59 protein-coding genes and 1 tRNA gene (1 of these 60 running past the window's edge) are annotated in these 57671 nt (G+C 37.1%); 49 read left to right on the top strand and 11 right to left on the bottom strand.

The genetic code is table 11. The features are described 5' to 3' along the window. The 9 genes in view from NZ900_07870 to NZ900_07830 are tightly spaced (at most 23 nt apart) and all read left to right on the top strand, a layout consistent with a single transcriptional unit that may run on beyond the window. Window positions 1–642: the final stretch of a hypothetical protein gene (locus tag NZ900_07870; GenBank protein MCS7234001.1), read on the top strand. Its footprint begins 1050 nt before the window's first position; the window shows 642 of its 1692 coding nt (coding positions 1051–1692); its start codon lies off the left edge, out of view; it ends in the stop codon at window positions 640–642. A 17-nt stretch (window positions 643–659) separates the two neighbouring features. Further along, window positions 660–1688: a hypothetical protein gene (locus NZ900_07865; protein MCS7234000.1), complete on the top strand. Its 1029-nt coding sequence runs from the start codon at window positions 660–662 to the stop codon at window positions 1686–1688. Window positions 1689–1707: 19 nt separating this feature from the next. Beyond that, window positions 1708–1917, top strand: a complete 210-nt coding sequence (gene rpmE / locus NZ900_07860) for a 50S ribosomal protein L31 (protein ID MCS7233999.1) — start codon at window positions 1708–1710, stop codon at window positions 1915–1917. Further along, window positions 1907–2572, top strand: a complete 666-nt coding sequence (gene thyX, locus NZ900_07855) for an FAD-dependent thymidylate synthase (protein ID MCS7233998.1) — start codon at window positions 1907–1909, stop codon at window positions 2570–2572. The genes rpmE and thyX overlap by 11 nt, the downstream gene beginning before the upstream one ends. Continuing rightward, window positions 2535–3443, top strand: a complete 909-nt coding sequence (locus NZ900_07850) for a DUF1385 domain-containing protein (GenBank protein MCS7233997.1) — start codon at window positions 2535–2537, stop codon at window positions 3441–3443. Before thyX ends, NZ900_07850 begins: the two co-directional genes overlap by 38 nt. Continuing rightward, complete coding sequence (gene prfA, locus NZ900_07845; protein ID MCS7233996.1) at window positions 3418–4485, top strand: peptide chain release factor 1; 1068 nt, start codon at window positions 3418–3420, stop codon at window positions 4483–4485. Before NZ900_07850 ends, prfA begins: the two co-directional genes overlap by 26 nt. Next, a complete protein-coding gene (prmC, locus tag NZ900_07840) occupies window positions 4482–5306 on the top strand; it encodes a peptide chain release factor N(5)-glutamine methyltransferase (protein ID MCS7233995.1) in 825 nt (274 codons plus the stop codon). Before prfA ends, prmC begins: the two co-directional genes overlap by 4 nt. Window positions 5307–5329: 23 nt before the next feature. Next, the gene (locus tag NZ900_07835; GenBank protein ID MCS7233994.1) at window positions 5330–6766 is read left to right on the top strand and encodes a phosphoglucomutase/phosphomannomutase family protein; all 1437 of its coding nucleotides are present in this window, start codon (window positions 5330–5332) and stop codon (window positions 6764–6766) included. After that, window positions 6759–8153 (top strand): hypothetical protein, encoded by a 1395-nt coding sequence (locus NZ900_07830; protein MCS7233993.1) that lies wholly within the window; start codon window positions 6759–6761, stop codon window positions 8151–8153. Before NZ900_07835 ends, NZ900_07830 begins: the two co-directional genes overlap by 8 nt. Here the strand turns inward: NZ900_07830 and NZ900_07825 are convergent. Then, window positions 8067–8855 (bottom strand): hypothetical protein, encoded by a 789-nt coding sequence (locus NZ900_07825; protein ID MCS7233992.1) that lies wholly within the window; start codon window positions 8853–8855, stop codon window positions 8067–8069. The two genes, NZ900_07830 and NZ900_07825, sit on opposite strands and share 87 nt — an antisense overlap. Before the next feature lie 369 nt (window positions 8856–9224). Between NZ900_07825 and NZ900_07820 the strand changes: the two genes are divergently transcribed. From NZ900_07820 to NZ900_07720, 21 genes are all read left to right on the top strand, one after another. Beyond that, entirely contained in the window at window positions 9225–10343 is a 1119-nt protein-coding gene (locus NZ900_07820) for an ABC transporter substrate-binding protein (GenBank protein MCS7233991.1), read from the top strand. A 108-nt stretch (window positions 10344–10451) separates the two neighbouring features. Then, the gene (locus tag NZ900_07815; GenBank protein ID MCS7233990.1) at window positions 10452–11345 is read left to right on the top strand and encodes a branched-chain amino acid ABC transporter permease; all 894 of its coding nucleotides are present in this window, start codon (window positions 10452–10454) and stop codon (window positions 11343–11345) included. Window positions 11346–11352: 7 nt separating this feature from the next. Next, window positions 11353–12447, top strand: a complete 1095-nt coding sequence (locus NZ900_07810) for a branched-chain amino acid ABC transporter permease (protein MCS7233989.1) — start codon at window positions 11353–11355, stop codon at window positions 12445–12447. Between the two features lie 16 nt (window positions 12448–12463). Continuing rightward, a complete protein-coding gene (locus NZ900_07805; protein ID MCS7233988.1) occupies window positions 12464–13201 on the top strand; it encodes an ABC transporter ATP-binding protein in 738 nt (245 codons plus the stop codon). Beyond that, window positions 13202–13906 carry an ABC transporter ATP-binding protein gene (locus NZ900_07800; protein ID MCS7233987.1) on the top strand — a complete coding sequence of 235 codons (705 nt, stop codon included), beginning with the start codon at window positions 13202–13204 and terminating at the stop codon, window positions 13904–13906. Beyond that, window positions 13896–14807, top strand: a complete 912-nt coding sequence (locus tag NZ900_07795) for a hypothetical protein (GenBank protein MCS7233986.1) — start codon at window positions 13896–13898, stop codon at window positions 14805–14807. The genes NZ900_07800 and NZ900_07795 overlap by 11 nt, the downstream gene beginning before the upstream one ends. A 2-nt stretch (window positions 14808–14809) precedes the next feature. Then, entirely contained in the window at window positions 14810–15196 is a 387-nt protein-coding gene (locus tag NZ900_07790) for a response regulator (GenBank protein MCS7233985.1), read from the top strand. A 92-nt stretch (window positions 15197–15288) separates the two neighbouring features. Continuing rightward, on the top strand, window positions 15289–17046 hold the full coding sequence (locus NZ900_07785) for a carbon starvation protein A (protein MCS7233984.1): 1758 nt from the start codon (window positions 15289–15291) through the stop codon (window positions 17044–17046). 2 nt (window positions 17047–17048) lie between these two features. Further along, window positions 17049–17318, top strand: a complete 270-nt coding sequence (locus tag NZ900_07780; GenBank protein MCS7233983.1) for a hypothetical protein — start codon at window positions 17049–17051, stop codon at window positions 17316–17318. Beyond that, entirely contained in the window at window positions 17315–18220 is a 906-nt protein-coding gene (locus tag NZ900_07775) for an ArsA family ATPase (protein ID MCS7233982.1), read from the top strand. Before NZ900_07780 ends, NZ900_07775 begins: the two co-directional genes overlap by 4 nt. Further along, window positions 18208–18834, top strand: a complete 627-nt coding sequence (locus tag NZ900_07770) for a hypothetical protein (protein ID MCS7233981.1) — start codon at window positions 18208–18210, stop codon at window positions 18832–18834. Before NZ900_07775 ends, NZ900_07770 begins: the two co-directional genes overlap by 13 nt. A 79-nt stretch (window positions 18835–18913) precedes the next feature. Beyond that, on the top strand, window positions 18914–19237 hold the full coding sequence (locus NZ900_07765) for a hypothetical protein (protein ID MCS7233980.1): 324 nt from the start codon (window positions 18914–18916) through the stop codon (window positions 19235–19237). Then, complete coding sequence (locus tag NZ900_07760) at window positions 19227–21236, top strand: V-type ATP synthase subunit I (GenBank protein ID MCS7233979.1); 2010 nt, start codon at window positions 19227–19229, stop codon at window positions 21234–21236. Before NZ900_07765 ends, NZ900_07760 begins: the two co-directional genes overlap by 11 nt. A gap of 21 nt (window positions 21237–21257) precedes the next feature. Further along, a complete protein-coding gene (locus NZ900_07755; protein MCS7233978.1) occupies window positions 21258–21731 on the top strand; it encodes a V-type ATP synthase subunit K in 474 nt (157 codons plus the stop codon). Between the two features lie 13 nt (window positions 21732–21744). Next, a complete protein-coding gene (locus NZ900_07750) occupies window positions 21745–22335 on the top strand; it encodes a V-type ATP synthase subunit E family protein (protein ID MCS7233977.1) in 591 nt (196 codons plus the stop codon). Window position 22336: 1 nt separating this feature from the next. Further along, window positions 22337–23350, top strand: coding sequence for a V-type ATPase subunit (locus NZ900_07745; protein MCS7233976.1), 1014 nt, complete (start codon window positions 22337–22339; stop codon window positions 23348–23350). Next, a complete protein-coding gene (locus NZ900_07740; protein ID MCS7233975.1) occupies window positions 23337–23660 on the top strand; it encodes a V-type ATP synthase subunit F in 324 nt (107 codons plus the stop codon). The genes NZ900_07745 and NZ900_07740 overlap by 14 nt, the downstream gene beginning before the upstream one ends. A 25-nt stretch (window positions 23661–23685) precedes the next feature. Further along, window positions 23686–25455, top strand: a complete 1770-nt coding sequence (locus NZ900_07735; GenBank protein ID MCS7233974.1) for an ATP synthase subunit A — start codon at window positions 23686–23688, stop codon at window positions 25453–25455. Continuing rightward, a complete protein-coding gene (locus NZ900_07730) occupies window positions 25455–26867 on the top strand; it encodes a V-type ATP synthase subunit B (GenBank protein ID MCS7233973.1) in 1413 nt (470 codons plus the stop codon). Before NZ900_07735 ends, NZ900_07730 begins: the two co-directional genes overlap by 1 nt. Further along, window positions 26851–27471: a V-type ATP synthase subunit D gene (locus tag NZ900_07725; protein MCS7233972.1), complete on the top strand. Its 621-nt coding sequence runs from the start codon at window positions 26851–26853 to the stop codon at window positions 27469–27471. Before NZ900_07730 ends, NZ900_07725 begins: the two co-directional genes overlap by 17 nt. Before the next feature lie 13 nt (window positions 27472–27484). Continuing rightward, window positions 27485–27961 (top strand): gamma carbonic anhydrase family protein, encoded by a 477-nt coding sequence (locus NZ900_07720; protein MCS7233971.1) that lies wholly within the window; start codon window positions 27485–27487, stop codon window positions 27959–27961. On the opposite strand, the gene NZ900_07715 is transcribed toward NZ900_07720, so the two are convergent. The 8 genes from NZ900_07715 to NZ900_07680 all read right to left on the bottom strand — a co-directional run bounded on the left by NZ900_07715 (window position 27946) and on the right by NZ900_07680 (window position 35341). Then, a complete protein-coding gene (locus tag NZ900_07715; protein ID MCS7233970.1) occupies window positions 27946–28746 on the bottom strand; it encodes a protein-glutamate O-methyltransferase CheR in 801 nt (266 codons plus the stop codon). The genes NZ900_07720 and NZ900_07715 overlap by 16 nt on opposite strands. Window positions 28747–28853: 107 nt before the next feature. Beyond that, window positions 28854–29660, bottom strand: coding sequence for a tryptophan synthase subunit alpha (gene trpA / locus NZ900_07710; GenBank protein MCS7233969.1), 807 nt, complete (start codon window positions 29658–29660; stop codon window positions 28854–28856). After that, window positions 29657–30859, bottom strand: coding sequence for a tryptophan synthase subunit beta (gene trpB / locus NZ900_07705; protein MCS7233968.1), 1203 nt, complete (start codon window positions 30857–30859; stop codon window positions 29657–29659). The genes trpA and trpB overlap by 4 nt, the downstream gene beginning before the upstream one ends. A gap of 3 nt (window positions 30860–30862) precedes the next feature. After that, on the bottom strand, window positions 30863–31486 hold the full coding sequence (locus tag NZ900_07700; protein MCS7233967.1) for a phosphoribosylanthranilate isomerase: 624 nt from the start codon (window positions 31484–31486) through the stop codon (window positions 30863–30865). 7 nt (window positions 31487–31493) lie between these two features. Further along, window positions 31494–32237, bottom strand: coding sequence for an indole-3-glycerol phosphate synthase TrpC (trpC, locus tag NZ900_07695; GenBank protein MCS7233966.1), 744 nt, complete (start codon window positions 32235–32237; stop codon window positions 31494–31496). A 2-nt stretch (window positions 32238–32239) separates the two neighbouring features. Beyond that, window positions 32240–33268, bottom strand: a complete 1029-nt coding sequence (gene trpD, locus NZ900_07690) for an anthranilate phosphoribosyltransferase (GenBank protein MCS7233965.1) — start codon at window positions 33266–33268, stop codon at window positions 32240–32242. Next, window positions 33258–33854, bottom strand: a complete 597-nt coding sequence (locus tag NZ900_07685; protein ID MCS7233964.1) for an aminodeoxychorismate/anthranilate synthase component II — start codon at window positions 33852–33854, stop codon at window positions 33258–33260. Before NZ900_07685 ends, trpD begins: the two co-directional genes overlap by 11 nt. Before the next feature lie 14 nt (window positions 33855–33868). Further along, on the bottom strand, window positions 33869–35341 hold the full coding sequence (locus tag NZ900_07680; GenBank protein MCS7233963.1) for an anthranilate synthase component I family protein: 1473 nt from the start codon (window positions 35339–35341) through the stop codon (window positions 33869–33871). A gap of 769 nt (window positions 35342–36110) precedes the next feature. Between NZ900_07680 and NZ900_07675 the strand changes: the two genes are divergently transcribed. The 10 genes from NZ900_07675 (at window position 36111) to glnA (ending at window position 46893) form a co-directional block, all read left to right on the top strand. Next, a complete protein-coding gene (locus NZ900_07675; protein ID MCS7233962.1) occupies window positions 36111–37178 on the top strand; it encodes a glutamine amidotransferase family protein in 1068 nt (355 codons plus the stop codon). Window positions 37179–37181: 3 nt separating this feature from the next. Continuing rightward, window positions 37182–38669: a glutamate synthase-related protein gene (locus NZ900_07670; protein MCS7233961.1), complete on the top strand. Its 1488-nt coding sequence runs from the start codon at window positions 37182–37184 to the stop codon at window positions 38667–38669. Next, window positions 38648–39157, top strand: a complete 510-nt coding sequence (locus tag NZ900_07665) for a 4Fe-4S dicluster domain-containing protein (protein ID MCS7233960.1) — start codon at window positions 38648–38650, stop codon at window positions 39155–39157. The genes NZ900_07670 and NZ900_07665 overlap by 22 nt, the downstream gene beginning before the upstream one ends. Further along, window positions 39147–40439, top strand: coding sequence for an FAD-dependent oxidoreductase (locus tag NZ900_07660; GenBank protein ID MCS7233959.1), 1293 nt, complete (start codon window positions 39147–39149; stop codon window positions 40437–40439). The genes NZ900_07665 and NZ900_07660 overlap by 11 nt, the downstream gene beginning before the upstream one ends. Before the next feature lie 14 nt (window positions 40440–40453). Then, the gene (locus NZ900_07655; GenBank protein ID MCS7233958.1) at window positions 40454–41203 is read left to right on the top strand and encodes a hypothetical protein; all 750 of its coding nucleotides are present in this window, start codon (window positions 40454–40456) and stop codon (window positions 41201–41203) included. 131 nt (window positions 41204–41334) lie between these two features. Continuing rightward, complete coding sequence (locus NZ900_07650; GenBank protein ID MCS7233957.1) at window positions 41335–42657, top strand: ammonium transporter; 1323 nt, start codon at window positions 41335–41337, stop codon at window positions 42655–42657. 18 nt (window positions 42658–42675) lie between these two features. Next, the gene (locus tag NZ900_07645) at window positions 42676–43017 is read left to right on the top strand and encodes a P-II family nitrogen regulator (GenBank protein MCS7233956.1); all 342 of its coding nucleotides are present in this window, start codon (window positions 42676–42678) and stop codon (window positions 43015–43017) included. Window positions 43018–43042: 25 nt separating this feature from the next. Then, the gene (locus NZ900_07640; GenBank protein ID MCS7233955.1) at window positions 43043–43738 is read left to right on the top strand and encodes a response regulator transcription factor; all 696 of its coding nucleotides are present in this window, start codon (window positions 43043–43045) and stop codon (window positions 43736–43738) included. Next, window positions 43725–45473, top strand: a complete 1749-nt coding sequence (locus NZ900_07635) for an NAD+ synthase (protein ID MCS7233954.1) — start codon at window positions 43725–43727, stop codon at window positions 45471–45473. The genes NZ900_07640 and NZ900_07635 overlap by 14 nt, the downstream gene beginning before the upstream one ends. 85 nt (window positions 45474–45558) lie before the next feature. After that, complete coding sequence (gene glnA, locus NZ900_07630) at window positions 45559–46893, top strand: type I glutamate--ammonia ligase (GenBank protein ID MCS7233953.1); 1335 nt, start codon at window positions 45559–45561, stop codon at window positions 46891–46893. A 68-nt stretch (window positions 46894–46961) separates the two neighbouring features. On the opposite strand, the gene NZ900_07625 is transcribed toward glnA, so the two are convergent. Next, complete coding sequence (locus NZ900_07625) at window positions 46962–48821, bottom strand: TRAP transporter fused permease subunit (protein MCS7233952.1); 1860 nt, start codon at window positions 48819–48821, stop codon at window positions 46962–46964. Between the two features lie 96 nt (window positions 48822–48917). After that, complete coding sequence (locus NZ900_07620; protein ID MCS7233951.1) at window positions 48918–49919, bottom strand: TAXI family TRAP transporter solute-binding subunit; 1002 nt, start codon at window positions 49917–49919, stop codon at window positions 48918–48920. A 179-nt stretch (window positions 49920–50098) separates the two neighbouring features. On the opposite strand from NZ900_07620, the gene NZ900_07615 reads away from it, so the two are divergent. From NZ900_07615 to NZ900_07575, 9 genes are all read left to right on the top strand, one after another. Beyond that, the gene (locus NZ900_07615) at window positions 50099–50779 is read left to right on the top strand and encodes a GntR family transcriptional regulator (GenBank protein ID MCS7233950.1); all 681 of its coding nucleotides are present in this window, start codon (window positions 50099–50101) and stop codon (window positions 50777–50779) included. 12 nt (window positions 50780–50791) lie between these two features. Then, entirely contained in the window at window positions 50792–51793 is a 1002-nt protein-coding gene (locus NZ900_07610; protein ID MCS7233949.1) for a C4-dicarboxylate TRAP transporter substrate-binding protein, read from the top strand. Between the two features lie 75 nt (window positions 51794–51868). After that, window positions 51869–52333 (top strand): TRAP transporter small permease, encoded by a 465-nt coding sequence (locus NZ900_07605; GenBank protein ID MCS7233948.1) that lies wholly within the window; start codon window positions 51869–51871, stop codon window positions 52331–52333. A gap of 17 nt (window positions 52334–52350) precedes the next feature. Continuing rightward, on the top strand, window positions 52351–53637 hold the full coding sequence (locus NZ900_07600) for a TRAP transporter large permease (protein ID MCS7233947.1): 1287 nt from the start codon (window positions 52351–52353) through the stop codon (window positions 53635–53637). 163 nt (window positions 53638–53800) lie between these two features. Further along, window positions 53801–54811 (top strand): type I glyceraldehyde-3-phosphate dehydrogenase, encoded by a 1011-nt coding sequence (gap, locus tag NZ900_07595; protein ID MCS7233946.1) that lies wholly within the window; start codon window positions 53801–53803, stop codon window positions 54809–54811. 16 nt (window positions 54812–54827) lie between these two features. Then, a complete protein-coding gene (locus NZ900_07590) occupies window positions 54828–56009 on the top strand; it encodes a phosphoglycerate kinase (GenBank protein ID MCS7233945.1) in 1182 nt (393 codons plus the stop codon). Between the two features lie 14 nt (window positions 56010–56023). Continuing rightward, complete coding sequence (tpiA, locus tag NZ900_07585; protein MCS7233944.1) at window positions 56024–56803, top strand: triose-phosphate isomerase; 780 nt, start codon at window positions 56024–56026, stop codon at window positions 56801–56803. Between the two features lie 35 nt (window positions 56804–56838). Further along, a tRNA-Leu gene (locus tag NZ900_07580) sits at window positions 56839–56928 on the top strand. Window positions 56929–57126: 198 nt separating this feature from the next. Then, window positions 57127–57671 (top strand): TolC family protein (locus NZ900_07575; GenBank protein ID MCS7233943.1); only part of this gene is annotated, 545 nt, incomplete at its 3' end.

The following is a 57671-nucleotide window of genomic DNA, read 5'->3' as shown; positions in this document are numbered from 1 at the left end:
GCTAGATGGGGGGATTATGAAGAAAAAGGTATTAGTCAGAATAAGCTTACCTTGGGTAGCTCTTTAAACTTGGAAAAAGAGATAAGGGAAAACCTTTTATTTGATTTTGAAATTGTTTATCTTAAAGATTATTATCAAAACAAACTTGAGAGAGAAATTTCTTACTATCAATGGGTTTTAAAATGGAGGTTGAAAGAACTTTCTGTGTTAACGGGATATATGGAGAGAAAGGTTTTTGGAAAAACACCCTTTTATTTTGATAGCTATGATCCAATGAGAAAATATTTTGTAGGAGTAAAGTACTTTTCAGAAAACCTATCTCTAACGAGTTATTTTTATTATGATGATCTTAAAGACAACTTAAGAGATTTGATAGTAGAGATATCTAAAAGCATAGGAAGTAGAATGTTCTTTTCCGTTAAACCATGGTATTATCTTGATGATGGTAAATGGCGAGAAATTGATTACAGAGTGGTTTATTATCTTTGTCCCTGTGGATGCACAAGTATGGAACTTGGATTTCACGATGATCTTAGAAAAGAAAATGATGATGTTCTCTGGGTTAGGTTTTATGTCTTTCCTACTTCTTTCTCCTTTGTTTCTGGAACTTTGCCTGAGAGGGATAGCTTGATTCCTCGTTGAAAGGAGTATATAATAAATTGAAGTTTTTGGCTTTAGACTCTGGTAGTAGGAAATGGGGTTATGCGCTTTTTGAAGGGAAGAAGGTTATAAAAAAGGGGATTATTGATATAGATGATTTAGAGAGAGTTTTGCTTGAGATTAAACTTGCTGAGAATCCTGCTTTTATTGTTGTTGGTAGAAGAAGGGGTGCAATAGATAAGCTTCGCTTTTTAAAGGATGTTGAAATAATAACAGTGAGCGAGACAGATACCACAATGGAGGCACGAAATCTTTATTTTTCTGAGTTTCCTCCCAAAGGTTTGATTAAACTTCTTCCTAAGGGATTGAGGGTGCCAGATAGAGCGGTTGATGACTTTGCAGCTATAGTTATTGGAAGGAGGTTTTTAAATAGCCCTGATGGAATCTATAGAATATTAAGGGAATCTTTTTTAAAAGCTATTAAGGATTATGAAGAGCTTGAAAAAGAACCTGTTTTTATTAACAGTTTTCCTTTAGAATGTTGTGAAGGTTCTTTAAATGAAGGTTATGTTGTGGAAGCTAGCTTTAAAGGATATAAAGGACGGGCCTTTAGTTCTATTAGAGTTAGAAGTTTTAATGTCAGGTTAAAAGATGTTGTTTGGAAGGAATCGACTTCTTTAAAAGATAAAGTTATATTTATGGCTGCCCTAAATGCTCTTTATAGATACCAAGGAAAAGTTGATGTGACAATTCACTGTGAATACGAAGATCAAATAGTATGTGCAGAAAGGCTTATTTCGATGATAAAAAGTACGTGGGGTAAAGGAAAGATCTATACAGGGAGAATTAATAGCAAATTTTTAACTTCTTTAAGCAAGGGTTTTGATGTAAAGTTTTTAGACTCTCTTGAAGAAAATGGTGTATTAGAAGATGTGAGTGTTTTTGTTCTTTCAGGGAAAAATCTATTTGATAGAAGCCTATCTAGGATTCTAAATCTTGGTAAACCTGTAATATGTTATGGTCCAACGGTGGTGGCTTTATCTGCTATCTTGGAGGATCTTCAGGTATATTGCCCATTGGGTAAATAATATTAGGAGGTGTTGTTTTATGAAAAAGGGAATTCATCCTTCATATGGAGAGTGCACAGTAGTTTGCGCGTGTGGTAATACTTGGAAAACTCATTCTACTAAAAAATTTATAAAGGTTGAAGTGTGTTCAAATTGTCATCCCTTTTATACCGGTAAACAAAAGGTAGTGGCGGCTACTGGTAAAGTAGAGCAGTTCCTTAAGAAGTATGAATCTAGGAATGAGGGTTAAGCTTCTTAATTTTACGCCCAATCCTGATTTTACTGTTTATCTTGCGGCAAGAGTTTGTTATTCTAAAGTTAGCATAGAAGAGCTTGAAAAGGAAGCAAAGGAAGAGAAGGTAAAAGCTTTAATAAAGAAAGTTATAAAATCTGGGCATCATTCCGTTTTAGAGCATGCTTCTTTCACTTTTGGTGTTGAGGGAGTTTCTCGTGTAACTACACATCAACTTGTAAGGCATAGAATAGCGAGTTATTCTCAACAAAGTTTAAGATGGGTAAATGCAGGTGATATGGAGATAATAATTCCACCATCAGTAAGCGCTAATGAGGAAGCTTTAAAGTTATTTGAAGAAGTTATCAGGTTTGCTAAAGTTGTTTATGCTAAGCTTGTGGAACTTGGTATTCCTAAAGAAGATGCTAGGTTTCTCATACCTCAAGGGGTTTCTAGTGAAATTATTTTTACTATGAATGCAAGAGAGCTTCATCACTTTTTCAGGCTAAGATTGTGTTCTAAGTCTCAGTGGGAAATAAGAAAACTTGCTTATCTTGCTTTTCTTGAGGTTAGAAAGGTGGCCCCCATCATATTTGAGAAAGCGGGGCCACCTTGTATCACGGAGGGAAGGTGTCTTGAGGAAAAACCTTGTGGTAATCCTCCAAGCATTTAAGGATTTCTTTCTTGGAGGGCAAGCTGTTATAGAAGGAGTAGTAATAAGAAGCAAAGATAAGGTTGCTATTGCTGTTAGAAAGCGGGATGGTTTGATTAAGGTTAAGAGCTGGCAGGTGAAACCTTATAGTGAGGTAAGTTCTATATTTGGATTTCCTATAGTGCGTGGAGTAGTTTCTTTGTATGATGCTTTAGTTTGGGGGATAAAAACTCTTTGTTATTCTGCAGATGAGGTTTTAGATAATGACGAGAAGGTATCTTCATGGGAAATGGCTGGTAGCATAATTTTAGCTTTAGGTTTAGCTATAGGACTTTTTATAGTTTTACCAACCTTTTTATCTCGTATAGTTGAGTTGAGAATGGGCCTGGACAGGCTTTCCCTTAATTTACTTGAGGGCATCCTAAGAGTTATCATTTTTGTGGGGTATCTTATAGTTATAAGTTTCTCTAAGGAAATAAGAAGTGTTTTTTCTTATCATGGGGCTGAGCATAAAACTATAAATGCTTATGAAACTTTGCGGTCTGATCTTACCCCTGATGTAGTTCAAAGATTCAGTCGTTTTCATTATAGATGTGGGACTTCTTTTATACTTCTTGTTTTAGTTATAAGCATTTTTTCCTTTGCTCTTTTTGAGCAGGAAGGAATAGTAAGGAGACTTATCGTAAGATTGTCTCTTATACCCTTGGTTGCAGGAGTCTCTTATGAAGTTCTTAAATTGAGCTTCTCATCAAGAATTGTAAGATTTTTAGCTGGGCCTGGATTATGGCTTCAATATTTGACTACACGTGAGCCATCAAGAGAGCAAGTGGAGGTTGGTATAGCGGCTTTAAAGGAGGCATTGGGCAATGTGGGAGAAATTAAAGAAGCTTGAGGAGGAATATGAAAATTTATCTAAGAGGTTGGCGGATCCCCAAATAGTTCATGATCCTAAGGAGTTTCAGAGGGTAGCTAAGGCTCACGCGGAGCTTGAGGGTATTGTTGCTAGGTTTAGGGAGTATAAGAAATTAAGCAAGGAGTTGGAGGAAACTAAGCTTTTGGCAGAGGAGGATGAAGAGTTAAGGGAAGTTGCCAGAGAGGAAATAAAATTGATAGAAGAAGAGCTTGTAAAGTTAGAGGAAGAGTTAAAATCGGCCTTGCTTCCAAAGGATCCCATGGATGATAGGAATATAATAATGGAGATAAGAGCAGGAGCTGGAGGAGAAGAGGCAGCTTTATTTGCTGCTGATCTTTTTAGGATGTATGCTCGTTATGCTGAGAGAAAGGGATGGGAGGTTGAAGTTCTGGATAGGAATGAAACAGGTATAGGTGGATATAAGGAAATAGTTTTTAGAATAGTTGGAAAAGGAGCCTATAGCAGGTTGAAGTTTGAGAGCGGTGTTCATAGGGTTCAAAGAGTTCCTGTCACGGAATCAAGCGGAAGGATTCATACTTCGACATCTACTGTGGCTGTACTTCCAGAGGTGGAAGATGTAGAAGTGGAGATAAAAGAAGAAGATATCAAAATAGAGACTTTTAGAGCAAGTGGTAGGGGTGGGCAGTATGTTAATAAAACTGATACAGCAGTTAGAATAACACACATTCCAACTGGAATTGTGGTATCCTGTCAGGATGAAAGATCCCAGTATAAAAACAAACAAAGAGCGTTAAGTATTCTAAGGGCAAAACTTTATGAGATGGAAAGAGAGAAAAAGGAAACGGAAATAGCGTTTTTGAGGAAAAGTCAAGTTGGTAGTGGTGAAAGAAGTGAAAAGATAAGGACTTATAATTTTCCGCAAAATAGGGTAACAGATCACAGGATAGGTTTAACAGTTTATAATTTGGAAGAGGTTCTTGACGGAGATCTTGATGAAATAATAGATGCTCTTATAGTAGCGGATAGAACGGAAAAACTGTCAAAGCTGGTAGTAGCATGAAGATAAGAGAAGCTTTGAACTGGACTGAAGATGCTTTAAGAAGAGCAGGAATAAACTCTCCAAGAAAGGAAAGCGAATGTTTACTTACTCTCTTTTTAAGAAAAAACTTAGCTGATATAATATTACATCTCGATGAAGATCTTCCTAACGAAAAGGACTATAGTATATGGGTTGCTCGCCGTTGTTGTAGAGAACCAATACAGTATATACTTGGGGAAGTTGTTTTTCTAGATTTTAGATTTAAAATAAGAAAGGGCGTTTTTATACCCCGACCTGAAACAGAAATACTGGTGGAAGAAGTTTTAAGGTGGGTAGATGAGGGGTTAATATTGGATCTTGGAATAGGATGCGGAAATATTTTGCTGTCAATGCTTGCTATTAATAAAAGGCTTAAAGGTGTTGGAGTTGATATATCAGATATAGCTATTAATCTGGCAAAGGAAAATGCTAAATCTTTAGGTGTAGAGGATAGAGTTTTATTTTTAAACAGTGATTGGGGAGAATCTCTTAGAGGTTGGTTTAAATTCGACGCTATAGTTTCTAACCCACCGTACATACCGTATTCAGAAATATGGAACCTTGAACCAGAGGTCTTACTTTATGAACCTATAGAAGCTTTAAATGGTGGAGAAGATGGAACGCTTTTTTATAGGAGGATGTTTGAGCTTGCTAAGGATCTGTTAAAAAGAGATGGCATATTGGCTTTTGAGTTAGGTAAGGAAGAATATCTTGATATATTATTATTTAATGGGTTTTCCTATTTATCTATTAGGAATGATTACAATGGAAAGAAAAGAGTTGTTATATTGAAGAAAGATTGATTCTAAAAGGGGTGGCCTTATAGATGAGTACAGAGATAAAGTTCGGGACTGATGGATGGAGGGGTATAATAGCTTTAGACTTTACTTTTGAGAATGTCAAAAGGGTTGCTCGAGGAATAGTTGCTTATCTTCTATCTGAAGAAAGACCGAAACTTAAAATGTATTCATGGGGAGTTCCTTTAAGAGGAGCTGATAAGGGTATTGTAGTGGGATACGATAGGAGATTTTTGTCAGATGAATTTGCTATGGCTTTTTCCGAGGAAGTTGCTAAGTATGGTATTCCAGTTTTTTTGTCAAAGGAACCTGTTCCAACTCCTGCCGTATCTTATGGAGTTTTGTTAAAGAATGCCTCATTAGGAGTGATGATTACAGCAAGTCATAATCCTCCTAAGTATAATGGCATAAAACTGAAGCCAGAGTATGGTGGTCCAGCATTACCGGAAGTAACTTCTCTTATTGAGAAAATGCTTGACGCAAGGTTGACACAAGTGTCTAAACCTGCTCCTGTGTTTTTAGTTGACCTTAAGAACGAGTATATAGAGGGGTTAAAAAGAGGAGTCTCTCTTTTTAGCTTAAGTGGGCTTCCTTTTAAGGTAGTGGTAGATGTCATGTATGGTTCTGGTGAGGGGGTTCTATCGCGAGTGTTAGATTCTATAAACATTGAGGTGGAGGAAATCCATGCTGAGACAAACCCTTATTTTGGAGGATTGCATCCCGAACCTATACCTCCCAATACTGATGGTCTTTCTAGGGCTATTCTTCAGTTGAGAGGTGATGTTGGTATAGTTCTGGATGGAGATGCAGATAGGATAGGGTTGGTAGATGAGGAAGGGAATTTTGTTAACCCTCATCAGGTTTTTGCACTCCTCATGAAGCACCTTATAGAAAATAGAGGTAAGAGAGGGAAAGTAGTATGGACTTGTTCTTTAGGAAGAGAACCGGAGAAGTTGGCTGAAAAATATGGTATAGAATATAGTATAACACCAGTAGGATTTAAACATATATGTGAGCATATTCTTCAAGGCGGTGTGCTTTTAGGTGGGGAGGAAAGTGGTGGATTTGGTTTTGTAGAGCATCTTCCGGAAAGAGATGGATCTATGTCTGCATTGTTAATTTTAGAAATGATGTCTAAAAAGAAAAAGGCTATAAAAGAGCTTATTAAGGAACTTTATATTGATTTTGGACCTTACTATTATAAAAGGTTAGATCTTAAGCTTGATAAGAAGGTGTCTTTTGGGCAGTTAAAAGAATTGGGTGCTATTTTATATAGTTTGGTTAACGAATATCCTGTGAGAGTTGAAGATATAGACGGGTTAAAGTTACACTTTTCTGATGAAAGTTGGCTGTTAATAAGGCCATCAGGTACTGAGCCGCTTTTAAGGCTTTACTGTCAAGCTCCATCTTTAGAAAGGCTGGATTTTCTTCTTGAGAAGGCTAAAGAAGCTACTTTAAATGTATAGTTTTCTTTTAGGCTTTATAGGTGGTATCTTCACTATATTATCTTTTCCTCCGCTTGAATTTCATTATCTTATTTGGTTTTTCCCTGTTTTTATATACCATGTCTACTTTAAAAAGGGATCCCTACTATCTGCCCTTTTAGGATGGGGTTTAATTTTTTTTACCTTTGGTTTTTTAAATCTACCCTTTGATACGTTTATTGTTTTCTTAATAGCTTCTATTTCTCAGATCGCTATTTTTGCTTTGATTCTTGATAGAATTTTAAGAAGTAAATGTTCCCCTTCTTTTTATGTTTTTCTCCCATGTGCGTGGGTTTTTTTTGAGTTTTTACAGGATAGGGGCTTTTTAGGAATACCTTTTCACTTTTTAAAGCATCTTTCTACTCCATGGCTTTCCTTGGGTATCGTTTTATATTCTCATCCTTTGTCTTTTATTGCTTCCATTTTAGGAGTTTGGGGGCTCTCTTTTATTATATTGGTGGTTGGTGGGATATTACATCGTTTAATAGTTTTAAAAAGGATTGTTTCTTTAAGTTTCGTGTTTTCTGTTCTTATTTCTCTTAGTTTTCTCCCTCAACCAGAATATGAAAGCGGTATGAATATAAAGGTTGGTCTTGTTCAGCCTTATATTGGTAGGGAGCAGGCTTATTCTTTTACAGCTGCTTTATCTAGGAGCTTTAGGCTTTCAGGGCTTCTTTTTCATCAGAGAAGTCTAGATATAATAGTTTGGCCTCTTTCTTACATTAATCCTAGGTCATCTGGTGTTTCTCTTAATGATTATATTTCTAACTTTGCTGAAGAATACCGTTGCTACGTTATTGTTGGTTTTGGTGATGATAATATATCGGTTTTTTCCTCAGATGGAGAAGAAAAAAGATCATTAAAGGCTCTCTTTATATTGCCTAGAAAAGAAAATCTTTTAAGCTCTTATACGGCACAGAGTTTGGAAAGTAATTTAATTGAAACGGAAAACTTTAGCTTTGCTGTTGTTAGAGGCCTAGATGTGGGGCATTCTTTTCTTTTGCGAAAGCTGGCTAATAAAGGGGCTAACTTTTTTGTTAGCATAGTTGATGATCCTTTAGCTAATATTCTTAAAGCTAATGCTATTATAAGGGCTTTAGAAACAGGACTATACCTTGTATTTTCGAGTAACTCGGGACCATCTTTCCTAGCATCTCAAAAAGGAAGGGTTAAAGAAACCCTTCCCTTTACTCAATCAACTCTTTTTGGAGAAATGTCTAAAGGTTCTTCTAAAACCTTATTTGTCAAGGTAGGTTACTACTGGGTATTTCTTTTGGTGATCCTACTTTTTATAGATTATCTTCTCAAGCTCCGCTATTCTCGCTTTTATACTCTCTACTTCTTTTTCTATCTCTTGTATTTGTTTTAAGAGATCCTTCTTCTTTTCTTCGAGTAATTCTACTCTTCTATAGAGCCTTTCAAGCTCGATTTTAGCTTCTCCAACAGTGTATTCTCCTATAGGTATTTTCTCGTAAGGATTTTCCCACCTGAAAATGAAGTCAAATCCTTTTTCATCTGTCAATGGGCTTATTTCCTTTGAGATTACCAATGTTAACATCTTCGTGTTAGGAGTTATTATTTCTTTTCCTGTTTTTTCGTCTCTCCTGGGAAAGAAGACCATACCATCTCTTGAGCCGATGAGTTTAAAGTTAAACACCTTGTCATAATCTATGGGTGAATAAGTCTTGTTATCTATAACTAGTTTTATTTTTTTATCAAATGGTCCCATATGCATGGCTGGACCATTGTTTGTTATTTCTATTTTGAATGGTAAGCAATCGGCAAACTTAAGGTTTTCAAGCAGTCTGTATTTGAAATTTTCTTCTTCATCCTTAGTCCACAAGTTTTTTTCTGCCTCATAAGCAACTATTGCTCTTATAAGCTCCATAGAGTAATAAGTTACTTTTACTATAACTCTTGAGGAAGGATCCATAATAGTTTTTTCCCAACGGGAGAGTGCTTTCTCATGTTCTGAAACTGCAGGGCTCTTTTCTTTAGCCATAGAAAATGGTGTTAACATTATTACGATAACTGCTACAAGTATTGTGGCATACATTGATATCCTTCTCATTTAAATCCCTCCCTTTTAGGGTTTCGAAGACCTCAATTGCAATTATACCATGAAAATTTAAACTCATGGGTCTCTTGAAGGTGGGCTCTAAGATATCTTTTAGGAACTTCTAGTTCATCGAAGAATAAGGGCTAGATGTTTACAAATGGGGTAATGCAATGTGTTTTTAAAGTTATGTGTCACAAACCGATACTTGTGACTGTAACGAGTATTTTTATGTTTTAATAATAAATGTTTTTTTGTGTTCTTAATTAAAAAGCTTGCTATTCTAAAATAGGATTTTTTTCGAAAGAGCTTTTAGAACCCTTGACTTTGAAAAGTCAACTAGGTAGAATTTTTTAAAACACTTAACGAAGGGAGGGATTTTTTTTGAAGCGACTGTGGTTATTAGTTATTGTGGGCGTGATTTTTTCTTCTTTCTCTGTAGCTTGGGCTACCGATAAGATTCGTATCGGTGTAGTTCTACCTATGACTGGTCCTGTAGCAGCTTATGGGCAGATGGAGTGGGCTGGTATACAGGTGGCTAAGGAGCTGGTTCCTACAATATTGGGTAAGGAAGTTGAACTTGTCTTGGTAGATAGTAAAGGAGATAAGGTTGAGGGAGCTAATGCGGTTGAGAGGCTTATAAAGCTTGAAAAGGTTTGTGCCATCATTGGTGAAGCTATTAGTTCTGTTACAATGTCTGGAGGGGCTGTGGCTGAGCAATATGGTGTTCCTATGATTTCTCCAACTGCTACTAATCCTTTAGTTACGCAGGGTAAAAAGTATATTTTCCGAGTATGTTTTATAGATCCTTTCCAGGGGCAAATTGCTGCAAAGTATGCATATGAGACTTTGAAGGTTCGCAAAGTTGCTTTAGTTATCGATGTTCAGCAGGATTACTGTGTCGGTTTAGCTAACTTCTTCGAGGAGAATTTTAAAAAACTTGGTGGAGAGATAGTTGCAAAAGCTCAGTATAGAACGGGAGATCAAGATTTTACAGCTCAGGTTACAGCTGTTAAGGCCAAGGAGCCGGACATGATATATATCCCTGGGTATTATTCTGAGATAGCTCTCTTTACTAAACAGGCTCGTGAGTTAGGAGTTAAGTCTATTGTCTTCTCTGCTGATGGTTCTTATGCTCCGGAATTGATACAGATAGGGGGTAAAGCTGTTGAAGGAATATACTTTACTAACTTTTACGATCAAAGTGCTGTAGCAACTGATATAGGTAAAAAGTTTGTAGAGAGTTATCGTAAAAGGTTTGGCAGAGATACGGACTCTTTTGCAGCTTTAGCTGCTGAGGCCTATTTTGTATTAGCTCATGCCATTAATAAAGCTGGGGAAGCCGATCCCAAGAAGATAAGAGACGCCTTAGAGGGCATTAAAAACTTTACTGGCCTTATGGGAGAGTTTGGTTTTGATGAGAATCATAACGCTATAAGACCTGTTGTAATTCAAACAGTTAAGGATGGCAAATTTGCCTATGTTGGCATAGTTAAACCTTAGGTTAATTAGAAAGAGCTATTAAAACTTGTTTTTGAACCGGTGGTCTCTCTAAAAGAGAGCCACCGGTCCTCTTTTATTTCTTTAGGTGAAAGGGGGTTGGTTTAAAGGTTGGGGATTATCGATTTATTTCAACAACTAGCTAATGGTTTATCCTTAGGAAGTTTGTATGCTCTTGTAGCAATAGGTTATACTATGGTTTATGGGATAATAAGACTTATAAACTTTGCGCATGGGGATATTATGATGATAGGCTGCTACTTAGCCTATTTTGGTGTACTTATGTTTCACTTACCATGGCAGATATCTTGGATCTTAGCTGTATCTTTAACGAGTCTTTTAGGAGTATCCATATACCTTGGGGCTTATAAGCCTTTAAGGAGAGCTCCAAGAATTTCCGCTTTGATAACAGCTATAGGGGTTTCTTTTCTATTAGAAAGTCTTGGACTTGTTATATTTGGTGGTCGGCCCAGGGCTTTTCCTAGACCGGCGATTCTTGATATAGGGATAAATGTTGGTGGAGTGTATATGATATCTTTTACGCTTTTAATTCCGCTCATGACTGGGTTGCTCCTCTTGGGGTTAATATACTTAGTCTATAGGACTAAGATAGGTATGGCGATGAGAGCGGTAGCAACTGACATAGAAACCACGAGCCTCATGGGCGTGGATGTGGATAAAGTTATATCTTTCACTTTTGCTGTAGGATCTGCCCTTGCTGCTGCAGGAGGTATAATGTGGGCTATAAAATTTCCTCAAATTAATCCATACATGGGTATAATGCCAGGCTTGAAGGCTTTTATAGCAGCAGTTTTTGGTGGTATAGGAAATATCTTTGGAGCCATGTTGGGGGGTTTCCTTCTTGGGATGATCGAGATTTTGATAGTTGCTTTTATGCCAAGTATTGCAGGTTATAGAGATGCAATTGCCTTTAGCATATTAGTAGCGGTACTTCTTTTTAAACCGACAGGACTTTTAGGAGAAACGCTGAGAGAAAAGGTGTGATGTTGAAATGATAGCAATTGACAGGGAAGCTCTTATTAGAAAGAGGGAAAAAATTCGTTTGTTTTTAAACGTTATACTGATCGGGATTTTTTTGGTTTTTCTTTCTTTTGCTGAAGACGTTCTTGACCCATATACTGTGAGAATCTTAAACGTTTCGGCTGTTTATATGGTCTTAGCTATGGCTTATAATCTTGTAAATGGAATATTGGGACAATTTATGCTTGGTCCAAATGCCTTTATAGCCTTAGGTGCTTATACAGTTGCTCTTCTTACAATGCCTATAGATAAAAAGGCGATCTCCTATATAATAGAACCCTTAATATGGCCTCTTAATTCGATTTGTTGGCCTCTTTTTCCATCCCTTATTGCTGCGGGAATTCTTAGCGCTGCAGCTGCTTATTTACTTGGTATCCCATCTTTCAAGTTAAAGGGAGATTATCTTGCTATAGTTACTTTAGGTTTTGGAGAAATGGTGGTAGTTTTAGCCAATAACTTGGTTCCTATAACTAATGGAGCTTTAGGATTAAAGGATATTCCAAGGTATGTCAATCTTTATTGGACATGGGGATGTGCTCTATTAACGTATTTCTTTATGAGGCTTTTAAGAAGCTCAACTTATGGAAGGGCTTTTGAATCTATAAGGGAAGATGAGATAGCTGCCGAAGGAGTAGGTATAGATGTTAAAAGACATAAGCTTCTTGCTTTAACAATTTCAGGATTCTTTTTAGGTGTTGGTGGTGGGCTTTTAGCATCTCTTCTAGGAACTATAGATCCAAAGCTTTTTTCTTTCTTTTTTACCTTTAATCTTCTTATAATTGTGGTACTTGGAGGATTAGGAAGCTTTACAGGGGCTGCTATAGCCTCAATTATATTTGTGGTTTTGTCAGAGCTATTAAGAGCTGTAGAGAGCCCTATAAATATAGGTCCTATACATATTCCTGGTATACCTGGCATGAGAATGGTAGTGTTTTCGGTTTTGCTGATAATAGTCATGCTTTATTGGCAGAGGGGATTGTTGGGGAGAAAGGAGATTTCGTGGGACTTTATACTTAACCGCTTATATCCTCTTAAGGAGGTGGAAGAAGTTGAAGGTTCTTCTTAAGCTTGATGGAGTAACGATGGATTTTGGTGGGTTGAGAGCTGTAAATGATTTTAGCATAGAGATTATGGAGGGAGAACTTGTGGGGCTCATAGGACCTAATGGGGCTGGTAAGACTACCGTTTTTAACTTAATTACAGGCATTTATACTCCTGTAGTCGGTAAAATATATTTTGATGGTGAAGATATAACAGGAAAACCTACTAATCTCATAGTATCAAAGGGTGTGGCTAGGACTTTTCAAAACATAAGGCTATTCAAGGAGCTAACTGTTCTTGATAATGTTATGGTTTCTTATCACTGTCAGATGAGGTCAAGCCTATTTGAATCAGTTTTTAGACTGCCTCGTCATGTCAAAGAGGAAGAAAGATTGAGGAGAGAAGCTCGAGAGCTTTTATCTAAACTTGGACTTATAAAATATGAGGATTTCATTGCAGGAGGATTACCTTATGGTCAGCAAAGAAGGCTTGAAATAGCTAGAGCTCTTGCTACTCATCCTAAACTTCTTCTTCTTGATGAACCTGCGGCTGGTATGAATCCTAGCGAAACTCAAGATCTAATGGATTTTATTAAAATGGTTCGTGACGAATTTGGTGTTACCATATTTCTTATAGAACATGATATGAAGGTTGTCATGGGAATATGTGAAAGAATAAGAGTTATGGACCACGGTATTAGCATAGCTGAAGGGCCCCCAGAGGTTATTCAGAAAGATCCTAAGGTTATAGAAGCTTATCTTGGGGAGGATGAAAAATAGATGCTTAAGATTGAGAATCTTCATGTTTATTATGGTGGTATCCATGCTCTTAAGGGTATAAGTTTAGAAGTTCCTCAAGGGAAAATTGTTACCCTTATAGGTGCTAATGGGGCTGGGAAAACTACAACCTTAAGAGCGATATGTGGTCTTGTGGATGCTAAGGGTTCCATTAGCCTAAATGGAGAGGCAATTCTTGGAAAACCTACTCATGAAATAATTCAAAAGGGGGTTGCTATGGTTCCTGAGGGGAGGAGGATATTTCCTAACCTTACAGTTCTAGAAAACCTTCTTATGGGGGCTTATTATAGGACCGACGAGGATGGTATTAGGGAAGACTTGAGTTGGGTTTTCAGTCTGTTTCCTCGTCTTGAGGAAAGAAAGAACCAGAAGGCAGGGACGCTTTCAGGCGGCGAGCAACAAATGTTAGCCTTGGGAAGAGCTTTAATGAGTAAACCCCAGCTTCTTATGATGGATGAACCTTCTTTAGGGTTAGCTCCTCTTCTTGTTAGGGAAGTTTTTAGAGTGATAAGGAGAATAAATGAGGAAGGGAAAACAATACTCCTGATAGAACAGAACGCTAGGGCTGCATTGAAAATAGCTCATTATGGGTATGTCTTAGAAACGGGTAGGATAGTTATAGAGGGGCGTGGAGAAGAGCTCATTAACGATGACAGAGTGAGGAGAGCATACCTTGGTGAAATATGAGAAATTGAGGGATTTTTGGAATAATTTGGAAGTAAGAGAGCCGATGTTTTTAAGAAATGTGGTTATCTATCCCCTTCAAGCTCCAGAAGAGGGATTTTCAAGAGAGTTTCTCACGTTAGAAGATGGTGGTTTTTCTATATCTGAGCTTGATGCTCCTAACATAGATAGTGTTATGTTTAGAAGCTTATCTAACACTCCCTTTTTCATTCTTGATGGAGAAGAGTTATTAGGAGCTCAGCAAGATAGGGTAGTTAATACATCATTGTGGCTTGAGGGAGCGGAGGCTTTCGAAATACCTGTTTCTTGTATAGAGCAAAGGAGATGGGGTGGAGGAAAAGTTTTTAGTCCTGGAACAACATTACTTACTCCTTCTTTAAGAAAGGTTTTATGTGAAGGGGTGACTAGATCGTTGTCTGAAGGTAAAGGTTATAAGTCTGATCAGCGCTCTCTCTGGAATTCAATAAATAAAACGTTAACGACTTTAAAGGTTTCCTCTAAAACTTTCTCCTTTCATGATGCTTATAATAATTTGAAAAATGAAATAGAAAGTTATATAGAAGAAATGAAAGATCTTGGAGAGGAAATCTCCGGATTTGTTATTGAAACACCAGCACTTATAGCTGTGGATCTTTTTGGTAGTAGGCGAATCTTATCTAGATTTTTGAAAAAGCTTTTAAGAAGTTATTTAATAGAAGGTTTTGTAGGTAAAGGTCGTGTTAACCTTTCGGTTAAGAGGATTAAAAGCTTTATCAAGTCTACCCTAATATCAGGGTTCAAAGATTATTTTACACCGAGTAGTGTTAGTAAGGAAATAAGATTTGGAGAAAGTAGCGAACTTTTAGGAAAGGTTTTGATTGTAGAGGAGAGTATCCTTCATCTTTCTCTTTTTAAGGAGAAGTAGGTATGGCTGGGAGAAGTATCCTTATAATTGATGACTCACCTTTAGTTAGGGATTTAGTAAAACAGTCATTAGCTGGAAGAAATTTGGATATTCTTGAAGCTTCGAATGGAGAAGAGGCATTTGCTCTATTAAAAAAATATAAGCCAGACATCATTCTTTTGGATGTTATGATGCCTGATATGGATGGTATATCTTTTATGAAAAAGTTTAATGAACTTGGCGTTTACAGAAATGTTTTAGTGATAGGATTAACTGCTCTTAGCGAGAAAACTATAGTCGGTGAATTGAAAGCTTTAGGGGTTAAAGACATTCTTTTTAAGCCCTTTAGTCCTGCAAAGCTTAGAGTAGTTATTGAAAATTACTTAAAAAGTAAAGAGACTTTGCTATGAGGTTATTAAGCAAGCATGTGCGAAACTTAATAGGTTTGTGATATAATATGTAACCGGGATTGTTTCTAACACTTTAAAAGGAGGTGGTTTTTGTGTCGAGTTTAATAGTATTAATAGCAGCGGCAATTTATCTTGTAGCTTACTTTACTTATGGTAAAAGGCTTGAGAAAAATGTAGTTAAAGCTGATCCCAACAGGCCAACTCCAGCAGTAGCTTTGAAGGATGGTGTGGATTATTATCCTGCTCATCCCTTTGTTCTTTATGGACATCATTTTGCCTCTATAGCTGGTGCTGGGCCTATATTAGGTCCTGCTATGGCGATGGCATGGGGTTGGCTTCCATCTTTAATGTGGGTTTGGCTTGGTAATATCTTTATCGGGAGCATTCATGATTATCTGTCTTTGATGGCTTCTGTAAGGTATGAAGGAAAATCTATTCAGTATGTCGCAGGTAAGATTATGAGTAAGAGAACATCTTACATCTTTGAGTTGTTTGTTTATTTTGCACTTATTCTTGTGGTAGCTGCTTTTACTGTCACTTTGGCTCAAACCTTTGTAGCTGATCCATCTGTTCCAACCGCTTCAATAGGGTTCATAATAGCGGCTGTGATTTCTGGGTACATAATGTATAGAACAAGTTGGGGAATGAAAGGTGGAACTGTAATAGGTCTTATTTTAGTTGCTTTATCTATATGGTTAGGTTATGTTTTTCCTATAAAGCTTTCGACTCAAACGTGGTATGTTCTTACTTTTATTTACATCGTTTTTGCTGCAGCCTTGCCAGTATGGATATTGCTCCAACCGCGTGATTATCTTAATGCTTATATACTCTGGGTTGGTTTGATATTAGGTGGCATATCTTTTCTCTTTCTTGCGAAAGGATTTAACTTCCCTGCTTATACTACCTTCAGTCCTAATATTGTTGGTGGAAAGCCATCCCCCTTCTGGCCCACGGTTCCATTAGTCATTGCATGTGGAGCTTTGTCAGGTTTTCATTCTCTTGTTGCTTCAGGAACTTCTTCTAAGCAGCTCGATAGTGAACTTAGTGGGCTTTTGGTTGGTTATGGTTCTATGTTTACAGAGGGCTTCCTTTCAACAATAGTTATTATTTCCGTTGCTGTTTTTGGTTTATCTGCTTTGGAGGGAGCTGCTGATAAGTTAACCCAGATGAACATTAATTTAAATATGTTAAAAGCCGGTGGAACTTATCTTGGGCAAAATTATCTAAAATCTGCTGGTGCTGTGGGTGGGCCATTGGGTCCATTCTACTTTGGTTATGCTAAGGGACTTGAAAGCATCTTGGGTATCCCATTTAAAATAGGAAGAACTTTTGCTGGTCTTTGGGTTTCCTGTTTTGTACTAACGACCCTTGATACCACTAACAGATTGGCACGTTTTGCTTGGGCTGAAATATTCGAACCTCTCCGTGAATCTTCACCTGGTTTATATGCTTTCATAGCTAATAGATGGGTTGGCTCTCTTATAGCAGCTATATTTGGAGTTGGTCTTGCATGGGGAGGAGCTTTAAGCTTGCTTTGGCCTGCTTTTGCAGGTGCTAATCAGCTTCTTGCTTCTATAGCTTTATTAACGGTTGCTGTTTGGGTAACAAATGTTCAGAAAGCTTCAGCAGGTTATAAATGGGCTGCAATAATTCCTGCAATGTTCTTATGGCTTACTGTTACAGTAGCATTATTCTGGTATTTAGTGGCTGTTGTTCCTGCACAGGCTGGGATTGCTAAGTATACTATCGGTGGAATGATAGTAGTAATGCTTATACTTAACTTCTGGTTGCTTTATGACTTTTCCAAGGCTTTGAAAAGAGGGTCGCAACTCTTTGAGCCAACTACTTAATAATGGTTATTAAGCATATAATAGATTTTTTAAAAGGATTTTCGCAGGGGCTTAAGGAAAATGCGATTAGCTTGATAGAGCTTGAGTGCGCAGAGTATGAGAATCTCTTTGCTCTTTTGGTGGTTGGGGGACTTGTGGGTATGCCTAGTCCCCCAACCACTTTATCTTTAAGGCTTCTTCCTTTTTTAGAGCATGAGTTAAGAATAATGACGTCGATGACTCTTAATCTTGATGATGCTTTTGGAAGAATAGCGGGGTATTTTGAAGCATGAGGGTAAAATTTTTCGTAGGTAAAGGCGGGGTTGGTAAGACAAGTGTTGCTGCGTCATATGCCGTTTATCTTTCTACGCAAGGATATAAAACTCTTATAGTATCTCTTGATCCTGCACATAACCTGGGGGATATATTGGGAATTAAACTATCAGACAAGGTCTCTCAAGTAGGTGAAAACCTTTTTGCAAGAGAGGTAGATATAGATAGAGAAATTTCCTCCTATTTAAATAAGATAGCTTCTAGCTTGAAGATGACTTATAGATATTTATCTGTTCTCAATATGGATAGTTATTTTAATGTTCTTAGGTTTTCTCCGGGTATGGAGGAACAAGCTACTCTTGAATCAATCAAAAAGTATGTTTTTTCTAATGAGTTTGACTTTGTACTGTTTGACACGGCTCCTACGGGACACACCTTAAGAGTTTTAAGCTTGCCTTCTGTGTCATCTATATGGGTAGATGAGTTAATAAAAATAAGGAGGCTTATACTAGATAGGCGGGGAATTATAGAGCGAGTTAAAGGTAAGAGTCCACAATCGCTTCCCTCTAGAGAGGAAGACGATGATGTGATGAGGGAGTTAATAAAGATAAAAGAAGAATGTCTTGTTTTGGAGAAGAAACTCAGAAGTGAAGAGGTTACGTACATACCTATTTTGAATGCTGAGGAAGTTCCACTGATTGAAACGGAGAGGATAGTTCACTTTCTGGAAAGATTTGGTATGCATATAGAAAAAATAGTAGTGAACAAATACATGCCTGATAAAATTTTAAAGCAGAAAGAGGTTATGGATAAAATTATCACAAGTTTTGCAAAATACGAGATTAAAGTTATACCTTATACTGATGAAAGTCCGAGAGGATTGGAAAAACTTAAGGAGGTTTGCCTTGCTTGTCTGATTTAATTTTGATCTTAATCATTTTTTCTGCTGTTCTTACTTTGCAGTTTTTTAAGGGTAGAAAGTTAAATCTTATATTGATGAAAAGCTATTTGGAAGAAATAGAGTCTGTTTTGAGGATAAAAGATAAGGATTATACATGGATAGGTGGTTATGTTGGTTTTAAAGCTGGGTATAAGATTGAGAATAAACTTTTTTCTGTTTTAGAGGTTTCTCTCATTCTGTCTCCAAGGCATAGTCTTCTTTATTTGCCGATATCATTGCTTTTATTTAGAGGGGATAGGGTTTTCTTTTTACTAACACCTCGTGGGAAGAAAGTAGAAAGTGAGGTGCACGTTATAAGAGAAGGAGCCTTTTGGTTTAGACCGAAAATTAGAAGAGCGAGAGAGCTTCGGGAGAAACGGATTTCTTTGTCTGGGGTTAACTTTAGTACTTTTTGTGAAAATGAGATGGTTTTGGATAAGGTTTTAAGGTTGATCAGAAAATATAGGGGTGATTTAAAAATTATAAAACATTTGGCTTTGGTTCCATCTACGAATAGATTATATCTGCATCTTAGACCGAAAACGGGAGAGCTGAAAGAGTTTTTGAGATTAGTGGTAGAGGCTATGGAAATATAGTTTGTTATCTTTTGTATGACTTGACACAGTGTGGCTTGGCAATTAGAATATCAAAGTAAAAGCTTTGGAGGTGATATAAGTGGAAGAAAACATTATAGAAGAAATAAAAAGGATAGAGATGGAAGCAGATGAAATAGTTAAGGAAGCGAAAAGGAAGGCGAGAGAGCTTATGGAGGAAGCGAGCATGAAAGTTTCTGAAATGCTTGCGGAAGGGAGGAGAGAAGCTGTAAGGATAAGGAGAAAGGCTGTTGAAGAAGGGAAAGAAGAAGGAGAAAGACTTCTTATGGAAATTATTCAAAAGGGTGAGAAAGAGGCAGAGAAATTCAAGAATAATTATAGGGATAAAGTTGAAAAGGTGGCGGAGTTTTTATTAAAAGAGGTGTTGATTAAGTATGGCGGTTAATGAAATGTTGAAACTCAAAGTCATATCGCATAAATCTATTAGAGACAAAATAGTAGATGCTCTTATGAGATTAGGAGTTATCGAGTTTGTGGATCTTCCAGCTGTGTTAGGAGATAAGATTCAAAGTTTTGGCGTAAGTAGAGATAGTGATGGTAAAACTTTATCTGAAATGGAGAGTTTTTTGAACGACCTTAGGTTAGCTATAGAGTTTCTTGGGAATGTTAATGAGAATCGAAAGGGTTTAGTAGATTCAATACTTGTGGAAAAGATTTCTCTTTCAGTCGACGAGTTTGAAGAAAGGGTTAAAAAGGTTAACTATAAAGAGATTGTTGAGGAGATAAGGAATCTCGAAAGAAAACTTGTTGAGTTGAAGAACAAACAAACACAACTCATTTCTGATAGAAAGCTTTTAGAGCAGTGGAAAGAGTTGGAGATCCCTTTGGAGTTTTTTGACGAAGGAACGTTAAAAACGGCAGGAGTTATTGGTTCCTTAAAATTAGAAGAGTTTGATAAGTTTATTGAAAGTTTGAAGAATAATCTCTCTTTATGGAATATTTTTTATCTTCCTTCTTCTCCTCAGGAGAAATCTTTTGCTCTGGTTTATCTAAAAGAAGAAAATGAGAAGCTTCAATTGATACTTAGAAATTATACATTTAGTGCAATTACTTTGCCTAAAAGAAAGGGATTGCCGAAGGATGTTGTTAAGGGAATAGATAGGGAACTCATAGAGTTAGATAAAGAGAAAGAATCTATAATTAATAGGCTTAAGAGTTATTCTGCCTTTATTAATGATCTTAAGGTCATATATGATTACCTTTCTATAGCTTTTCTTAAGCATAAGGTAAATGCAAGTTTTTTAACTACTTCTAAGGTTTTTATGTTTGAAGGATGGATAAGGAAAAAGGACAAGGAAAAAGTGGAAAAGCTTTTTAAGGAATACCAGGGAGTCGTAGCTTACGCTCTTGAAGAGCCTTCTCCGGAGGAAGAGGTTCCTGTAGTGATAGAAAATTGCTCAGTAGTTAAGCCTTTTGAGGTATTAACTACCCTTTATGGGCTTCCCCAATACGGTAGAGATATAGATCCGACTCCGTATGTTGCACCTTTTTTCTTTGTTTTCTTTGGCCTCTGTCTTTCTGATGCTGGATATGGGCTCATAATGGCCTTGTTAATAGGTTGGTTTTTGTTAAAGTACGGTGAAAGGATTCCTTTAAATGCGAAAAAATTTGGAAACCTTCTATTTTTAGGAAGTATTTCAACCATTATATTTGGTGCCCTTCAAGGAGCATGGTTTAATGGTCTTTTTAATCAACTATTGTGGCTGAAGGGATTGGGATCTGTTTTGGATAGGTTTAAAGTTATAGATCCTCTTGAAGATCCTATGAAGTTTCTGGGAATGTCTTTAGCTCTGGGTGTAATACATATTTTCTTAGGGTTAATACTCAAGGCATATATAAATATAAAGCAAGGCAAGATAAAAGATGCGTTATTTGATCAAATAGGATGGCTTTGGTTTCTGTCTTCGCTTCTTTTCTTTGGTGGGGTTAAGGTGGGGTGGTTTTCTAGTTCTTTATTAAAAATATCTCAAGTTTTGGTTATTTTAGGAGCCGTCTTCTTGGTTATAACTCAAGGAAGAGAGGAGAAAAGAGTAGTTAAAAGAGGTATAAAGGGTATTTTAAGTCTCTATGGAGTTATGAGTTATTTAAGTGATGTTCTTTCTTATAGTAGGATTCTTGCTTTAAGTTTAGGCAGTGCAGTTATAGCTATGATAGTTAATATGCTTGCTAATATGGTATCTAAAGTTCCCATAATAGGGATTATAGTTGCTTTACTTATCTTGATTATTGGGCATACGTTGAGTCTTTTAGTGAATGCTTTAGGAGCTTTTGTTCACTCAACACGTTTGCAATATGTAGAGTTTTTTAGTAAGTTTTACTCTGGTGGTGGTAAGGCTTTCGAGCCGTTTGCTATTAGAACTAAGTTTACTAATATAGCAGAATGAGAAAAAGGGGGTATGCGAGACATGGAATTAAGTACTGCTATAGCTATATGTGGAGCTGCTCTTGCTGCTGGTTTGGCAGGATGTGGATCTGCTGTGGGGGTGGGTATTGCTGGAGAGGCTGGTGCAGGGGTTTTAACTGAAGATCCCAAGAAGTTTGGGTTAGTTCTTTTGCTTCAAGCGCTTCCTGGAACGCAGGGAATATATGGTCTTCTTGCAGGGTTCCTCATCATGAATAAGATAGGATTACTAGGCGGGCAAGTTGTAAGTTTGACATTGGGACAAGGTTTAGCGATAGCTTTTGCGGCATTACCTGTAGGTATTGTTGGTTGGGTTTCAGGTATAGCGCAAGGTAAAACTTCCGCAGCTTCTATTCAGCTTATCGCTAAAAGACCAGAGGAGGCCGGTAAAGCTGTAATTCTACCAGCGATGGTGGAAACCTATGCGGTTTTAGGGCTTCTCATGACGGTGCTTCTTTTAAACGGTATAAGGATTTAAGGAGGCAGTGGATATGTCTTTAGAGGATATAAAGTTAAAAATTATAGAAGATGCTAAAAAAGAAGCAGAAAAGATTCTTAAAGAAGCAGAGGCAAGGAGAAATCATATATTGAAAGAGGCTGAGGTAAAAGTTAACGAGCTAATAAATAAGGCCAAGCTTGAGTTTGAGGAAATAAAAAAGCGAGAAATAGAAAATAAACGTATTGTAGCTGAGTTGGAAATGGGGAAAAAACTTCTTGCAGCTAAAAGAAATTTACTCGATGAAGTTTTTAATAAATTGCGTTTAAAGTTAGAAAGCCTTTCTAAAGGAGATTATATTTCTTTTTTTGGAAGATTACTTGAGCGTGCTGTTGAAACGAAAGACGAGGAGGTTATATTAGGAAGGGATGAAAATTTACTTAACGGGAATTTTATACAGGACATTAATAGGAAAAAAGCCTGGAATTTAAAACTTTCTAGTCATCGTGGTAATTTTGGGAAAGGGTTAATTCTTAGTCGAGGAGACGTGGAGGTTAACTTATCAATAGATACCATAGTTAAGGATGTAAAAGAAAAATGGGAAGCTGAGGTTGTTAAAATGCTTTTTGAGGAGGGTAACCCTTAAAGTGGAAAGAAATTTTAAATATACTTATGCAGTTTCCCGTATTAGGTATTTAGAGAATGAGCTTTTGCCGTTAGCTTTCTTTCATAGATTGATTGGAGCAAATTCTATTGCTGATATCAAGAAGATTTTAGGAGAAACTGTATATGGTTTAAAAGAAATAGAAAGTTTTGATGTTCTTTGGGAGGATGAGATTAGAAGAACTTCAAATATAGTCAGAGAAATATTGCCAGATAAAAGGTTGAAGGACTTTTTTGCTTACTCTTATGATATTTTTAACATTAAAATTTTATTTAAGAATAAGATCTTATCTAAGCGTGGGATGAAGAAAAAGTGGGATATTCTTATAGACATGGGGACCGTACCGATAGACAAGATGATTTCTTTTATTGAGAACGAACAATATGTTTATCTTCCCTTTTATCGCAAGGATAGTGTTTACATACTGATGGATCTTCTGGATAAAATGGACAAAGCAGAGTTAGACACCAGATTCATAGATCTTTATCTTGATAAGCTTTATTTTCACTTTATGCTTGACAATGCTAGATCTCTGAATGAGCCATTTTTGGTAGAGTATGTTAGAGTACTTATAGACCTCACTAATATCACAACATTCTTTAGGTCAAGGCTTGCTGGAAGATCTAAGAGTTTTTTGGGAGATGTGCTGATTTCTGGTGGTTTTGTGGATAAAGATAGATTGGTTGAAGTCTATCAAGATAGTTTAGATTCTTTAACTAAAGCGCTCTATTATTCCTCCTATGGTGAAGTGATAGAGAAAATGGTTAGTGTCTTTGAGCATCAGAAGGATATTTCTTCTATAGAAAAACTTAGGGATGATTATTTGATGGAGGCAATGAGGCGAGCCAAGTATGTTATGTTTGGGATTCAACCTATAGTTGCTTTTATGGTAGCAAAGGATACAGAGATAAAGAATCTGAGGATTGTAATAACAGGAAAGCAGGCTGGTATCCCTGAAAATGTATTAAAGGAGAGATTGAGAAATGTCTATGCTTAAAATTGGAATGATAGGAGATTATGAGTCTTCTATAGGTTTTAAAGCGGTTGGAGTGGATACTTATGTTGTTAGAGATTTTAAAGAAGCTAAAGATATACTTCTATCTTTAGTTAAAAGTGGTTATGGTATTGTTTTTATAACAGAGGATATTGCTTCGTCTATGGAAGAGCTAATTAATCAAGCTAATAGAGAGGCGGAATGTGCAGTCCTTGTGATTCCAAGCGTTAAGGGCTCAACTGGTTTTAGTAGAGAAAGGATAAGGAAGAGCGTGGAAAGAGCAGTTGGTATAGATATATTCAAAACTTCATGATACTGATTAAAAGGAGAGGTTGGATATGAAAGAGGGGAAGATTGTAAGAGTTTGTGGTCCTCTTGTGGTTGCCAACAACATGTTAGGTTCCAAAATGTATGATGTCGTTTATGTTGGAAAGCAAGGGCTTGTAGGGGAGATAATAGAGCTTAAAGGAGATCAGGCCTTCATTCAAGTTTATGAGGAAACTTCTGGTGTAGGACCTGGCGAGCCTGTAATTTCTACAGGTATGCCTCTAAGTGTTGAACTTGGACCTGGTCTTATAGAATCTATATTTGATGGTATCCAGAGGCCTCTCAGTTTGATAGAAGAAATAACCAAAGGTAGTTTTATAACCCGTGGTTTGAAAGTTAACGCTCTTGATAGAAATAAAAAGTGGCATTTTGTTCCTAAAGTAAGGGAAGGGGAAGAAGTCGAAGCGGGAGATATACTTGGAGTTGTCCAAGAAACTATCCTGGTGGAGCATAAAATTATGGTTCCGCCTGGGAAGAATGGCAAGGTTAAAAAAGTAGTGAAAGAGGGAGATTATAGGGTTGAAGATGTAGTAGTTGTTCTTGAAGTTAATGGTGAAGAGATAGAATTGACAATGATGCAAAAGTGGCCTGTTAGACAAAGGAGACCTTATAAGAGGCAACTTCCTCCTGATGAACCTCTTACTACTGGGCAAAGAGTAATTGATACTTTCTTTACGTTAGCTAAAGGGGGAACAGCTTGCGTTCCTGGACCTTTTGGGAGTGGAAAAACGGTTATTCAGCACCAGCTTGCTAAATGGGCGAGTGCTGATATAGTTGTTTACATTGGTTGTGGCGAGAGGGGAAATGAAATGACTGACGTTCTTATAGAATTTCCTGAGCTTACTGATCCGAAGTCAGGCGAACCTTTGATGAAAAGAACAGTGCTTGTTGCTAATACCTCTAATATGCCAGTTGCAGCAAGAGAGGCTTCTATATACACAGGGATAACTATGGCAGAGTATTATAGAGATATGGGATATGATGTTGCCCTCATGGCTGACTCAACCTCAAGGTGGGCGGAAGCTTTAAGGGAAATATCGGGAAGGCTAGAAGAGATGCCTGGCGAAGAAGGATATCCAGCTTACTTAGGAACAAGATTAGCTTCTTTCTATGAAAGAGCTGGTAAAGTAATATGTTTAGGCAGGGATAACCGTATAGGGTCTATAAGTGTAATAGGGGCGGTTTCTCCTCCAGGTGGTGACCTATCTGAACCTGTAACTCAAAATACTTTGAGGGTTGTAAAGGTTTTCTGGGGATTAGATGCAGAACTTGCTTATCAGAGACACTTTCCTGCCATAAATTGGCTTAATAGCTATTCTCTGTACATGGAGGAGCTTGAGGATTATTGGAGGAGAGAAGTTGGAGATGAGTGGATCGAAATAAGAAAAGAGGCGATGAAACTTTTAGAAGAAGAGGCGGAGTTAAAAGAGATAGTTAGGCTTGTTGGAATAGATGCTTTATCAAAGGAAGACAGGCTTAAACTTCTAGCTGCTAAATCTATAAGAGAGGACTTTCTACATCAGAGCGCCTTTCACGAGGTAGATACTTATACTTCTTTTGCAAAACAGTATAGGATGCTTAAGATAATAATGGAGTTCTATAAGCTTGCTCAAGATGCTCTTAGGAAAGGAGCTGCTCTAAGAGATATAGAGAAGATGGAAGTTCTTGAAGATATAGCGCGTATGAAGTATATACCTGAAGGTAACTTAGAGATGTTTGATAAGATTGGGGAAAAGCTTAAGAGGCAGATTTACTCCCTTATTCCTACTGGAGGTGAATAATTTTGATAAAGGAATATAGAACGATTAGTGGGGTTTCTGGTCCTCTTATTGTGGTTGAGAAGGTCACTGATGTTAAATATGACGAGCTTGTTGAGATTCAACTCGGGAGTGGAGAAATTAGAAGAGGTCGTGTTCTTGAGGTTACCACAGATAAAGCTCTTGTTCAAGTTTTCGAAGGGACTTCAGGTTTAGATATAAAAAGTGCAAAGGTTAGATTTCTTGGAAAAGCTTTGGAACTTCCTGTAAGTAGGGATATGCTTGGTAGAATATTTGATGGTTCCGGAAAACCTATAGATGGTGGTCCTGAAATAATACCGGAGAAAAAGCTTGATATAAATGGTAACCCTATAAATCCCTATTCTCGTAATTATCCTTCTGAGTTTATTCAAACAGGGATTTCTACTATTGATGGTATGAATACACTGGTTAGAGGGCAAAAGCTTCCTATATTCTCGGGAAGCGGGCTTCCTCATTCTAGAATGGCTGCTCAAATAGCAAGGCAGGCTAAGGTTTTATCTTCGGAGGAGAATTTTGCGGTAGTTTTCGCAGCGATGGGTATAACCTTTGAAGAGGCTAATTTCTTTATAGAGGATTTTAATAGAACTGGAGCAATAAAAAGAGCCGTTATGTTTATAAACTTAGCTGATGATCCTGCTATAGAGCGTATAGCAACTCCTCGACTAGCTTTGACTGCTGCTGAATATATGGCTTTTGACTTAGATATGCATGTTCTTGTTATATTAACGGACATGACTAACTACTGTGAAGCTTTGAGAGAGATATCCGCTGCAAGAAAAGAAGTTCCTGGAAGAAGAGGTTATCCTGGCTATCTTTATACAGACCTTGCTACTATTTATGAAAGAGCTGGAAGAATAAAAGGCAAAAAGGGTTCTATAACGCAAATTCCTATATTGACAATGCCTGAAGATGATAAAACTCATCCTATACCAGATCTCACAGGCTATATAACTGAAGGCCAAATAATATTAAGTAGGGAGTTACATCGCAAAGGTATATATCCACCTGTTGATGTGTTACCATCTCTTTCTCGCCTCAAAGATAAAGGAATAGGTTATGGAAAAACAAGAGAAGATCATGCGGATTTACTAAATCAGCTTTTTGCTGCTTATGCTAGAGGAAGAGAGGCAAGAGAGCTTGCTATTATACTTGGTGAGGGTGCTCTTACTGAAGAAGATAGAGCATTTGTAAAATTTGCTGATGAGTTTGAGGATAAATATGTAAGGCAGGGAGAGTATGAGGAAAGATCAATAGAGGAAACTCTCGACCTTGGTTGGGAGCTTCTTGCAATGCTTCCTATTAAGGAGCTAAAGAGAGTTAGGGACGAGTTCAAAGAAAAATATCTTATACCAAGAATTAAAGTGAGGGAAAGGACTTATGAAGCTGCGAGTTAATCCTAATAGAATGGAACTCCTCCGCTTAAGGAGGAGACTTGCTATAGCAAAAAGAGGGCATAAGCTTCTTAAGGATAAACAGGATGCTCTTATAAAGCAATTTATTCAGCTGGTTCGTGAGAGTAGATCCCTGAGAGAGGAGCTTGAAAGGGAGCTTCAAAGAGCGTACGTTAACTTTTTAGGAGCAAGGGCGGTTATGAGCAGTAGAAGCTTGGAAGAGGCTTTGCTTTTGCCTGGTATAAAGTCTCTCCTTAAAATTAGTAAGGTTAACATGATGAGTGTTTTTGTTCCGAAGTTTGATTTTTTTTATGAGGGTGATCCTACGAATTATGGTTTCTGGGAGACATCAGGGGAGCTTGATGTGGCCTTATATACTTTTATTAATTTTCTTCCAAAACTTATTAAGCTTGCGGAAATGGAAAAGGCTGTTATTTTGCTTGCTGATGAAATAGAAAGAACTAGGAGAAGGGTTAATGCCTTAGAATATGTTTTGATCCCGGGCCTTGAGGAGGCTATATCTTTTATAACTATGAAGCTTGATGAGATGGAAAGAGCCGCCTTAACAAGATTAATGAAGATAAAGGAAATCGTGAGAAAACACTGAGGAGGATGTACTAATGTCTAAAGCTAATGTTTTCATAGCAGATACAGCCAAGCTTATAGGAAATGTAGTATTAGGGGAAAGGGTAAGTATTTGGTTTGGGGCCGTTTTAAGAGCTGATATAGCTTCCATAGAGATTGGGGAATTGAGTAATGTGCAAGATAATGTGGTTATACATGTGGATAAGGATATCCCAACCATAATAGGTAAGGGAGTTACTATAGGGCACGGTGCTATTATTCATGCTTGTAGAATAGATGACTTTACTCTTGTAGGTATGGGAGCTATTTTGTTAGATAATTGTGTTATAGGAGATCACTCTATAATAGCAGCGGGGACAGTTATAACGCCTGGGAAAGAGATTCCCCCAGGCGTTCTTGTTATGGGGGTTCCTGGTAAAGTTGTGAGAAATCTTACTGAGGATGAGAAAAAGAGTCTTGAAGAACATGCTGCTAAGTATTGGGAACTTGCAAAAAGCTACTTGATGCGCTGATAAAAAAATGGCTTGATTGACTTAAAACCTATTTCTCTATATCCAAATATTTGTTCGGTATTCCCTACCATTAGTACTCCCCCTATTCGGAGAGCATCTCTAAATTTTTGGTAAAGTTTGTCTTTTATTTCCTTTTCAAAGTATATTACTACATTTCTGCAAAGTATAAGGTCAAAATCTTTATCGAAGGGATCATTAAGAAGGTCATGCCTTTTAAATTCTACTCTTTCCTTGATATTGTTATTTACCTCGTAGAGATTTTCCCCCTTTTTGATAAAATAGTTTTTGAGGCGTTCAGGGTTAACATTTTGTAGTTGTTTAATATCGTATATTCCCTGCTTTGCTTTTTCTAGTGCGTTAGGATCTATATCAGTAGCAAGGATGCGAGGGGTTTTCTTCATCTTTAGGTCCTCCAATATGATTGCTAGAGAGTATGGTTCTTCTCCTGTAGAGCAGCCAGCGCTCCATATTTTTATAGATTTATCAGGTTTCATAGTAAGAGGGATAATTTCTTTTTCAAGAATCTCAAATCTCTCTGGGTTTCTGAAAAACTCGGAAACATTTATTGTAAGATAATCAACGAATGACTTATATTTTTCCTTGTCAGTTTTTATTAACTTAAAAAGCTCTTCATAGTTCCCTATGTTCCATCTTTTCATAAACATGTGAACCCTTCTGTGAATTTGATGCTTGTAAAAGTTCAAATCTATTCCTGATATCTCTAAAAACTTTTTCTTAAAATCTTCGTATTCTTTAGGGAAAAGGGTAAAATCCTCTTTTATCATGCTTTGATCCTCCCCGATTTTTAGTTTTTACTTTTAAAATTATAACATCTGAGCCAATTGAAATCTATAGTAGTTAGGAATAAAACCAACTGTTGGGGTATAAGAGGTTAAGAAGTTATTGCTAATTTTAAACTTCTTATAAAATATTCGATCTCTCTAAGTAGTCTGTTTTCGTCAATGCTTGATTTAATAAGGTTATCTATCTTTTTTATTAGTGCACTTCCTACTACGATTCCGTCTACGTATGGCGAAACTTTTTGTGCTGTTTCTGGAGAATCTATTCCAAAACCTAAGATTATAGGTAGAGGTGATAACTTGCGTATGTTTGGTAAATCTTGAGATATCCAGCTAAATAAGGGTTTTTTACTATCTCCTGTTATTCCTATAAGTGATACGCAGTATATAAAACCATCTCCGTGTTTAATAATTTCTCTAACTCTTTCTAAAGGTGTAACAGGAGTTATCATAAGTATAGTTTTTATGTTCTTCTCTTTAGCCATAGAGTATAGCGGTTCCCTTTCGTCAAAGGGTAAATCTGGAACTATGATTCCTGAAATACCAGATTCTTTTGCATCATTTATAAATTTTTTAATTCCGTAAGATAGAATAGGATTATAGTAGCTCATTATAACTATTGGGGAAGTAATCTCTTGAGAAATCCTGGATATTCTCGATAAGATTAACCTAAGATTAATCCCTTGTTTTAAGACAGTTTGGTTTGATTTTTGAATAGTTACCCCATCTGCAAGTGGGTCTGAGAAGGGTATGCCTATTTCTATTATGTCTGCACCACTTTGGTATAAGTTTCTAATTATTTTCTCAAATAAATTTAAATTAGGATATCCAGCTGTAATGAAAGGTATTAGAACCTTTCCTCTTGAAAATATATTGTTAAAACTAATTTCTTTGTTCATTTTTCATCACCTTCCAACTTAAACCTTTTGATTAGTGTAGGCATATCTTTGTCTCCTCTTCCTGAGAGATTAACAACTATAATATCATTGTTACTAATTTCTCTTAATAGTTTTATAGCATAGGCTATAGCATGAGCACTTTCAAGAGCAGGTATGATTCCCTCAGTTTTGGTAGTTATCATTGCTGCTTCAAGGGCTTCTTCATCATTAATTGTGACATAAATTGCTCTCTTGATTTCTTTAAGGAAGGCATGTTCTGGTCCTACTCCAGGATAATCTAAACCCGCTGATATGGAGTAGGGATTAATTATTTGCCCATTTTCATCTTGTAAAACATAGGATTTACATCCGTGAAGGACTCCTACTTTACCCGCATTAAGTGATGCTGCATGAAGGCCTGAAGCAAGTCCTTTCCCTCCTGCTTCAACACCTACTAGCTTTACTTCTAAGTCACTTATAAAGGGATAGAACATTCCTATAGCGTTGCTTCCTCCCCCAACACAGGCTATTATGTAGTTTGGAAGCTTTCCTTCCTTTTCTAAAATTTGTTTTTTTGTTTCTTCCCCAATTACTTTCTGAAAGTCCCTTACTATAGTTGGATAAGGATGAGGGCCTACAACAGATCCTATAAGATAGTAAGTTGTTTCTATATTTGATACCCAGTCTCTCATTGCTTCATTAGTGGCGTCTTTTAAAGTTTTACTTCCTGATGATACAGATATAACTCTTGCTCCTAGCATTCTCATTTTATAAACATTAAGCTTTTGTCTTTCTATGTCTTCCTCTCCCATGTAGATACAACACTCCAGATTAAGCTTCGCGCACACTGTGGCAACTGCGACACCATGTTGACCTGCTCCAGTTTCTGCTATTATTCTTTTTTTCTTCATTCTCTTAGCAAGAAGTATTTGTCCTATAGCGTTGTTTATTTTATGAGCTCCTGTATGTACTAAATCCTCTCGTTTGAAGTAAATTTTACCCTTTCCATATTCTTTGGAGAGTCTTTCTGCATAATATAGGGGTGTTGGTCTACCACAATAATCTCTGAGTAAAGATTCAAGTTCCTCTTTAAAAGAAGGATCATCTTTTAAAGAAAAGTATATGTTTTCTAACTCTTCTAATGCTGGAATTAAAGTTTCTGGAACAAATCTTCCTCCAAAGCTTCCAAAATATCCTCTTTTTTCATTTAAATATACCATATTTCATCCTCCCTTTATTTCTTTAATTATTTTCATAAGTTTTTCCATCTTTTGATGATCCTTTATACCAGGTTCTATTTCTAAAGAGCTGTTAACATCTATCGCATTTGGAAAAACGCTTTCCACTGCTTTCTTAACATTATGAATTCCTATGCCCCCAGCTAAGATAAAAGGTTTACTTCGATCGTATTTTTTAAGTATTAGCCAATCGAAAGATCTTCCTGTACCTCCTGTTTTTTCCCCAAGCTTAGTATCAAATAAAAAGAGATCTGCTACTTTTAAGTAAAGTTTAGTTATCATTAAGTCATTTTCGTTCCTTATAGCTATGGTTTTTATTCTTTTTATCGGAACTTTTTCAAGAGTTTCTGGGCTTTCCTCGCCATGGAATTGAATATATGTAAAGATTCTTGCTTTAATTATATTTTCTATTTCATTGGGAGTTGGATCTTTGACTACAGCTACTAGAGATACAAAAGGAGGCACTAGGCTTGAGAGATTCAAAGCCTTCTCAAGAGTTATTTGTCTATTGCTTTGACATAATATGAAACCTATAGCATCAAAACCTAGCTCTATTGCTTTTTTGAGATCTTCTTCTCTTTTAATCCCGCATATTTTTACCTTAAGCATTTTACTTCTAAGGTTCTAAGAGCTCTTTTATTTTTCTTAATGGATCTTCAGCAGTTAAAAGAGAAAAACCTACAAGTATTCCATTGACTCCAATGCTTTTAAGCAATTTAACATCTTCTCGTGAGCTTATTCCGCTTTCTGAAATTACTAAGATGTCTTTGTTTTTTGAGAATCTATTAAGTATTGGCATTAGTTTTAAAGTATTTTCTATAGATACTTCAAGCGTTTCAAGGTTTCTGTTATTTATTCCTATTAGTCTTGCTCCTGCTTTGAACGCTTTTTCAAGATCTTCTTCTGTATGTACCTCTACAAGAGGGGTTAAGCCGAGATCCTGGCAAAGCCTTATAAAGGATTTAAGTTTAGCTAGAGATAGTATGGAACTAATAAGGAGGAGAATATCAGCTCCATAAAAGAAGCTTTCATATATCTGAAGCTTGTCTATTATGAAGTCCTTTCTAAGTATAGGGAGATTCGTTAGTTCCTTTACTTTCTTCAACAGTTCCAAACTTCCCCCAAAAAAGCATTCTTCTGTAACTACGGAAATAGCGCTTGCTCCTCCTTTCTCATAAGCTTCTACTTGAGTTTTTACATTAAGGTTTGGGTTTATGACCCCTGTAGATGGTGAAGAAATTTTGATTTCTCCTATTAAAAAGAAGCTTTTTCTTTTAAATACAGAAAGAGAATCATTTTTCTTTAATTTTAATAATTTTTCTTTATTTTTAATTATATCCGAGATAATATTTTTTTTCATATCTAGTTCATCTCCTTAGAGAGTTTTATAAGCTCTTTGAGTTTTTCTTTGGCTTTTCCACTATCAATTACTTCGGCTGCAATCTTTATACCTTCTTGAATTGTTTCTGTTAACCCTACGAGCATGAAAACCGCTCCTGCATTAAGTAAAACAATGTCTCGTTTAGCTCCTTTTTCCCCATTTAAAATCTTTAGAGCGATAATAGCATTTTCAGAGGGTTTTCCTCCTCTTATGTCTTCTAAACGGCTTCTCTTAATTCCTACTTCTTCTGGGTAGAAACTGAATTCTTCTATAGCTCCATCTTCCGATAGTAACGCTACCTTATTGATCCCCCATGTGCATAGCTCATCAGCGCCGCTTCCGTGAACCACCATAGCCCTTTTTCTCCCCAAATTTTTAAGTGTTTGAGCGACGGTTTTAAGGAGCCTTTCATCATATACGCCAAGTAGTTGATGAGTTGGAAAAGCTGGATTAATCAATGGTCCTAGTAGATTAAACATAGTCCTTGTTTTAAGTTCTTTTCTAATAGGAGCAACGTTTTTCATTGCGGTGTGATAAGCAGGAGCAAAGATGAAACCGATGTTAATTTCCTCAATAGATTGTTTTATCTTCTCTGGAGAAAGTTCTATTTTAACTCCCAGTTCCGAAAGCAGGTCTGCACTTCCACTCTCGCTTGACACAGATCTATTGCCATGTTTAGCTATGGGTATTCCGGCGGCTGCACAGACTAAAGCAACAATAGTTGATATATTAAAAGTTTTTAGCATATCTCCACCGGTTCCGCATGTATCTACTAAAATATCCTTACTTACATTAATCTTGATGGATTTTTCAAGAAGTGTCTTTGCTGCTCCACTTATCTCTTCTGGGGTTTCTCCTTTTGCTCTTAAAGCTATTAGTAATGCTCCTACTTGAATGTTTGTCAATACTCCTGTTACTATAGCTTCCATTAAGGTGGCTGTTTCCTGGAATGAAAGATGCTTTCCTTCTAATATTTTCTCTAGTGAATCTTTGTATAACTCATCGAACATTGTTTAGTTCACCTCTCTTTATAGGGTTAAGTTTAAGAAAGTTTTCCAATATCTTTTTTCCTTCGGAAGTTAATACAGATTCTGGATGAAATTGAAGTCCGAATGTAGGGAAATCCTTATGCATTATTCCCATAATTTCACCATCTTCAGTTTCAGCTATAATCTCAAGGATTTTTGGTAGGTGATCCTGTTTAACAACTAAGGAGTGGTATCTTGTAGCTAAGAAAGGGGAGGGTATATTATGTAGAATTCCCTTATTAGAGTGGTAGATAAAAGATGTTTTCCCATGCATGGGGATTTTAGCTCTTCCGATAATACCTCCAAATACATATCCTATACATTGGTGTCCTAGACATATTCCTAATATGGGAATATATCTATAGAAACTCTTAATAACCTCATTGGATATTCCAGCATCATTTGGATTTCCGGGTCCAGGAGATATTACTATGTGAGATGGTTTTATTTCGTTTATCTCTCTTAAGCTAACCTTATCATTTCTAAATACTATGACATCATCAAATTCTAAAAGATATTGAACCAGGTTATAGGTAAAAGAATCATAATTGTCTATCACTAGAATCATCTTATTCCCCCCCTTTAGTTTTTGATAGTTTCTTTTATTCTATTCTTTTCTAAAGCTCTTTTTAGGGCTTTAAGAGGACCCATTGCTTTATATAGGGTTTCCTTGTACTCTGATTCTGGATTAGAGTCGGCAACTATTCCGGCTCCTGCCTGAACATGAAATCTGCCATTATATAGGTAAAGACTTCTGATAGTTATGCACATTTCCATATCGCCGGAAAAACTTATATAACCTACTGCACCGGCGTATGGCCCTCTTGCTTCTTTTTCAATATCATTTATTAGCTCCATTGCTCTTATTTTTGGTGCTCCTGTTACCGTTCCGGCGGGAAAAGTAGCTTTTAAAACATCGATTGGGTTTTTGCTTTCTATAAGGTCCCCCTCTACTTGGGAGGCTATATGCATTACATGAGGATAGTACTCTATTTTCATTAGGTCTGAGGTTTTTACGCTTCCAGGTTTGCATACTCTTCCAAGGTCATTTCTGGCTAGGTCGACGAGCATTACGTGTTCTGCTCTCTCTTTCTGATCTTCGAGAAGCTCTTTTTCTATTCTCTTGTCTTCTTCAGCGTTTTTCCCTCTTTTTCTTGTTCCGGCAAGAGGTCTCGTAATTACCTTTTTGTCCTTTATTTCTACTAGGATTTCAGGTGAAGAGCCTATTATTTTTATTTCTGGGAAGTTTATTAGAAACATGTAAGGGGATGGATTTTCCTCTTGGAGAGCAAAAAATAGATCTAAAGGATCTATATTGCTTTCGAAGGAAAATTTCTGAGAGAGAACTATTTGGAATATATCTCCAGCAATAATATGATCTTTTGCTTTTTCAACCATTTTTAGGAAGCCTTCTTTAGAAATATTTGAAGAAAGTCCCTTGATATAGAGGTATTTAGATTTTTCACTTGCTTGTTCTGTTTTAGACTGTTTCTCTATTAAAAGGGAGGCTTCCTTAAGTAATTCTAAAAGTCCATTTTCACTTTTTTCTTTTTCGAGATTTTTAATTAGATACAGTTTTTTTTCTTCGTGATCTATGGCAATGATATTATTGAAAAGACCTAAATACGCTATTGGGATAGAAGATGTTTTAAATCTTTTGTTAGGCTCCATATGATATATTTCTTCCCATTTTTCGATAATTTCATAAGATATGTAGCCAAATAATCCTCCGTAAAAAGGGGGGAAATCTTTGAAATTGGTTTGTTTTCGAGTTTCTTCTTCAAGAACTTTTTCAAAGTCATTACCTTTGTCCTCATAAGTTATACCGTTAACTTCGTAATAAAATTTTCCATTTTTCTTAAAAAGCTTAAATAGCTTTTGAGGGTTTTTGCTAATATAAGTGTACCTTTTACCTCCTCGGTAGGATTTATCGATGCTCATAATAAATGAATGGCTCGTATCTGAGAAAAAGTCTTTAATGAACTCTTGTTTGAGGATTTCTGAATATAGGGGTAGAGTCGTGTATAGGGTTACTAAATCTTCTCTCTTCTCCACTTTACTCACCTCCACTTAAGAAAATTAAAAGGGCCGCTCTCTTACGAAGCGGCCCTTTTAAAGTTTAAAAAGCAGTAAAAGGGCCGCGGCATTTTCTGCCGCGGCCCTGCTTTTTAAAATTTATTTATAGCAGGAATAAACCCGCGGCAGGCTGAAAGCCTGCCACCACCAATTTACTTTAGATTTCTTTACTGTGCAAGAATAAAAATTTCTCATCTTTTTCTCCTCCTGATTTAAGAATAATTATACAAGTTATTCTTCTCTCTGTCAAGGTATTTTAGGCTTATTATAATTAACTTTTATCAAGGATGTTTATGGAAGTGATAAGCCTTATTGGAAGTATATTTAGAATACGTTATAGAAGAGTAACAGGAAGTTATTATTCTTTTGAAGGTAAAGAACTTTTAAGAAAGTTTTAAATAAAGAATCAATGGCTAGTGTGAGGAAGGCTAATTAATTCCCTAGCTAAGCTAAAAGGGGTTTCAAGAATTGTAAAAGCTTTTAAATTCTTATTCTGCAATGGAAAGAAGAGAGGCTATGGGTTATTTTGTGATACTAGAGTGATAGGAGAGGAAATACATTTTAAGTATGAAAGCATCTTTGTCAATATTGATAAGATGCTATTAAATCTTGCTTCAAAATACCTTACATGCTGTTTTATAAAATTCTTTTTGATGCCTTGACTTAATATTATAGTTATATTAAAATTAATAACTAATATTATTTAGATGGAGGAGATGTAAGGATGAGCGGAGTTGATTTTAAAAGGTTGTTTTTTGACCGAGAGTTGAGAAATCCATCAGGTTGTGGAGTTGTAGGGGTAATGAATCAAAAGGGTGAATCTTTTTCGGGGGAACTTATTTTAAATTCTATTTGTTGCATGCGTGAGCGTGGAAATGGATTAGGCAGTGGTTTTGCGGGTTATGGAATTTATCCCGAGTTTAAGGATTATTGGTGCTTTCATATAATGTATTATACAGAATCGGCTAAGTGTGTTGTTGAGGATTATTTAAAGAGCAACTTTATTATTGTTTATCATGAACCTATATCTGTTAAGAAGGTAAATGTTGTTGAGAATGTTCCTTTACTCTGGAGATATTTTATTAGTTTTAGAGAAAGTGAAAGTGTGGAAGAAGATATAGTTCACAGTGTCATGAAGATAAATAGAAAAATAGACGGGGCTTGTATATTTTCTTCTGGTAAGAACATGGGTATTTTTAAAGGAGTTGGAGACCCTGAAGTAATGGGAGAGTTTTATAAGATTCCGGAATATAGAGGCTATTTATGGATAGCTCACAATAGGTTTCCGACAAACACGCCTGGTTGGTGGGGAGGAGCGCATCCATTTGGAATACTTGATTGGGCTTTAGTTCATAATGGAGAAATATCATCCTATGGAGTGAATAAGAGGTACTTAGAGGGTTTTGGATACTATTGTACTTTCTCGACTGATACGGAAGTTTTAGTCTATTTGTTTGATTTGTTAGTTCGTAAACATGGTCTTTCTTTTGATGTTGTAGCAAATATTCTTTCAGCCCCTTTCTGGTCTCAGATAGAAAAAATAGAAGATGAAAGTAAAAAGGAGTTTCTGAAATTATTGAGAATAATCTATGGCCCTGCTCTTGTTAATGGACCTTTTGCTGTAGTAATTGCTAATTCACATTATATGATTGGTTTAAATGATAGGACTAAGTTAAGGCCTCTTGTAGCTGCTAAAGGAGGAGATTTTTTATATATAGCTTCTGAAGAGTCAGCTATACGAGCGATTTCTAATGGTCTAGAAAAAGTTTGGATGCCAAAGGCTGGTGAGCCTGTTATTGGTAAGGTGGAGGGATAAAAAATGGCCAAGGCAAGGTATAGGTCTGAATTTAATGTAGAGAGGGACGAGAGTAAATGTATACATTGTCAAGTTTGTGTGAGGATGTGCGCTTTTGATGTTCACTCTTATTATCCAGAGATGAATCTGGTTATCTCTGATAGCACTAAGTGTGTTGGTTGTCATTTTTGTGAGGATCTTTGTCCGACGAGTGCGATAGCTATTGTTGGAAATCAGTTGAGAATTAGGAGTAATTTCCACTGGTCAGATAGGGATGTTTATGATCTTATAAAACAGGCTGAAACGGGTGGTATTTTGTTAAGTGGGATGGGCTGCGATAGACCTTATAGAGATTACTTTAGGCATCTTGTCTTAAATGCGGCACAGGTTACTAACCCTTCTATTGATCCAATTAGAGAACCTATGGAGCTTAAAACCTTTTTAGGACGTAAGCCTGACAGATTTATGTCTTCTATTCCACCTCAGCTTGAGCTTGAGGTACCTATAATGTTTTCTGCAATGAGTTATGGTTCTATCTCTTTAAATGCTTGTAAGTCTTTGGCTAAGGCTGCCTGTAATTTCGGAACGTATTGGAACACTGGTGAAGGGGGATTACATTCAGAGCTTAAACCTTATGCTGATAGAGCTATAGTTCAGGTTGCTTCTGGGCGTTTCGGAGTTAACAAAGAGTATCTAGAAGTAGGTGCTGCTATAGAGATAAAAATAGGTCAGGGGGCTAAACCTGGTATTGGTGGACATCTTCCGGGAGAGAAAGTAAGTGAGGAAGTGTCAAAGACGAGGATGATTCCTGTAGGAAGTGATGCTATTAGTCCTGCACCACACCATGATATTTACTCTATAGAAGATTTACGACAGCTGATTTTCGCTCTTAAAGAGGCTACGAGGTATAAAAAACCTGTTGGGGTTAAGATAGCAGCAGTTCATAATGTTGCAGCTATTGCTTCTGGAATAGTAAGAGCAGGTGCGGATTTTGTAGTTATAGACGGTATAAGAGGTGGTACAGGAGCGGCTCCTACAGTTATAAGGGACAACGTTGGTATACCTATAGAGATGGCTATAGCTGTTGTAGATCAAAGACTTAGAGAGGAAGGTATAAGGCATTGTGCAAGCATAATAGCTGCTGGGGGGTTTAGAAGTTCAGCTGATGTTATAAAAGCTATAGCATTAGGTGCTGATGCTGTTTATATAGCTACTGCAGCTTTGATCGCTTTAGGGTGTCACTTGTGTCAGAAGTGTTACACCGGTAGGTGTAATTGGGGAATAGCTACTCAGGATCCGTATCTCACAAAGAGATTAAATCCCGATATAGGTGCCAAGAGGGCTTATAACCTTTTGAGAGCTTGGTCTTTGGAAATCAAAGAAATGTTGGGTGGAATGGGAATAAATGCTATAGAGTCCCTAAGGGGGAATAGGGAGCAGTTGAGGGCTGTTGGTTTGACGGAAACCGAAAGGGGGTTATTAGGAGTAAAATGCGTGGGAGAGCAATGGTAGAAAAATTTAAGAGAATTCTTGCGAAAGAGGAGTATTGCATGGGGTGCAGGTTATGTGAAGTTCATTGTGTAGTTCAGCACTCTAAGTCTAAGAATATTTTAAAGGTTTTTAAAGGAGAGGAACCCAGACCTGTTTCTGGCATATGTTTTGAAGAAAGGGGGCCAACTTCATTTGCCCTTCAATGTAGGCATTGTGAAGATGCTCCTTGCATCGAAGCTTGTATTAGTGGGGCTATGTATAGGGATCCTGTGACTAGTAAGATTTTAAATAATAGGAGTAAGTGCGTAGGATGTTGGATGTGTATAATGGTTTGCCCTTATGGCGTTATAAAGCCGGATCACGAGGAGAAAAAGGTTGCCTCTAAGTGCGATTTGTGTATTGATGCTGGTTTTCCTGCGTGTGTTGAACATTGTCCTAATGAAGCTCTTGTTTTGGTTGATTATATGGGTAAGAAAGTATCGAAGGAGGGTTTAACTGATGGAAAGTAAATATTTAATAGTTGGAAATTCGGTAGCTGCTATAGCAGCTATCGAATCTATAAGAGAAGAGGACAAAAATGGTTCTTTAACTGTGGTTTCCGATGAAAAAGTTTATAACTATTCTAGACCACTGATATCTTACTATCTTGGAGGTAAGATAGACGAAGGAAATATCTACTTTAGAGAAAAAGATTTTTACTCTAAAAATGGTGTAAAGCTAATTTTAGGGAAAAAAGCTCAGAAGCTTAATGTTAACGAGCGTTTAGTTTTTTTATCCGATGAAACAGTTATAAGATTTGAAAAATTGCTTATATCCACAGGTGGTAAGCCCATAATTCCTACAATAGGTGGTATTAATGATATAAAAGATGGGATCTTTACTTTTACGAAGCTTTCTGATACAAAGGCTATGCTTGATTATATAAAGTTAAATAACATAAATTCTGCTGTGGTTTTAGGGGGAGGATTAATAGGACTTAAGGCAGCAGAAGGTCTTGTGGCGAGAGGGATGAGGGTTACTATTATAGAGCTTGCTGATAGAATTCTTCCGAACACTTTGGACATCGAGGCATCTGGCATATTAGAAAGAGCTTTAGCAAACTTGGGGTGTAGTGTGGTGAAGGAGGATACGATTGTTTCTGTTTCTGGTGATAATGGGATTTTGAAAAAAGTGTATTTGAGAAGTGGAGAGATGATTGAAACTGCACTCCTTGTTATCGCTATTGGAGTAAGGCCCAATTTGGATCTAATAAAAGATACTCCTATAAATTATGATAGGGGAATCGTTGTAAATGATTATATGCAAACCAATATAAAAGAGATATATGCAGCTGGAGACGTTGTTCAAGCGAAAAGTTTTTTAAATTCGAATAGTGAGGTATTAGCCTTATGGCCAGTGGCTTTTCGTCAAGGTAGGGTTGCGGGATTTAATATGGCTGGAAAGGAAACCAAATATGATGGGCTTTTTGCGATGAATTCAGTTGAAATAGCCGGTATTCCCGTAATATCCTTTGGAATATCCAATCCCGTTGACCTAGACGGGTACGAAGTTTTAGTGAGAAAGGAAAGTAAAGCACCTTTATATCGTAAGATAGTGATAAAAGATGGAAAAGTAATAGGGGGTATTTTTTTGGGAAGAATAGATAGAGCAGGGATATTTCTTGGACTTTTGAGGTTTGGTTTAGAGGTTTCTCCTTTTAAAGAGGAATTACTTAAAGATGATTTTGGTTTTTTAGTTCTACCTAAAAATTATAGAAAACATATGGTTGTGGGAGAGGTGATTGAAGTATGAGCTTTATGGGGAAAATGGAGAAGATAGATTATTTAATACGTGCGGATGGTCTTCACTATAGAATTTTGAATGAAATGATTCATGATGCTATAAAGAGTGGAGTTAAAGAAATTTTTATTGATAATGTTATTGGACAAAGGTATATAGGGTGTGGTTTAAGTGAAGAAAACGTAGGCATATTCATAAAAGGCACCCCGGGTAATGACTTAGCGGCGTTTATGGATGGTTCTAAGATTATAGTTTTAGGGAATGCTCAAGATGGGGTTGGTAATACCATGAATTCCGGAGAGGTGGTGATTTGCGGTGATGCTGGTGATATAGTAGGTTATTCCATGAGGGGTGGAAGAATATTTGTAAAAGGGAACGTTGGGTATAGGGTAGGTATACATATGAAAGCTTATAAGGAGCATTTTCCTGTTATAGTAATAGGAGGATCTACAGGTGATTTTTTAGGAGAATATATGGCTGGAGGCTTAATAGTAGTTCTAGGGTTGGATTCTGACGAGAGAAGAGTGGTAGGAGATTTTGTTGGGACTGGAATGCATGGGGGAAGCATATTTATTCGAGGAAGCGTAGAAAATGTAATTTGGGGTAGAGAAGTAGGTGTAACTGTTGCAAAGGATGAAGATTTTAAGTTGTTTGAAAAACATTTAAAAGACTTCTGTGAGTACTTTTCTCTTGATTTTAATGTAATAACGAATAAGCCTTTTATTAAGCTTTATCCTCAATCGCACCGTCCTTATGGAAGGCTTTATGCATATTGATTATTTTTAACGTTTTTGTAAAGTTGGGGTAAATTTTGTGTAACCTTTCCCTATTATAAATGTTGAAAAGTTTTAAGAAGGGAGAGGTGATAAGGGTGAAGATACTTAAAAAGTGTTTAGTATACTTAATTATGAATATGGTGTTTGGGGAGTGTATTTCTTATGCGAAGGATCCAACTGGCTTGGAAACTTTAAGGGGAAATTCTGTTATGCCTGTTGATTACGTTTGGATCTTGGTATGCGCTTTTCTTGTTATGTTCATGCAGACTGGTTTTGCTATGTTGGAAGCAGGGTTTTGTAGGGCAAAAAATGTTACTAATCTTATAGCTAAAAATTTGATTGATTTTGTTTTAGGTTCTCTAATATTTTTTGCCTTCGGGTATGCTTTGATGATGGGAGATGATTGGTACGGATTGATTGGTATAAAGGGTTGGTTTATGTTGGGAGATTATTATGATGTGAGTAAATATCTTAACATGTTTTGGATGTTGGTATTTTGTGCCACTGCTGCAACTATTGTTTCTGGTGCTGTTGCGGAGAGGCTAAAGTTTAGTGCATATCTTATTTATACAATTGTAGTTAGCAGCATTATTTATCCGATATATGGACACTGGGTGTGGGGAGGAGGTTGGCTCTCCAAACTTCCTTTTGGTTTAGGGGTTTTAGATTTTGCAGGAAGTGGAGTGGTACATGCTCTTGGTGGATTAGTAGGATTAGCTGGAACTATAGTTTTAGGTCCAAGGTATGGTAAGTATAAAAATGGCGTTCCTCAAGCCATCCCTGGTCATAGTGTATCTTTAGCTGCTTTAGGAGTCTTTATTTTGTGGTTTGGATGGTTTGGTTTTAATCCTGGAAGCACATATAGTGCTCATCATTTAAGAATTTCGGTTATAGCTGTAAATACAAACCTAGCTGCTGCAGCTGGGGGATTAGCTGCTTTGATTGTTTCTTATTTAAAAACTAAGAAGTGGGATATAACCATGGCTTTAAATGGTGTAATTGCAGGTTTGGTTGCTATAACTGCTCCTTGTGCTTGGGTTGAGGGATGGGCTTCTGTTTTGATAGGGATCATTGCTGGAGTTCTTATGTATGCGAGTGTTAAGTGTTTAGATAATTGGGGAATAGATGATCCTGTTGGGGCAGTCAGTGTCCATGGAGTATGTGGTTTATGGGGTTTTTTGAGTGTAGGTATTTTTGCAGATGGAACGTATGGTGTTTACTCTATCGAGCCTCCTTATGTTACTGGTTTGCTTTACGGTGGTTGGGGACAATTGTTATCTCAGCTTATAGGTGCGGTTGTGTTATTTGTGTGGGCGTTTGGAATGGGATATGTTTTGTTTAAGTTAATGGATAAAGCTTTTGGTATTCGTGTTTCACCAGAAGAGGAGCTTAAGGGGTTAGATGTTTATGAACATGGGATTCCTGCTTATCCTGATTTCTATAGTAGGGTATAATTTGAAGGGGGAATGGATATGAAGAAAATAGAAGCTTTTATTAGGCCGGAAAAATTTGAGGGTTTAAGAGAAAGCATTAAGAATCTAAAGGGATACTCTGGTATGAGTGTTACCCGAGTTGAAGGACATGGAAGACAGAAGGGTTTGGTTGAGCAATTTAGGGGAAGGGAATTTAAGGTGGAGTTTTTGCCTAAAATCAAGGTAGAGATAGTTTGTTCGGATGAGAATCTTAGCGAGATTGTAGATTGTTTGTTAAAGAGTGCGTATACTGGAGATATTGGAGATGGAAAGATTTTTATCTACGAAGTTGTTGATGCTGTGAGAATAAGAACAGGTGAGAGGGGTGAAAAGGCCCTTTAGTTTTAAGGTGGGGGTGTAAGTTTAAGTGAAAATTATTTTGCTGGTTGAGCCTGAGGATAGTAAGAGAGTATCTGAAAACCTGGTTAGAAAGGGATTTGAAGTGTGTATTTTAGATAGTATAGATGAGTTAATTGATAGGGTTAAAGAAGAGCCTTTTGATGTTGTGGTGTGTGATTTTGAGCTCCTTTTCTCTTATAACAGGGGATTGTTGAACGAAGTTAAGAATAAAAATGCTATTTCTAAAATGGGTATCCCGTTGTTGGCTATTGTTTCTAAAGATAGTCTAAGGTGGTTTTCTGAGGAAGTTTATTTTACGGATTTCATAGTTAAGCCTTTTGTTATTGAGGAGCTTTTGATAAGAATTTTAAGACTTACCAGGATTAAAGAACAAGTTAGTGAAGGAGTAAGAGTAATAAGGTGTGGGGATCTTTATATAGATGAGGAAAGATGCAAGGTTATTTTTAAGGGAAGGGTTATATCATTGACTTTTAAAGAGTACGAGCTTCTAAGGCTTCTTGTCTTAAATAAAGGTAAGGTTTTTAGGAGAGAGGAGCTTTTAAGTAAACTTTGGGGATATGATTACTATGGTGGGGATAGGACAGTAGATACTCATATAAGTAGGTTGAGGAATAAGTTAGGGGACTATGATCATAGGTATATCCAGACTGTAAGAAATATAGGATATAAATTTAGCGAAGGTGAAGAGGATGAGGAAGCTTAGAATAGGTTTGGCTCAACTAAACTCTATCGTGGGCGATTTCAATCATAACGTTTATAAAATTTGTGAATTTATTAAAGAAGGAAAATCTAAAAAAGTTGATTTATTGTGTTTCCCGGAGTTGGCTATAACTGGTTATCCTCCTGAAGATTTGCTTCTTAAGCCAGCATTTATAAGGGATAATTTAGCAGCGCTTTCGAAGGTTGCTGAATTTACAAAAGGATTAAACCTTGCTATATTATTGGGGTTCGTAGATGTGGATTCAGATATATATAATGCTGCAGCTTTGCTATACGATGGAGATATTAAATGCATTTATCGTAAAATGTTTCTTCCTAATTATGGAGTTTTTGATGAGGAAAGGTATTTTAAAGCTGGAAATACTCCTGTTCTCTTCGAGTTGCTTGGGGTAAAAGTTGGTATAACTATATGTGAGGATATTTGGTATTCTATTGGGCCTGCTATAGCCGAAGTGTTAAATGGCGCGGAACTCATAGTTAACATAAGCGCTTCTCCTTATCAGATTGGTAAAAGGGATCTTAGGGAGAGAATGCTCTCTATAAGAGCGCTTGATATGGTTACTCCTATAGCCTATGTAAATTTGGTAGGTGGTCAAGATGAGCTAGTTTTTGATGGATATAGCTTGGTTTTAGACGGGGAAGGCAAGATTATAGCTCGCGGTGACGGTTTTGAAGAGTGCCTGCTTGTGGTTGACCTATTATTTGAGGAAGTGCCTAAAAATAGACTTCGTGATCCAAGGCTTCGTAAAGAAAAAATACGAAGTATGTTGATGCATGGTGAGGTTAAGTTTGTTTTTATTAACGGATGCCTTAAGGAAGAAAAACCAATTATCTCTACTTATATGGGAAGGGCTTTGGATTTTCCTGAAGAAGTATACAGAGCCTTAGTTTTGGGAACGCGGGATTACGTTAAGAAAAACGGGTTTAAAAAAGCTTTGGTGGGGCTTTCTGGCGGAATAGATTCTAGCCTTGTCGCTACTATAGCTGTTGATGCCCTTGGAGCTCAAAATGTAATTGGAGTTTATATGCCTTCGCGTTATTCTTCTTTTACAAGTATGGAAGATGCAGAAAGACTTGCTTTCAATTTGGGGATAGAGTTTAGAGTTATATCTATTGATTCGATCTTTCAAGTTTACCTTGATGTTCTCTCGTCTCATTTCAGTGGCACTGAACCTGATGCCACTGAGGAAAATATTCAAGCGAGGATAAGAGGCAATATTTTAATGGCTTTATCAAATAAGTTTGGTTGGTTGGTTTTAACTACAGGGAATAAAAGTGAGATGGCCTGTGGTTATGCTACTCTTTATGGTGATATGGCTGGGGGATTTGCTGTTATAAAGGATGTTCCTAAGATGCTTGTTTATAAGCTTGCTAGTTGGAGAAATGAGGTAGAAGGAAGAGAAATTATTCCTAAAAGGATTTTTGAAAAACCCCCATCGGCGGAGCTAAAGCCTGATCAAAAAGATAGTGATACATTGCCTCCTTATGATCTGCTTGATATGATAATCGAAGGATATATTGAGAAAAACCTTTCTCTCGAGGAAATAGTATCTTTAGGTTTAGATGCTAGTATTGTAAGACGAGTTGTTGGAATGATAGATAGAAGTGAGTATAAACGTCGCCAGGCCCCTCCTGGTATTAAAATAACACAGCTTTCCTTTGGTAAAGATAGACGTTTTCCTATAACGAATCGCTATAAAGAAAGCCTCGGTTTGTAATAGTTCTGTAATAAAAGCGTAAAATTTCTGTAACAAATTTGATGTATAGTTAATAAAAATTAATGCATAATAGGGAGGGGTTGTGATGAAGAAACACGATGAGGCGAAGGAATATGTTCTTAAGGTAGTTAAGGAGCGTAATATTAAGTTTATCAAGCTCTGGTTTACGGATATTTTAGGTTTCTTAAAAAGCTTTACTATAACGGCTGAGGAGCTTCCTGGGGCTTTAGAGTACGGAGTTGGCTTTGATGGTTCATCAGTAGAAGGCTTTGTGCGAATCGAAGAGAGCGATATGTTGGCAATGCCTGATCCTACAACATTTTGTATTCTTCCATGGCGTCCTAAAGAATATGGTGTGGCAAGGATGTTTTGTGATGTTTTTAATTCTGATGGGACGCCCTTCGAAGGAGATCCTCGTTACGTTTTGAAACGCAATCTTAAGAAAGCGGCAGAGAAAGGCTTTACTTATTATGTTGGTCCAGAATTGGAGTATTTTTATTTTAAATCATCTGATGGTACAGAGTTTTTAGATTTTGGGGGATATTTTGACGCAACGCCTCTTGACTTAGCAATAGATTTAAGGCGACAGACGGTTCTTATGCTTAATGAGATGGGAATAACAGTTGAAGTTAGTCATCATGAAGTAGCATATAGTCAGCATGAAATTGATATAAAATATGCTGATGCTTTAACCATGGCAGATAATGTTATGACTCATAAGATGGTTGTTAAACAGGTTGCTCTTATGAATAATGTATATGCTACATTTATGCCTAAACCTGTCTATGGTATTAATGGTAGTGGAATGCATGTTCATCAGTCGCTTTTTAAGAATGGGAAAAACGCCTTTTATGATCCTAATGGATATTACGGACTTTCTAAGACAGGTCTTGCTTTTGTTGCTGGATTATTAAAGTACTCTCCAGAAATTACTGCAGTGACTTGTCAGTGGGTTAACTCGTATAAACGCTTGATCCCAGGTTATGAAGCACCAGCATATATATGTTGGGGTAGAAAAAATCGCTCCGCCTTAGTACGTGTTCCCGCTGTTTCTGAGGGTATGGAAAATGCTACTCGTGTGGAGTATAGAGCTCCTGATCCAGCATGTAATCCTTATCTTGCTTTTTCAGTTATGTTAGCTGCTGGTCTCAAGGGCATTGAGGAGAATCTGGAGCCACCTAAACCAGTGGAAGTCGATGTATATGATTTGACTGAGGAAGAGAGAGAAAGACTTGGCATAGAGACCTTGCCGGGTAGTTTGGGTGAGGCTGTATCTATTATGGAAAAAAGCGAGCTTGTCAGAGAGTGTTTAGGAGATCATGTTTTTGAAAGTTTTATTCGTAATAAGAAAAAGGAGTGGGATATATACCGTGCGCAGGTAACCGAATTTGAGCTTAAGAGATATTTGCCAATACTATAGTTAGTTGAGTTATTTGGTTTATAACAAGAGCAGTGCATGGTGAAGAAAGGTGCACTGCTCTTGTTATTTTAAACTTCTTTCTTTAAAAATCTATTAATAGTGTAGAGTGATAAGAAAAGTGTAATTCCTATTATATTTAGGTTGAAGGAATTTGGTACCATTAAAATCGAAGCTAGTGCAAAAAATCCTCTTTCATAAAAGGGTAAGGTTTTTTTGGAACCTAAGGTTCCTATTATAGATATTGCCATTGAATATAAGCAGATAAGAGCAGTTGTAAATTTCAATATAAAGCTACTCCAGGAGAAGTTTATGAGAAGCAGTACGGGATTATAGGTATATAAGTAAGGTATTAGGAAACCAGCTATTCCTATTCCGAGGCCTGTTATTGCTACTTTAGTAGGAGGGGCTTTCGCTATAGCTGCCGCAGTATAAGAAGTTAATGCAACAGGTGGAATTACTGCTGACATAGTTCCGAAATAGAAGGCAAAGAAGTGAGCTACGAAAGGATCAATACCTATCATTAATAAGGCTGGAGCTGCTACTGTTACGGTTATTATATAGCAAGCAGCTGCAGGTAGAGCCATACCGAGTATGATAGCAGTAATCATACATAGTATTAAAGTTAACCATAGTTCTCCTTTTGCTGCTTTTACAATTGTGTAACCTATTTCTTGTCCGATTCCTGTCATTCCTACAACTCCGATAATGTACCCTACTATTGCGCAAACAACAGCTATAGATATGGAGTCTATAGCGCTCTCGTATAGAGCATTAATCATATCCTTTAAGGAAAGTCTTGTTGAGCTCTTGATAGCACCTACAGCTATTATAAGTGCGAGTCCAAAGAGGGCACTTATTATTGGGCTGAAGCCCATTATTAAGGCTGCTATTAGAACTATGAGGGGAATAATCATGTGGCCTCTTTCTCTTATGACGTTCTTTAATAATGGTAATTTATTTTTTGGAACCCCTTCTAGCCCCCATTTTAGAGCTCCTAGGTCTACCATTTGGTATAGGCTGAAGTAATAAAGTATAGCTGGGATGAAACCAGCATACATTATTTTAAGGTAGGGGATTCCTAGAAACGAGCTCATTATAAATGCTGCTGCTCCCATGATAGGAGGCATTATTATTCCTCCTGTGGAGGCAATTGCTTCTACGGCTGCGGCAAAGTATGGTTTGTAGCCCGTTTGGATCATGAGCGGTATAGTGAAGCTACCTGTGGTTACCACATTGGCTTGGGCACTTCCATTTATGGTGCCGGTTAGCGCACTTGCTATAATTGCAATTTTAGCTGGTCCACCACGTTTCATACCTGTTAAAGCTGATGCAAAATCGTTGAAAAACTGTGAGGTTCCGCTTGCCCTTAAGAAACTTGAGAACATTACAAACATGAATACATATGAGGAGGATACCATTAATGCTATTCCTGGAATTCCCTCATCTGTCATTGTCATTCTTATTATTATTCTTCTGAGGTTATATCCTTGGTGAGAAAATGGTTCTGGGAAATATGGTCCAAAGTAGGCATAGAATAAAAAGAACACTGATAGTATGGTTAAAGGAAGTCCTACAATTCTTCTAGAAGCTTCTGTTACGAGTATCATTAAGCTGATTCCGTATATAAAATCCAAGGTAGAAGGATTAAAAGCGCTCTTAATAATCCTTTCGTAGCTCAAAGAGAAATAAATTGGAATTATAAGACATGTGAAAGAAAGTATCCAATCTAATAAGGAGGGCCTATCTCTTAATGATTTAGCGGTAGCCGGGTAATATAAAAACCCGAGTGCCATAAGTAGACATACATGAGCTATATTTCTTTCTATTATAGGTGTTAGACCGATGCTATTCATCCATATATGAAGAAGAGATGTAAATATTGCAAGTATCATAGCCCACAGGGCAGGTGTTCCCCTTAACTTTCGCATTTTCGAAATCCCCCTTAAAAATAGGATTATAAAAGTAAAAGGTGGTGTCAGAACTTAAAGACACCACCCTTTCAAAAATAAAATATTTTAAACTTCTTATTTCTTCATCTCAGGAGGAATAATACCTTCGTTGATTTTTATACCACGATCTTGATAAAATTTAATTGCTCCTTTGTGGAATGGTATGCCTCCTATTTTTGCGGCACTTTCTAGATTTAAATAAGTTAAAGCGTGGTGTTGCTTTTTAATTTCATCAAGGGCTTTTATGTATATTACTTCGAGCATTTTGTATATGAGCTCATCAGGTAAGTCCTTTTCTACAAGTAAAACAGTTGGGTTAGCAGCTACCTTTAAGTCCCTATCCTGCCCAGGGTAAGTTCCTTTGGGAATTATGCCTCTGACATAAAAGGGAGCTATTTTCTGTAGCTTTTCGAGCTCTTCATCAGATATTTCAAACATATCTATGGGAACTCTACCCACATATGCTTGTGCTACAGCTGATGTAGGTATACCTGCTGAAAGATATGCTGCATCTATAAGTCTGCTTTGAAGAGCTTCAACAGAGTCCCCGTATCCCATATATTCTGGTATTATGTCGTTGAATGTAAGATCTGCTGTTGCTTTAAGAAGAGATTCCATATAGAAATGGGGATTCCCAGCTGGACCGACTGCTACTTTTCTACCTTTTAAGTCTCTCCAATGTTTTATACCTGTATCTTTTCTATATATTACCTGGGTCATTTCTGGCCATAAGGTGGTTATAGCTCTTATGTTTGTAACCTGTTTTCCCTGAAACATTTCTTTTCCTTCATACGCCCATGTTGCTGGAGCGCTTCCTGCTATTCCCATTTGGATTTCTTTTCTTGCTAACATCGAAAGGTTTTCGATGCTTCCTCCAGATGCTTGGGCTGACCATTTAATACCAGTTTCTTTAAGATATGTGTTAAAAGCATTTGCTAGTATGGTACCAGCGGGGTAAAAGGTGCCTCCCGTCGATCCAGTCCCTATTACGATGAATTTTAGTTGTGCAAATGCTGTTCCGTAAAATATTGAAAGTGTTATGATAATGATTGGTACCCATAATCTTAACTTTTTCATCTCCATTCCCCCCCTTTAAAATGAATTTAGATAAAATCATTATAAATTATTTAGTTTAAAAGAGTCAAGATATGTACTTCAGGCTTAATAGTTTCATTATAATCAAAATTAAATAGGTTTTTTATAACTTCTTGACATATAGAGCTTGGTATGGTAGTATACAAAAGGAGGGAGGAATGATGGATTTATTAGTTTCGCAGAAGAGAAACTCTTCAGCACGAGATCATGTTTATGAAACTTTGAAAAAAAATATTATTCTTTTAAAACTGGAGCCTGGACAGAGCGTAACGGAGACGGAGATTGCTGAAGCTTTATCTGTTAGTAGGACCCCAGTAAGAGAGGCTTTTGTTAGACTATCTCAAGAAGGTCTTCTTGAAACTTATCCTCAAAGGGGGACTATAGTCTCTCTTATAGATCTTGAAAGAGTGGATGAGGCGAGATTTATGCGTAGGACGCTTGAAAAGGCTGTAATGAAGATAGCATGCAGTTCTTTCCCTCAGGAACTTATATTTGAGTTAAGATCTAATTTGGCCTTACAAGAGCTTTGTCTCCAGGAGAAAAATTTTTTAAAACTATTTGAACTTGATGAGGAATTCCATAAAGTAATTTATAAAGCTTGCAGGAAGGAGCGCATATGGGATCTTATATCTCAAATTAATGCTGATTTTAAGCGTATTAGAGTTTTGAAACTCTCTTTAGGAATAAGGGTTGGAGAAGTTGTTGATCAACACAAAAGAATAGCTGAATGTATCTTTTCTCACGATAATGCACATGTAGAAGGGTTAATCGATGAGCACCTCCCTCAAAATGATCCTGATTTTGAGAATTTGCAAAAGCTTTACCCAAAATATTTTAAATAGGAGGTGTTTCTAATGCGTGGGTTGTGGAAGCATAGCGTTGTTGTGGTTGTGGTAATGGTTTTTGTTCTATCTATGGTATTTGTTGGGGCTACGTTTGCTCAAGATAAGACCTATACTCTAAGAGTTTCTATGGTCATTACTAAGGGTGACAATATTTACGAAGGGTATGAAAAGTTTAAGCAAGGTGTTGAAGCCCGCACTAACGGAAAGATAAAGGTAGAACTTTATCCCGGAGGCGTTCTTGGAAGAGATGAAGAGATACTCGAGCAAGCGGTAATGGGTGCTGAGGTTTGCGTTAATACTGATGCAGGTCGCCTGGGAGTATGGGCTAAAGAGGTAGGGATTCTTCTTTGTCCTTATCTTACTGATAGCATTGAAGATTGGATGAAACTTCTAAAGTCTGACCTCGCAAAAGAATGGTACGCTAAAGTTACAAAGGAAAAAGGGCTTGTTGTTCTTGCATTTAACTGGTATGCAGGTGCGCGTCACTTTTTAACTAAGAAACCAATATCTAAACCTGAGGATTTAAGTGGACTTAAAATTCGTACACCTGGGGCTCCTGTATGGCAGGAGACTATAAGAGCTTTAGGGGCTACACCAGTTGCCCTTCCCTGGACAGAAGTTTATATGGCTCTTCAGCAAGGTGTTATTGATGGTGCTGAGGCACAGCATCCAGCTACCTTTGGATCAAAGCTCTATGAAGTTGCGAAATATATAACAAAAACAGGACATATTCAGCTTTGGAACTCTCCAGTAGTTGGAGAAAAGTGGCTTAAGGGGCTTTCTTCTGATTATCAAAAAATCTTGTTCGAAGAGGCAGTTAAGGCTGGGGATTTTGCCACGGATCTTTTGCTTAAGATGTTGACTGATCTGGAGGCAAAGATGAAGGCTGCGGGAGCCATAATAAATGATGTAGATACTACTCCGTTTAAGAAGCGTGCTGAGGCTGTGTACGAGAAGCTTGGTTATCAAGAAATTCGTAAGAAGGTTTTGGATTTCTTAGGTAAAAAGTAAATTAAATTCTTGATAATTTTATGGGTGGGCTTGATTCAAGCCCACCCATAAAATTATGGTGGAGGGGAAGGAAAGGTGGAGCGGATCTTTAGAATTATCGATAGAGTAGAGGCAAAATTTTGTCAGATATTATTAGGTATAATAGTAGGGCTTGTTTTTGTTTCAGCTCTTCTACGTTATATTGGTTATCCTATAAATTGGACAAATGCTTTAGCTTCAGGGTTATTCGTTTGGTTAATATATATAGGAGCAGACAGAGCGTTAAGAAGAAAAAAACATATTGGTATGGGTTTTTTTGTTGAGAAGTTGCCGTCAAGGATTAGATGGCTAATAGGTATATTGGTTGATATAGTTATATTAGTATTTCTAATTTATGTTAGTTATCTTGGAATCAGAATGACTTTAGCTAACACGGGAAGGGTTTTTGAAGAAATCTTTTTCCTTAGTTACTCTGTAGTTGTAGCAGCTGTTCCTGTTGGAACAATTCTTATGAGTTTTACGCTTATTTATCAGATATATACTAAAATAAGAGGATTATGAAAGGGTAGGTGTTGGAGATGTCGTTTCTTTATGGAACTTTAGCTTTCATATTTTTGTTAGCATTAAACGTTCCTATTGCTTTTACGCTTGGAATTTCAGGAATAATATATTTTATTAGCCAAGCTACAATTCCTATTCCAATAGTTGCTCAGAGACTTGCAGCGGGCACGCAATCTTTTCCTTTATTAGCAGTTCCTTTTTTCATTCTTGCTGGGCATCTTATGAATGCCTCTGGAATTACTTCTCGATTTATACGTCTTGCTGATGCTCTTGTTGGACATTTACCAGGTGCCTTAGCGCAAGTAAGCTGTGTTTTAAGTATGCTTATGGGTGGTATATCTGGTTCTTCTAATGCCGATGCTGCTATGGAAACGAGAATACTTCTCCCGGAAATGCGCAAAAGAGGTTATGATGATGGCTTTTCTGCGGCAGTATTAGCCTGTAGTTCCTTAAGTACGGCAATAATACCTCCAAGTATAGGTCTAGTTTTATACGGTTTTGTTGGACAAGTTTCGGTTGGAAAGCTATTCATGGCTGGAGTTATACCAGGTATACTTATGGGTATAACGATGATGATAGTTACCCATTGGAAAGCTGTTCGAAAAGGATATGATATGGAGCGTAGAAATAAAAGAAAGTCTTTACGCGAGGTGTACGAGGCTCTTCGAAATTCTATATGGGCGTTACTTTTCCCTGTTTTTCTTATCGTTACCCTTCGGTTTGGAATTTTTGCACCTGTTGAAGCGGCAGCTTTTGCTGTGGTTTATGCTGCATTTGTTGGTAAAGTTATTCATCGTGAACTTACTTGGGAAAGCTTCAAGGAGGCTTTGCTTGATGCAGCGGAGGATAATGCTATCATAATGTTAATTGTTTCTATGGCAGCTATACCAATGTATGCGTTAGCTTTTGAAAAGGTTCCCGTTAAGATGTCGTCCTTTATTATAAATCTTACTAATAATCCAACATTAATTATGCTTGCTATAATTGTTTTTCTTTTCTTTGCGGGAATGGTGATGGAAGGTACGGTAAATACTTTGCTTCTTACTCCTATATTTCTTCCTATAGTTAGGGAAGCTGGTTTCGATCCGGTTCATTTTGGTGTTATCTTTGCAATTATGATACAGCTTGGAGGTGTCACTCCGCCGGTTGGTGTTAATATGTTTACAGTGTGTTCATTAGGAGGTATTCCTGTAGAAAGTTGTATTAAGGAAAGTGTAGCTTATATAGTGGCTCTTTTAGCGTTAGTTATTATTCTTGTTTTTGTTCCTCAACTAAGTTTGCTACTTGTAGGGTTTATGGGATAGTCTAATTTTATTGACTTTTCAATAAATGTCTGGTATACTATAAAAGTAATGTGTTACGTGGGTAGAGTTAAAGTGGTAGAGGTAAGAGAAAGCCACATCTCGAAAAAGGGGTGTGGCTTTTTGTTTAACATTAGCAAAGTCTTAGAAGAGGGAGGTGCTTGCTATGGGAGCAAGGGTAGGAATCAATGGGTTCGGAAGAATTGGTAGGTTAGTTTTAAGGTCTGCACTTAAAGATGGTAGGGGGAAAGGGTTGGAGTTCGTTGCAGTTAATGATATAACCGATGCGAAAACGTTAGCACATCTTTTTAAGTATGACTCTGTTCATAGAATATGGGATGGAGATGTAAGTTATGATCAAGAGAATATATATGTGAATGGTAATAAAATAAGGGTTTTTGCTGAGCCTGATCCAGCTAAGATTCCTTGGGATAAGTATGATGTTGATATTGTGATTGAATCCTCTGGGAGGTTTACTGATGCTGATAAGGCTAGTAAACATTTTCGTGGGAGTGTTAAAAAGGTAATAATAACTGCACCAGCTAAGGGTGAAGATATTACAATTGTCATAGGTGTTAACGAAAAAAGCTATGATCCTCAGAAACACAAAATAATATCTAATGCCTCTTGTACTACTAATTGTTTAGCACCTTTGGTTAAAGTCCTTCACGAGAATTTCGGTGTAGTAAAAGGATTAATGAGTACTGCGCATGCTTATACCAATGATCAAAGAATTTTGGATCTTCCTCATCAGGATCTTCAAAGGGCTAGAGCAGCAGCTTTATCTATAATCCCTACCACTACTGGTGCTGCCAAAGCTATAGGAAAGGTTATACCTGAGCTTGCTGGTAAGCTTAATGGTATAGCATTAAGAGTACCTGTTCCAAACGTTTCTGTTGTGGATTTCGTTGCAGAGCTTAAGAGGCCTGTAACTGTAGAGGAGGTAAACGCAGTTTTTAAGAAGGCTGCGGAAGGGGAGCTTAAAGGTATACTTGCTTATGTAGATGAACCATTGGTTTCTGTAGACTTTAATGGAAATTCTCACTCTTCAATTTTTGATGCTACTCAGACCATGGTTGTGGATAATATGGTCAAGGTTCTTGCGTGGTATGATAACGAATGGGGTTATGCTTGCAGGGTAGTAGATTTGACAAAATATATTGCTGAGAGGTTGTAAGGAGTGATATACATTGTTGGATAAAAGGACAATAAGGGATATAAACGTTAAAGGTAAAAGGGTACTAGTTAGGGTTGATTTTAACGTTCCCTTAGATAAAAGTGGAAATATAGAAGATGACTATAGAATAAAAGCTACTTTGCCTACGATAGAATATCTGATTAGTGAAGGAGCAAAGGTGATATTGATATCTCATTTAGGTAGACCTAAGGGTGTAGATAACACTTTAAGGATGAATCCTATTGCTAAACGTTTAAGTGAACTGTTGGGTAAAGAAGTTTATAAACTTGACGACTGCGTTGGAAGCGAAGTTGAGAGTTTTGTTAAAAATATGAGAGAAGGAGATGTTGTTCTTCTTGAAAATGTCAGATTTCACCCAGAAGAGGAGAAAAATGATCCTGAATTTGCTTCGAAGCTAGCTTCTCTAGCAGAGATATTCGTAAATGATGCTTTTGGTGCGGCTCATAGGGCCCATGCTTCTACCTATGGAGTAGCTAAGTATTTACCTGCAGTAGCCGGATTTTTAATGGAAAGGGAGATAAGGTTTTTATCTGCCGTTAGGGATAATCCTAGGAAACCTTATTTTATAATTCTTGGAGGAGCAAAAATAAGCGATAAAATAGCTATGATAGAGAATCTTTTAGATAAGGTGGACGTATTTCTTATAGGTGGAGGGATGGCTAATACCTTTTTAAAGGCTCTAGGTAGTAATATGGCTAATTCTCTTTGTGAGAATGATAAGCTTGATTTGGCTAGAGAGCTGCTTAATAAAGCTAAAGATAAAGGAGCTAAGATAGTTTTGCCTATAGATCTCAAAGTTGCTAAGAGTCTTGATTCTTCAGAAATAAAAGTTTCACCTGCAAATGAAGTTCCAGAGGGATATGCTGCTTTTGATATAGGGCCTCATACAATTGAGCTTTTTAAGAAGGAGTTAGAAAGAGCTAGAACAGTATTTTGGAATGGGCCTTTGGGAGTGTTTGAAAAGGAGCCATTCGATGAGGGAACAAATGAGATAGCAAGATTTGTGGTTTCTTTGGAGGGGATAATATCTGTTGCTGGCGGAGGCGATACTGCTTCTGCTTTAAAGAAAACAGGTATAGATGAGAAGTTTACTCATGTTTCGACTGGTGGTGGAGCTTCTCTTGAGTTTATGGAGGGGAGAGTCCTTCCAGGTATAGATGTGCTCTTAAACAAGTGAGGGGAGAGGTAAGCTTGAGAAAGCCTTTAATTGCTGGAAATTGGAAAATGCATAAAACAAATAATGAAGCTGAGGAGCTGGCTTTTGAAATAAAGAATGCTTTAGTAGATGTAAGAAAAGTAGAGATAGCTCTGTGCCCACCTTTTACTGCTTTAGAGAGAGTGAGCAAGGTTATTAGTGGTACTCAAATTGCTCTTGGTGCCCAAAATATGTTTTGGGAGGATGAAGGAGCTTTTACTGGAGAAATTTCTCCTAAAATGCTCTTAGCTTTAGGTTGTAAATATGTTATTCTTGGACATTCCGAGAGAAGGAAGTATTTTAAGGAGACCGACGAAGAGATTAGAAGGAAGGTTTTTAAGGCTGTTGATGTTGGACTAGTACCTATCTTGTGTGTAGGTGAAACTCTTGAAGAACGAAAAAATGGAAAAACCTGGAATGTGGTAGAAAAACAGCTCGTTTCAGTTGTGAGTGGGTTCCCAAATCAAAAGGAGTTTGTTGTGGCCTATGAACCAGTATGGGCCATAGGGACTGGTATTCCAGCTACTGGTGAAGATGCTTTGGAAGTAATAACAGGTATACGTAGGAAGCTTAGCGATCTTTTAGGGGGAGAATTTTCATCAGCTACACGTATACTCTATGGAGGGAGTGTCAAACCCGAGAATATTATGGAATTCATGAGATATGAGGATATAGATGGGGCATTGGTCGGGGGAGCAAGTATTAATGCCGAAAGCTTTATCGGTATAGTTAAAAAGGTGGCTGAAGAAAGAAGTTTTAAGCCCAATCGCTCTTGAAGCCTTGAAACTTCTCTGATATAATTTCTTCAGGTGCCGGGATGGCGGAACTGGGAGACGCATCGGACTTAAAATCCGATGGACTTTCAAAGTCCGTGCGGGTTCGATTCCCGCTCCCGGCACCATTTTATTATCTCCTTTTGTTATCTTTCATTGACTCCTCTTGTTAAGGATTGGTAAATTTCTAAGTGGCTTGTCACATTTTAAAACCTTCTTTACGTATTCCTCTTTAGGGAAGCCCGAAGTTAGTAGTATAATGATTTTGACTGACCGGTTGGTTTTAAATACCACAGTACGGTTCTCAGGAAAGAGAGGTGCAGAAAATGAAACGAACTGTGATTTTAGTAATAATTTTCCTTAATTTTTTAATTCCTTTAAGCAAGGCGTATTCTTTAGTCATAGATTTAAATAAGGCTCTCGATATTGCTTTTCAAAGGAATTTGAAATTGAAGCAGGCTATGGCGGCAGTTGAGGCTGCAAAAGCTAAGCTTATTCAGGCAGAAAGTATATTGTACCCAACACTGAGTTTTCAAGCTACTAGAACAGAGAGGAGCAGGGCGGGGGGAGGGATTTCTGGTTTTCCTGAAGAGTTAAACCCAACTGCTGAAGATATGTTTCTATACAATTTTATGCGAAGCGTTATGAATAGACTAAGTTCTTCTTCCGCTGCGGATTATCAGGTTAGAGTTAGTTTGTCTTATCCAATCTATCTTGGGGATAAGAAAGATGCGACTATAAGAGCTGCAAGGGAAAATTTGTTAGCAGAGTTAGAAAATTTAAGGCAGGTTAAGAATGAGGTTTTCTATTCAGTTGCTGAGGCTTACTATAGTTTTCTTAAAGCTAGGGGGGCTTATTCAATAGCTTTGGA

The sequence above is a fragment of the Synergistota bacterium genome, assembly GCA_025060595.1.
Lineage (GTDB): Bacteria > Synergistota > GBS-1 > GBS-1 > GBS-1 > 42-11.
This window is presented reverse-complemented; position numbering and strand designations above follow the sequence as displayed.

Coding starts and splice junctions, on each gene's coding strand:
- rpmE (MCS7233999.1), top strand. CDS start 1,708: ATGAAAAAGGGAATTCATCCTTCATATGGAGAGTGCACAGTAGTTTGC.
- thyX (MCS7233998.1), top strand. CDS start 1,907: ATGAGGGTTAAGCTTCTTAATTTTACGCCCAATCCTGATTTTACTGTT.
- prfA (MCS7233996.1), top strand. CDS start 3,418: ATGTGGGAGAAATTAAAGAAGCTTGAGGAGGAATATGAAAATTTATCT.
- prmC (MCS7233995.1), top strand. CDS start 4,482: ATGAAGATAAGAGAAGCTTTGAACTGGACTGAAGATGCTTTAAGAAGA.
- NZ900_07835 (MCS7233994.1), top strand. CDS start 5,330: ATGAGTACAGAGATAAAGTTCGGGACTGATGGATGGAGGGGTATAATA.
- NZ900_07830 (MCS7233993.1), top strand. CDS start 6,759: ATGTATAGTTTTCTTTTAGGCTTTATAGGTGGTATCTTCACTATATTA.
- NZ900_07825 (MCS7233992.1), bottom strand. CDS start 8,855: ATGAGAAGGATATCAATGTATGCCACAATACTTGTAGCAGTTATCGTA.
- NZ900_07810 (MCS7233989.1), top strand. CDS start 11,353: ATGATAGCAATTGACAGGGAAGCTCTTATTAGAAAGAGGGAAAAAATT.
- NZ900_07805 (MCS7233988.1), top strand. CDS start 12,464: ATGGATTTTGGTGGGTTGAGAGCTGTAAATGATTTTAGCATAGAGATT.
- NZ900_07800 (MCS7233987.1), top strand. CDS start 13,202: ATGCTTAAGATTGAGAATCTTCATGTTTATTATGGTGGTATCCATGCT.
- NZ900_07790 (MCS7233985.1), top strand. CDS start 14,810: ATGGCTGGGAGAAGTATCCTTATAATTGATGACTCACCTTTAGTTAGG.
- NZ900_07780 (MCS7233983.1), top strand. CDS start 17,049: ATGGTTATTAAGCATATAATAGATTTTTTAAAAGGATTTTCGCAGGGG.
- NZ900_07775 (MCS7233982.1), top strand. CDS start 17,315: ATGAGGGTAAAATTTTTCGTAGGTAAAGGCGGGGTTGGTAAGACAAGT.
- NZ900_07760 (MCS7233979.1), top strand. CDS start 19,227: ATGGCGGTTAATGAAATGTTGAAACTCAAAGTCATATCGCATAAATCT.
- NZ900_07755 (MCS7233978.1), top strand. CDS start 21,258: ATGGAATTAAGTACTGCTATAGCTATATGTGGAGCTGCTCTTGCTGCT.
- NZ900_07750 (MCS7233977.1), top strand. CDS start 21,745: ATGTCTTTAGAGGATATAAAGTTAAAAATTATAGAAGATGCTAAAAAA.
- NZ900_07740 (MCS7233975.1), top strand. CDS start 23,337: ATGTCTATGCTTAAAATTGGAATGATAGGAGATTATGAGTCTTCTATA.
- NZ900_07735 (MCS7233974.1), top strand. CDS start 23,686: ATGAAAGAGGGGAAGATTGTAAGAGTTTGTGGTCCTCTTGTGGTTGCC.
- NZ900_07725 (MCS7233972.1), top strand. CDS start 26,851: ATGAAGCTGCGAGTTAATCCTAATAGAATGGAACTCCTCCGCTTAAGG.
- NZ900_07720 (MCS7233971.1), top strand. CDS start 27,485: ATGTCTAAAGCTAATGTTTTCATAGCAGATACAGCCAAGCTTATAGGA.
- NZ900_07715 (MCS7233970.1), bottom strand. CDS start 28,746: ATGATAAAAGAGGATTTTACCCTTTTCCCTAAAGAATACGAAGATTTT.
- trpA (MCS7233969.1), bottom strand. CDS start 29,660: ATGAACAAAGAAATTAGTTTTAACAATATATTTTCAAGAGGAAAGGTT.
- trpB (MCS7233968.1), bottom strand. CDS start 30,859: ATGGTATATTTAAATGAAAAAAGAGGATATTTTGGAAGCTTTGGAGGA.
- NZ900_07700 (MCS7233967.1), bottom strand. CDS start 31,486: ATGCTTAAGGTAAAAATATGCGGGATTAAAAGAGAAGAAGATCTCAAA.
- trpC (MCS7233966.1), bottom strand. CDS start 32,237: ATGAAAAAAAATATTATCTCGGATATAATTAAAAATAAAGAAAAATTA.
- trpD (MCS7233965.1), bottom strand. CDS start 33,268: ATGTTCGATGAGTTATACAAAGATTCACTAGAGAAAATATTAGAAGGA.
- NZ900_07685 (MCS7233964.1), bottom strand. CDS start 33,854: ATGATTCTAGTGATAGACAATTATGATTCTTTTACCTATAACCTGGTT.
- NZ900_07670 (MCS7233961.1), top strand. CDS start 37,182: ATGGCCAAGGCAAGGTATAGGTCTGAATTTAATGTAGAGAGGGACGAG.
- NZ900_07665 (MCS7233960.1), top strand. CDS start 38,648: ATGCGTGGGAGAGCAATGGTAGAAAAATTTAAGAGAATTCTTGCGAAA.
- NZ900_07660 (MCS7233959.1), top strand. CDS start 39,147: ATGGAAAGTAAATATTTAATAGTTGGAAATTCGGTAGCTGCTATAGCA.
- NZ900_07655 (MCS7233958.1), top strand. CDS start 40,454: ATGGAGAAGATAGATTATTTAATACGTGCGGATGGTCTTCACTATAGA.
- NZ900_07650 (MCS7233957.1), top strand. CDS start 41,335: ATGAATATGGTGTTTGGGGAGTGTATTTCTTATGCGAAGGATCCAACT.
- NZ900_07645 (MCS7233956.1), top strand. CDS start 42,676: ATGAAGAAAATAGAAGCTTTTATTAGGCCGGAAAAATTTGAGGGTTTA.
- NZ900_07635 (MCS7233954.1), top strand. CDS start 43,725: ATGAGGAAGCTTAGAATAGGTTTGGCTCAACTAAACTCTATCGTGGGC.
- glnA (MCS7233953.1), top strand. CDS start 45,559: ATGAAGAAACACGATGAGGCGAAGGAATATGTTCTTAAGGTAGTTAAG.
- NZ900_07625 (MCS7233952.1), bottom strand. CDS start 48,821: ATGCGAAAGTTAAGGGGAACACCTGCCCTGTGGGCTATGATACTTGCA.
- NZ900_07620 (MCS7233951.1), bottom strand. CDS start 49,919: ATGAAAAAGTTAAGATTATGGGTACCAATCATTATCATAACACTTTCA.
- NZ900_07615 (MCS7233950.1), top strand. CDS start 50,099: ATGGATTTATTAGTTTCGCAGAAGAGAAACTCTTCAGCACGAGATCAT.
- NZ900_07610 (MCS7233949.1), top strand. CDS start 50,792: ATGCGTGGGTTGTGGAAGCATAGCGTTGTTGTGGTTGTGGTAATGGTT.
- NZ900_07600 (MCS7233947.1), top strand. CDS start 52,351: ATGTCGTTTCTTTATGGAACTTTAGCTTTCATATTTTTGTTAGCATTA.
- gap (MCS7233946.1), top strand. CDS start 53,801: ATGGGAGCAAGGGTAGGAATCAATGGGTTCGGAAGAATTGGTAGGTTA.